Origin of the sequence: Sphingobium lactosutens, from assembly GCF_013393185.1 — a bacterium.
In the GTDB taxonomy this organism is placed as follows: Bacteria; Pseudomonadota; Alphaproteobacteria; order Sphingomonadales; family Sphingomonadaceae; genus Sphingobium; species Sphingobium lactosutens_A.
Genome location: NZ_QJQX01000054.1, coordinates 1 through 56661, shown reverse-complemented (window position 1 = coordinate 56661; position 56661 = coordinate 1). Strand labels below are relative to the sequence as shown.

Below are 56661 nucleotides of genomic sequence, written 5' to 3'. Positions count from 1 at the left end.
CGTTGGAAGCATTGGCCGCCGCCTGATCGTCCGCCTTCTCGTCGCCGGTGCAGGCGGCCAGCGCGAGCGGCGCGATCAGCATCGAAGTCAAAAGCAGCCGGCGGGCCATGCGCGATCCTTCATCGTTCAAGGGATGGATATGGTGCGGTTTTCGCACCTGCGAAGCAAGTGGGAGGATGGGGAGCGGCGGAAAAGCGCACGCGGATCGTCTGATCGAAGGACCGTTTCCTGCTCCGAAAGGCCCATCGCCGATGCGTTTCCCGATAGCTGCCGCCCTGCTCCTCTCGCTCCTTCCGCTGTCGCCCGCCATGGCGCAGGACAGCACCGCGGCGGACGGGCCGCTCAAGGTCGAGAATTATTATCGCGTCAAATGGGGCGGCATGGGCGAGTTTCTGCGCGTCTATCACAAGCAGCATGAGGCGCTGCTGCGCGAGATGATGCGGCAGGGCTATATCATGCAAGTGACGGTCGAAATGCCCTTCACCCATATGGGCGGCGGCACGCGCTGGGACGTGCGCACCACCATCGTCTACACGCATGGCGCGGACGGCGTGGGCGCGGGCGCGGCCTATAAGGCGGCGATGGCGGCGGCCAGGGCGCGCATGTTCCCCGACAAGGCGGCGTTCGACGCGGAGGAAGCCAGGCGCGGCGCCATGACCGAGGATCATTGGGACGTGGTGCTGGAACCCGCGCCCTGACGGGACGGTCTGACAAGCAAAATGCGCTGAAACGACGGGCCGTGTCGCTACCCCCTTTTCCTTTGCCGAATCGCGCGGCATGGTAGGGGAAAGGCGACGCAGCGCAGGAGGCAAGACGGGCGCATGTTCGGGACTTTGTGGAATCGGATTTTCGGAACCAGGGCCACCACCACAGAGCCGCAGAAAGACATACCCGCCTATGACCCGGTCGAGGCGTTGCGCGTCCAGGTGCGCCGCGACGTCGCCGGCGGCTTCTATGATGAGGACGCCATCCTGACCAACGCGCATGACGTGTTCGAGGAAGAATTGCCGATGCCGGTGCTGCGGCGCGAGGCGTCGGCCAGCCTGCGCGTCGCCATGGCCGAGCATCGCGCCGCCGAACAGGGCTGGACCCATGCCACCGATTGCGACCGGCTGGACGCCGCCTTCGCTGCGCTGGAAGGCGAAGGTGTGATCGCGCGGCAGAATTTCACCTGCTGCGGCACTTGCGGCGCGTCGGAGATCTGGGACGAGATCGAGGCGGCGCAAAAGGCGGGCGAACTGGCCGAGGGCTATGCCTTCTTCCACATGCAGGACACCGAGTCGGCGATCGAGGGCCATGGCCTTTATCTGAACTATGGCGCCTGCGAAGAGGGCGATGAAGCCGCCGTCGCGATCGGCCAGCGCATCGTTGAGCAGTTGGAAGCGCACGGGCTGGCCACCGACTGGGACGGCGACCTCAGCCAGCGGATCGGCGTGGCGCTGGAGTGGAAGAAGCGGCGCAGCGTGGTGGCGCTGGAGGGGTAGAGCGCGGCGTTGTTCGACGCGCTTCGGCGCACGGCTGAAGTTCACACTGTTCCGGGCGATTTCACCCCGGTTTTTGGTCATTTGCGCCATAAAGGCGACCAAAACGCGACACCCGCGCGACAGCGACGCGCCGTGGACGCGCCACCCGTGCATCAGCCGCGCCTCTGCGCCGCGACGCCCTGTTGGATTTCGAGCGCATAGGGATCGGTCAGGCGCTGGTTGTGCAGCGCCAGCGCCCGGTCCCATGTCCGGTCGAACGGCGTACCGGCCAGACGCCGACGCAGGCGATGCGCACTGGATCGCGACATCCCCGCCGCACGCGCAGCATGGGTGACGCTGCCCGTATCGAGCAGGGTGGCGAGGAAAAGGCGCTGCTTGGCCGGAGTCCAGTGCGCGCGATCGACGGGAGATGCGGGTTTCTGTTCCATCCGACAGGATAGATCAGACGAAATCCTACATTTAAAGAAGATTGTGTCGCGCGTTTCAGTCGGCGGCGAGATGCTGGCGGAACCAGTCGGCGAGGTCTTCTTCCGACAGCCTGCCGGCGGCCAGTTCCAGAAAGGCGACGACCAGTTCTGCATCGGTCGCCATCAGGCTATGGCCGTTGAGCATCAGAAAGGTTTCGCTGACGACCGCTGCAATCCGCTTGTTGCCGTCGACAAAGGGATGATTGCGCGCGAGGCCATAGGCATAGGCGGCGGCGAGCGTGGCGGCATCCGGATCGCCATAATGGGCGATCTGTTGCGGCCGGGCCATGGCGCTTTCGAACAGACCGCGATCGCGCAGCGCGTCGCCACCCCCGCCATGTTCGGCTATCTGTTCGGCATGGGCGGCCTCGGCCACGGCGAGCGTGACCCAGACCCAGCTTTCCCGCGCCATTATTTGGCGAGTTCGCGAAGCGCCCGCTTGCGCCGCGCCATCACCTCGCGCGCGGCGGCCATCTGGGCGTCGAAATCCGGCTCCGCAGCGGACAGTTCGATCCCGCGTGGCGTCAGAACCACCGAGAGACTGTCCCCGGCAGCCGCCTGAAGATGCGCCAGCAATTCCTTGGGCAGGATCACCCCGGCGCTGTTGCCTATCTTCGTGATTTTGAGGGGTGTGTTCATACGGAGGTTATAACATGGTTGATGCGAAGGACCAAATGCCTTGGTCAGTCGGAATCGATCTGATGCCCCAAGCCCGCTTCACGCAGCCGCTCCGCCCAATCGGACCGGCAATTGCGCGCACGGATGCAATCGACTTCACCGACATGCATCGCATCCATCATCCGCGCCAATTCCTCATCGGTTTCCGGCTGACGGGCGACATAGCAATGGGAATAGCTGCCGTCCGGCAGCCATGCCAGCAGATCGGGCGCCACATCCTCCCACACGCCGCAGGAAATGCAACACCCATCCTCGACATAGAAGGTGCCCGGCACATTGGCCGGGTGAGGTGGACGGGGCGTATAAGCCGGGATCGTAGTGGGCCGTGGGGCAAGCCACCGAAGCAGCTTGCCGAGCCAGGGATCAGCCATGGTTTATCATCAATCATGCTCCCTGTCGCCAGCGCCCATATACAGCTCGCGGCCGGTTTCATGATAGAGGGCGCTCATCTGCGCCATGCCCTTTTCCGCTTCCTCCTCGGTGGCGGCGGCGATGAAGGCGTCGGCGGGCTGATTCTGCTTCGCGGCGAAGTCTCTCACCTCCTGGGTGATCTTCATCGAACAGAATTTGGGACCGCACATGGAACAGAAATGCGCGCTCTTCGCGCCCTCGGCAGGCAAGGTCTGATCGTGATACTTCTCCGCCGTGTCGGGGTCGAGCGACAGGTTGAACTGGTCGCGCCAGCGAAATTCGAAGCGAGCGCGGCTGAGTGCATCGTCGCGGACCTTGGCGGCGGGATGCCCCTTCGCCAGGTCGGCGGCGTGGGCGGCGAGCTTGTAGGTGACGACGCCGACCTTCACATCGTCGCGGTCGGGCAGGCCCAGATGCTCCTTGGGCGTGACGTAGCAGAGCATCGCCGTGCCATACCAGCCGATCATCGCCGCGCCGATGCCGCTGGTGATATGGTCGTAACCGGGCGCGATGTCGGTGGTGAGCGGCCCAAGCGTGTAGAAGGGCGCTTCGCCGCACGCCTCCAGCTGCTTGTCCATATTCTGCTTGATCTTGTGCATGGGGACGTGGCCCGGCCCCTCGATCATCACCTGTACATCCTGTTCCCAGGCGCGCTTGGTGAGTTCGCCCAGCGTATAGAGTTCGGCGAACTGCGCTTCGTCATTGGCGTCGGCGATCGATCCGGGGCGCAGGCCATCGCCCAACGAATAGGCGATGTCATAGGCCTTCATGATCTCGGTGATCTCGTCGAAATGCTCGTAGAGGAAGCTTTCCCTGTGATGGGCGAGGCACCATTTCGCCATGATCGACCCGCCGCGCGAAACGATGCCGGTGACGCGCTTGGCGGTCATCGGGATATAGGGCAGGCGCACGCCCGCATGGATGGTGAAATAGTCGACGCCCTGTTCGGCCTGCTCGATCAGCGTGTCGCGGAAAATGTCCCAGTTGAGGTCTTCGGCGATGCCGCCGACCTTTTCCAGCGCCTGATAGATGGGCACGGTGCCGATCGGGACCGGCGAATTGCGCATGATCCATTCGCGGGTGTCGTGGATGTTGCGGCCGGTCGACAGGTCCATCACCGTGTCGGCGCCCCAGCGGATCGACCAGACCAGCTTGTCGACTTCGCTCGCCACGTCGGAGGCGACGGCGCTGTTGCCGATATTGGCGTTGATCTTCACCAGGAAATTGCGGCCGATCGCCATCGGCTCGCTTTCCGGGTGGTTGATGTTGTTGGGGATGATGGCGCGACCCCGAGCGATTTCGTCGCGCACGAATTCGGGCGTCACATAGTCGGGGATTTCCGCGCCCCAGTCATGGCCGTCGCGGATATATTCCTTGAGGCGGGCGCGGCCCAGATTCTCGCGCTCGGCGACATATTCCATTTCCGGCGTGATGATGCCGCGACGGGCATAGTGCATCTGGGACACGTTCATGCCGGGCTTGGCGCGGAGCGGGCGCTTCACGACATTGGGGAAGGGTTGAACCCCGCCCGACCGGTCCGGCCCCTTGAGGCCGTTATCCTCCGGCTGGATGGCGCGGGCGTCATATGCCTCGACATCGCCCCTGCCGATGATCCAGTCGCGGCGCAGTGCGGGCAGGCCCGCCATGATGTCGATCTGCGCCTTCGGATCGGTATAGGGGCCGGAGGTGTCGTAGACGCGGACGGGCGGTTCGCCACTGCCCGGTTCCAGGTCGATTTCGCGCATGGCGACCTTGAGCGGGCCGGCATGGATTTTGCGGCTGCCCCGGATGGGTCCGGTAGTGACGCGCATTTCGGTGCGGGCCCCAGGGCTTCCAGCGGAAGCCCGTTCAATCAAAGAATCGACATCTGCCATGAGGGTACCTTTCAGACGGAAATGGTGGCGCGACCGGTGAGGCCGGCGAGGAAAAGGAAAATACCGAGGATGAGGGCAATGATCGCCCAGGCGCGGATGAAGGTCGTCGACCAGTGGCCGATACGGATCAGCGGTCCCGGCACGGCGAGGAGGAGCGCCCCTTCGATCAGGGCGACATAGCCGATGATCGAGACGATGATCGCGAGCGGATCGGTCCAGATGCTGTGGATCATGACCAGGGTGACGCCGACGACGAAGACGGTGAAGCCCAGCGCCACGACCAGAGCGGGCGAGGCGTTGAGATCGTCCATCACCGCCCGCCAGCGCGGCGGGCTGGCGAGACCGCCGATGCCGATGAGGATCATGTAGAGGCCCATCGCCTCCGCAAGGCGCAGGGTCAGAATGGAAATCGTGTCCATGGCCGTCACTCTCCTCCTCTCGTCGGTGGAAAGCGGGCGCGGGCTGTGGTTCGGACAGGCGCTTCCCTCCCTCCGCCGGTGTCAACCGGATCAGGTTCAACGGGTCGCGGCCACAAAGCCACCTCTCAACCGTCTGCGGACGGTCCCCCGGGGTCAGGCGGGCATAGACGATGCAGAAGGAGAGTTAAAGCCCCTTGCGACCGAAGCTGCCGGGCGCGCGACGGCCAAAGCCGCTGGGCGTGGGCCGGGCGCGCGGCGGCGATGGCTGCTGTTGCGGCGACGGCGGCGTGACGTCCGGGCGGGGCAGATCGGCCTTCGGCCTTGCGACTTCGGGCGCGTCGAATTCCAGCAGCATGGCGGGCACGCTGCGATCGCCCCGGTCGGCGCGGCTGTCGCCCAGGAAGCAGCGGGTCGAACGGTCGCTGGCATGATCGCCGATCGTGTCGCCATGGGTGATGACCGGACCGTTGATCAGCAGATAGCGCAGCACGCCGTTCAGCCGCTCCGCCACCTGCTCCAGCGTGCCAGGCGCGTTCCACAACTCCACCTCGAAACCGGCGAATGGCAGCATACCGCCGGTCGAGATGGAAATGGCGTCCGGCTCGGTCGAATGGAAGGCAGCCCAGGTCCAGAGCGTGATCGGCACTTCGTCGCTGCCGAGGATGGCGATCTGCTGGTAGACGCGCTGGACCGGCATCACCGTGCCGACCCCGGCATTGAATAGGCCGACGCAGCCATGGCGTTTGGCGGCAAGACCGATGAGCAGGGTCGCGACCTTCGCCACCTGACGCACGGCGAGGAAGTCGGCGGCGCGGGTGTCGAGGTCGATGGTGATGCTGTGGTGCAGCCGATGGCTGGCGATCGCCCGTTTGTCCTCCTCTATCAGGCCGTGGCTGCGCGCCTGCGCCTGGGCGAGGAGATAGGCGGGAAGCGGCCCCTGCCCGGTGTCGAAACGGATGGTCGCGCCGCGCCCGTGCAGCGCGCCATGGCTGATCCCGGTCTGGCCGACCGTCCAGTCGCCCGCCGGGTCGATCGCGCGCAGCCCCTCGCCCACCTGCCCCCAGTCGAGGATCAAGGGCTCACGCGCCAGCAGCACCATGGTCGGCAAGCGATCGGGTTGCGGCAGTTCATGGGCGAAGGCGGGTGGCTTGGTGAGGCCCATGCCGTCGGCAATTTCCCCCATGCCCTTTTCGTGCAGGATGCGGGCCATGGTTTCGTCCATGTCGCCAAGCCGCAGCGCCTGTTCCTGACTGAGGTTGGCATAACGCCCCTCCCCGCGTGGCGCGGCGCTGGCGGGGACATTTGGGGAGGGGGCGGCGCGGCTACCCTCGAAGGTGCTGGCGGGGCGGCCGAAATGGGCGAGCTTATCTAGCGATTCGCCCGCCAGCAGCGCCTTGGCGGCGCGCAGCGTCTCATCGCGGGAAAGCCAGCCGCCGCCGGGCAGCAATTGGCAGAGCGCGGCGTCGTCCGGCATCATCACCACGGAGGCGATCAGCAGCAGGACGCGGTGGGCGATCGTATCATTGTCCGTGGTCGGACGGCGGATTTCCAGATGCCAGCTGTGGACAGGCGCGTCGCCGGCGAGCGGTTCCGGCCGCGCGAACAGCTCGCAAAAGAGGATGGTCGCGTCGGTACGGCCGGCGATCAGTTGATGATCGCTCCACTGCGCCATGGTCTTCGCCCCGCCATCGTCATCCTCCCCGATCTGCCATTTGTAGAGCGGCAGTTGCGCGCTCAGCACCTGCCGCAATGGCGCGATGGGGAAGGGAACGGGCTGGGTGAAGACGATGATGGCCACGGGACGCGCCTGCCTGGATAGCCGAGGAGGCGCATAGCGTAGCGGATGGAGTTTAAGATCGGGTTAGGAACGGCTTGGAGCGCTTGCGGGATGGCGGACCAGCCCCTAGCTTTCATCCATGACGATGCCGACCGCCCCCGTCGATCTTTCCACCAAGGCCGGGCGCAAGGCCTTTCGGCATGAGATGCGCATGGTCGCGGTGCGGCCGCGGCGCTGGGGATTATGGCTGCTGGCGATCGGCGCGCTGCTGTTGATCGCGCCGTCGGCGCTGGATATCCACAGCCTGCTGGGATGGTCGCCGGTCTGGTTGGGACTGGTCGCCTGCCTTGCCGCGCTGCCGTTGCTGATCGCGGGCGCGGTGTTGCGGCGGCGATACAGGCGGGGGCGCCTGACCATCGGGGGAGCGCACGAGACATGAAGAAAAGGATGATGAGCTTGGTTTCCGCTGCCCTTCTGACCGGCGCCGGTGCGCCGCCCTCCCCGCCCTCCGATGCCGCAGACGATCCGTTCGTGTGGCTGGAGGACTGGACCGGCCCGCGCGCGATGCAGTGGGTGGAGGCGGAGAACAAGGCGACGGTCGCCGCTTTCCAGAACGACCCGCGCTATGCGGGCTACTATAAGGATGCGCTGGCCATCGCATCGGCCAAGGACCGGATCGCCATGCCGATGCTGATCCATGGCCGCGTCTATAATTTCTGGCGCGATGCCGATCATCCGCAGGGCATCTGGCGCTATACGAGCGAAGCCGATTATGCGACCGACGCGCCGCACTGGACGACGGTGCTGGACCTGGATGCGCTGTCGAAGGCGGAAGGGCGCAAATGGGTGTGGAAGGGCGCGACCATCCTCGATCCCGAGGAGCGGCTGGCGCTGCTCAACCTGTCCGACGGCGGCGAGGATGCCGTCACGCTGCGCGAGTTCGATCTAGAGACGGGCCGGTTCGTGAAGGGCGGGTTCGATATTCCCACCTCCAAGCAGAATGTGGACTGGCTGGACAAGGACACGCTCCTGATCGCGCGCGACTGGGGCGAAGGCTCCATGACCAAGTCGGGCTATCCATTCGTCATGAAGACGCTGAAGCGCGGCGAGCCGCTGGAGGCGGCCAAGGAGGTCTATCGCGGCGAGGCCAGCGATCAGGTCGGCACCTATCCGATCATCCTGGCCGACGGATCGGGCAACCGCGCCGCCTTCCTCTATCGCGGCGTCACCTTCTTCGGGAACGAAACCTGGCTGGTGACGGATGGCGGGGTGAAGAAACTGCCGTTGCCGACCAGGAGTAATCTGCAGGGCATGGTCGAGGGGCAGGTGCTGATCCAGACCAGCGAGCTATGGGTCAGCGGCGGCGTGACCGTACCTGCGGGCGCTCTGGCCGCCGTGCCATTGAAGGCGCTGCGATCGGGCGAGGTGCTGAAGCCGCAGATATTGTTCGCCCCCACGGCCCGCCAGTCGATCGACGGCGTGGCGACGACCAAGGGCCATGTGATCCTGGCGATCAATGACAATGTGCGCGGGCGGGTGCAGGTTCTCACGCCCGGCACCACAGGGTGGACGAGCAGGCCGGTAGCGTTGCCCGACAATGCCACCATCTCCATCGCGACCGCGACCGACAAGAATGACAAGGCCTATCTGGCGGTGGCGGGCTTCCTGGCGCCGACGACGCTCTGGGCGATGGATGCGGCCGATCCCAAGCCGGTGCAGGTGAAGGCGATGCCCGCGCGCTTCGACGCGGGGGGCCTTGTGGTCGAGCAGTTCGAAGCGTCCTCCACCGACGGGACGAAGATTCCCTATTTCATCGTCCATCGGAAGGACATGAAGACGGACGGCAGCACGCCGACGATCATGACCGCCTATGGCGGTTTCGAGGTGCCGATGACGCCCAGCTATGCCGCGATCACCGGCAAGCTGTGGCTGGAGCGGGGCAACAGCTTCGTCCTCGCCAATATCCGCGGCGGCGGCGAGTTCGGCCCGGCCTGGCATGAGGCGGGGCTGAAGACGAAGCGGCAGATCATCTATGATGATTTCGCGGCGGTGGCGCAGGATATCTTCGCACGGAAACTGTCGTCGCCAGCGAAGTTCGGCATCTATGGCGGATCGAACGGCGGGCTGCTGATTGGGGTCGAGTTCAACCAGCATCCCGACCTGTGGAATGGCGTCGTCATTCAGGTACCGCTGCTCGACATGATCCGTTATGAGCAGATCGCGGCGGGCGCGTCCTGGGTCGACGAATATGGCAGCGTGTCGGTGCCGGAGGAGAAGGCGTTTCTGGAAAAGATTTCGCCCTATGCGAACATCCGCAAAGGGGTGGCCTATCCGACGCCCTATATCTGGACCACGACCAAGGATGATCGTGTCGGCCCGCAACATGCCCGCAAGTTCGCCGCGCGGCTGAAGGAGTTTGGCCTGCCCTATCATTTCTATGAGGACACGGCAGGCGGCCATTCGGGCGACGCGGATATCGAGCAGGGTGCGCGGTTGCAGGCGATGCAGATGGTGTATTTCTCGCAAAGGCTGGAGGGGGAATAGAGCATCTCTCCCCAACTCGTCATGCCAGCGCAAGCTGGCATCTCATTGCCTTGCCGATCGCTCTTGGAGAAAGTGAGATCCCAGCGTTCGCTGGGATGACGGAAGGAAATGAGAGGAATCTTTGCCGTCGCAACGATTCCGCATTGCATTGCAGCAAAGCGTGGCGTCTGATCGGCTTATGCTCAAGGCCGCGCTGCACCACCTCACCGCCTACCGCTACAGCCGGCCGATCCGGCTCGGCCCGCAGGTCATCCGCCTTCGTCCCGCGCCGCATAGCCGCACCAAAGTGCCTAACTATGCGCTGAAGATCGAGCCGTCGGGGCATTTCCTCAACTGGCAGCAGGATCCGCACGGCAACTGGCTGGCGCGGATCGTCTTTCCAGATCCGGTCGATCATTTCTCGATCGAGGTCGACCTGCTCGCCGATCTCGACATCATCAATCCCTTCGACTTTTTCGTGGAGCCTTATGCGGAGGACTATCCCTTCGCCTATGACGAGCAGCTCAAGACCGACCTCGCCGCCTATTTCGACATCGAGGATCAGGGGCCGCTGTTCGATGCGCTGGTCGCCGAATATGACGGCCACCAGAGTCGCACGGTCGATTTTCTGGTCGAGGTGAACCGGCGGCTGCAACAGCGGGTCGGCTATGTCATCCGCATGGAAACGGGCGTGCAAAGCCCGGAGGAGACGCTGGATATCGGCACGGGGTCGTGCCGCGATTCGGCCTGGCTGCTGGTGCAGTTGCTGCGGCGGCTGGGCTTCGCCGCGCGGTTCGTGTCGGGCTATTCGATCCAGCTGGTCGCCGACGTCGAGCCGCTGGAAGGGCCGAAGGGCGTGACGCAGGACGTGGTCGACCTGCATGCCTGGGCGGAGGCCTATGTGCCGGGCGCGGGCTGGGTGGCGCTGGATGCGACCAGCGGCATGTTCGCGGGCGAAGGCCATATCCCGCTCTGCGCGACGCCCCATTATCGCTCCGCCGCGCCGATCAGCGGCATGGCCGAACCGGCCGAGGTAGATTTCCAATTCGCCATGGGCGTGTCGCGCATTGCCGAAGCCGTGCGGATCACAAAGCCCTTCACCGATGCGCGATGGGATGCGGTGATGGCGCTGGGGGCCAAGGTCGACGCCGACCTGCAAGCGCAGGACGTGCGCCTGACCACCGGTGGCGAACCGACCTTCGTCGCGCAGGATGGCGGCGATGCGGGCGAATGGAATGGCGACGCGGTGGGGCCGACCAAGGCAGGCTATGCCGACCGTCTGATCCGCAAGCTGCGCGCCGAATTCGCGCCCGGCGGCCTGCTGCATCATGGGCAGGGCAAATGGTATCCGGGCGAAAGCCTGCCGCGCTGGGCCTATGCCGTATACTGGCGCAAGGACGGCGTGCCGCTGTGGCGTGACGCGGACCTGATCGCAAACGATGAAGCGCCGGAAGGCGCGCGGGCGATGACGGCGGCGGACGCACAGGTCTTCATCGGCGCGATGGCGGGCAATATGGGCTTTTCCGCCGATTACACTCATGCCGTCTATGAAGACCCGGCAGTGTGGGCGGTCAAGGAAGCGGAACTGCCGGTCAACACGTCACCCGAAGCGCCCGAAATCAGCGATCCCGAAGCGCGGGCGCGGATGGTGAAGGCGTTCGAGCGTGGGCTGGACCAGCCGGTGGGCTATGTGCTGCCGGTGCAGCGCTGGCAGAGCGCCGTCGCCACGCCGCGCTGGCAGAGCGAGATCTGGCAGCTGCGCCGGGGCAAGTTGTTTGCGGTGCCGGGGGATTCGGCGCTGGGATACCGGCTGCCGCTGGGGTCGTTGCCCCATGTGCCGGAATCCGCCTATCCCTATATCCATCCGCGCGACACCAGCGAACCGCGCGGACCGCTGGGCGACTATCGCGCGCAGGTGAGCGAGGCCGCCACCCGCGAGGAGGTGCAGGCCCAGCCGGTGCAGCGCGTCGGCGAGGTCGAGGGCGGCGCGGCGCCGCAGGAGCGGGTGGAGCAGGTGCTGATCGAGGGTGCGGTGCGCACCGCGATCACGGTCGAGCCGCATGGCCATTATCTGTCGATCTTCCTGCCGCCGGTGCAGACGCTGGAAGATTATCTGGAACTGATCGCGCAGGTCGAGGCCGTGGCGGAGGCGACCCGCATTCCGGTGCGGATCGAGGGCTATGCCCCGCCGACCGACTCGCGCCTCAACGTGCTGAAGGTGACGCCCGACCCCGGCGTGATCGAGGTCAATGTCCAGCCCGCCGCCAGTTGGGACGAGACGGTGCGGATCACCGAGCGTCTCTATGCGCTGGCGCGCGAAGGCGATCTGACCGCCGACAAGTTCATGGTCGACGGACGATCGGTCGGCACCGGCGGCGGCAATCATATCGTGCTGGGCGGGCCGAGCCTGGAGGATTCGCCCTTCATCCGGCGGCCCGATCTGTTGAAAAGCTTCATCCTCTACTGGCAGCGGCACCCTTCCCTCTCCTATCTCTTCTCCGGCCTCGTCATCGGGCCGACGAGTCAGGCGCCGCGCATCGACGAGGCGCGGCATGACGGCCTCTACGAACTGGAGATCGCGCTGGCGCAAGTGCCCGATCCCACGGCCGAGGATGTGAACAGGTTGCCGCCGCCCTGGCTGGTGGACCGGCTGTTCCGCAACCTGCTGGTCGACGTGACGGGCAATACCCATCGCACTGAAATCTGCATCGACAAGATGTTCTCGCCAGATGGCCCGACCGGACGGCTGGGCCTGCTGGAGTTTCGTGGGTTCGAAATGCCGCCCGAGGCGCGCATGAGCCTGGCGCAGCAATTGCTGATCCGCGCGCTGACGGCGTGGTTCTGGCGCCAGCCGCAGCAGGGCGGGCTGGTGCGCTGGGGCACGGCGCTGCACGACCGCTTCATGCTGCCGCACTTCGTCTGGGCCGATTTTCTGGAGGTGCTGGGCGACCTCAAAGGCGCAGGCTATGACTTCGATCCCAACTGGTTCGAGGCGCAGCGGCAGTTCCGCTTCCCCATCCATGGGCAGGTGGATGCGGGCGGCGTCGGGCTGGAAATCACCCATGCGCTGGAGCCGTGGAACGTGCTGGGCGAAACCGGCGCGATCGGCGGCACGGTGCGCTATGTCGACAGTTCGACCGAGCGCTTGCAACTGCGCGCGACGGGTCTGGTCGCAGGGCGGCACATCGTCGCCTGCAACGGGCGGCAGGTGCCGATGACGGCGACCGCCGTGCCGGGTGAGGGCGTGGGCGGTGTGCGGTACAAGGCGTGGGCGCCGGCCAATTGCCTGCACCCCAACCTGCCGGTCAATGCGCCGCTGACCTTCGACATATTGGACAGCTGGAGCGGGCGGTCGCTGGGCGGCTGCGTCTATCATGTCGCGCATCCGGGCGGGCGCAATTACGACACGCTGCCGATCAACGGATATGAAGCGGAGTCGCGGCGCAAGGCGCGCTTTCAGGATCATGGCCATACGCCGGGATCGGTCGACATGCCGCCCGCCGAAATGCCGGGCGAATTCCCGATGACGCTCGATTTGCGGTTCCGCCATACAGGGCTATGATGCCGACGATGTGCCGCCCTCACCCTTCCCACTCGGCTGCGCCGAGCGGGCCCCTTCCCTCTCCCGTTGGGAGAGGGAGATTTGGGGCGTGATCCAGTGGACTCCCAAACAAAACTAGACTGGGCGGACGCCTATCTGGCGGCCGCGCCCAAGGGCGACCTGTTCGCGGGCGCATCGCCCGAGATGGCGGCGCACTGGCGGGCGATGCTGGAGCGGTTGTCGGCGCAGGCGAAGGGCGATCCCGCGACGCTGGCCGACCATGTCGGGCGGCAGGCGGCGGACCTTGGCCTCGCCTTCCGCCTGACCGGCGACGAGCAGGAGCGCGCCTGGCCGCTCGGCCCGGTGCCGCTGCTGATCGATGCCAAGGAATGGAGCCATATCGAGGCGGGGCTGACCCAGCGCGCCCAATTGCTGGAGCGGGTGGTCGCCGACATCTATTCCACCCAGACGCTGGTGCGCGAGGGCAAGCTGCCCGCCAGCATCGTCACCGGCAGTCCCCATTATTGGCGGGTCATTACCGGCACGCAGCCGCCGCACGGCCATTTCCTGCATTTCTACGCCGCCGACATCGGGCGCGGTCCGGGGGGCGAATGGCGGGTGCTGGCGGATCGGGTGCGGACGCCCGTGGGCGTCGGCTATGCGCTGGAAAACCGGCTGGCATTGTCGCGCGCGACCGGCGACCTGCTGGGCGCGATGAACACGCGGCGGCTTGCCCCCTTCTTCGCCGACCTGCGCCGGGGGCTGGCGGCCGATTGCGCCCGGTCGGACCCGCGCATCGGGCTGTTGACGCCGGGCCGGTTCAACCAGAGCTATGCAGAACAGGCGCATCTGGCGCGCTATCTGGGCCTGATGCTGGTCGAGGGCGACGACCTGATCGTGTCGGACGGGCGGCTGTTCGTGCGGACGATCCAGGGGCTGAAGCGAGTCGACGGGCTGTGGCGCTGGATGGACAGCCGGTTCATCGATCCGCTGGCGTTCGACAGCAAGTCGCGCATCGGCGTACCCGACCTGTATGACGCCTGCGCGCGCGGCGGGGTGATGGTCAGCAACTGGCCGGGCGCGGGGGTGATCGAATCGCGCGCCTTCGCCGCCTTCCTGCCGCAACTGGCGCGGGCGGTGCTGGGGTCTGACCTGATCCTGCCCAATATCGCGACATGGTGGTGCGGCCAGCCGCGCGAGCGCGCACATGTCGAGGCGCAGATGGACAATCTGGTCGTCGGTTCCGCCTTCGATCAGGATGTGGCGGGCCTGTCGGACACGCATTTCACGCCGGGTGCGTCGCTCGATGCGGCGCAGCGCGCGGCGTTGAAGGACGCCATGGCGCGGCGGCCGATGGACTATGTCGGACAGGAACTGGTGAAACTGTCCACCACCCCTGCGGTGATCGACGGACGGATTGCCCCCCTGCCCTTCACCCTGCGCATCTTCGTCGCGCGCGACGGGGCGGGGCAATGGCGGGTGATGCCGGGCGCCTTTGCGCGGCTGGCGGGGCATGGCGATATTCGCGCGGCGCTGATGGGCCGGGGCGACATGTCGGCGGACATGTGCGTGATCGACAGCAAGCCGGTGCCGCCCGACAGTTTGCTGGGACGTGGCGCGCCTGCGATCCGGCGGATCGGCGGGATGCTGCCCGCCAAGGCGGCGGACAATCTCTTCTGGCTGGGCCGCTATATCGAGCGGGCGGAAATGACGCTGCGGCTGATCCGCGCCATCGCGGGCGGATCGATCGAGGCGGACCTTGGCCCCTCGCTCGCCAGCCCCACCATGGCGCGGCTGGTCGGGCAGCTTGCTGCGTGGGGCGCGGTGCCAAGCAGCGGGGCTGCCATCGGGCCGCTCTGCGCCACGGCGCTGGGCGATGCGCGGCAGAGCGGCAGCGTGCGCGCGCTGATGGGCGTAGTCGGTAATATCGGCGAAGGGCTGCGCGACCGGCTGGCGAGCGATTTCTGGCGATTGGTGCGCCTGCCCCTGCCGACCTTCGACGGGGCGGTGACGGAAACGCTGCTCGACGCCTCTTCTCGTATGATCGAGCGGATTTCGGCGCTGGCGGGGCTGGCGGCTGAGAATATGGGGCGTAGCGACGGCTGGCGCTTCCATGACATGGGGCGGCGGATGGAGCGGGCGGTGAATGGTTGTCGCCTGATCGCGCTGTTCGGCGGGGATGGGGCGTCGGACGACGACCTGACCGTGCTGCTCGACCTGATGGACAGCCAGATCAGCTATCGCACCCGTTATCTGACCGGGCCGGCGCTGGCCCCGGTGCGCGACCTGCTGGCGCTGGAGCCGATCAATCCGCGCGCCATCGTCTATCAGGCGATGCGCATGGCGGAGCATGTCGCGGCGCTGCCGACCCTGCGCGCCGACGGGATGCCGGAGGAGCCGCGACGGCTGGCCGATGCGCTGGTGGCGCGGCTGGCGCCGCTGTCGGGCAATATGCTGACCATGGCGGATATCGGCGACGCGGAAAGCCGGCTGTTCGCTCTGTCCGACGCGATCGGGCAGCGTTATTTCCTTCAGGTCCACAAGACGCAGGATGCGGATATCCTCGCATGATCTACCATGTCCGGCACCGCACCCTGATCCATTATGCCGCGCCGGTGCGGCTGGCGCGGTTCAACCTGCGGCTGAAACCCGCGCCATGGCCGGGGCAATGGACGTCCGATTATGCGCTGGAGGTGGAGCCGAAGCCGACCATCGTCGAATCACGCCCCGGCGGCTGGCCCGTCCATGTCGCGCGGCTGGTGATCGAAAGCCCGATCCGGCAGCTGACCGTCGAAACCCGTTTCCGCATGGGGGTGCAGGGCGGCGCGATCCTGCCGCAGGACGATGACCCCACGATCGGCGCGGTGGCGCAGGCGGCGCTGGTCGACCGGGAGATGGGACCGGCGGCGCCCGCCCATTATCTTTATGCCTCGGCAAGGACGCCGATGCTGGCGGCTATCGGCGACTGGGTGGGAGCGGCGCTGGCGCCCGACCGGCCGATTGTCGCCGCCGCGCTGGAACTGGCGCTGCGGATACAGGCGGAGTTCGACTATCAGCCGGGCGTCACCGATGCAGGGACGCCGGTGGCGGACGCCTTTGCCGCGCGGCATGGCGTGTGTCAGGATTTTGCGCATGTGATGGTGGTCGCGCTGCGGCTGGCGGGACTGCCCGCCGCCTATGTCAGCGGCTATCTGCGCACCCTGCCGCCGCCGGGGATGCCCCGGCTGGTGGGCGCGGACGCCATGCACGCCTGGGTGATGCTGTGGTGCGGGCCGACGCGGGGGTGGATCGGCTTCGATCCCACCAATGGCTGCATCACCGGCGACGGGCATCTGTTCGTCGCGATGGGCCGCGACTATGCCGACGTCGCGCCGATGGACGGGCTGTTCGTCGGCGGCGCGGGCCAGAGCCTGTCGGTGATGGTCGATGTCGCGCCGGAAGAAGAAAAGGAAGTCGCATGATCGCCGCCGTCATCCTGGTGCTGGCGGGCCTCTATTGCCTTGCACGCGGCGTCATGGATTTGCGGGCGAAGCGCTGGGTCTGGGGCGCGCTGGGCATCGCGGCGGGGATCGCGATCATGGCCGCGCCGATTCCGACGCAGGTGTCGGTGGAGGTGCCGACTGGGGCTGCGCGATAGGGCGGTTGATAGCGGACTTGGGTGGCTAGGCGACTATCTTGTTTCGGTCTTGAAATGCGAAAAGCCGACTGGCAGAAATCGCTTTCGTCTTCTATCGTTTAACGATGAAGCGAGGAAAGATCGCAGCAGCAGCTATCATTGGTGTCGCAGCACTATACGCAATCTACTCGGCTGGATATCAGCGAGGTCATACCTCCGCATTACTGCGTGAGCGACGGGTTGTCGATTTTCGTGGCTCGGCTGCTCAGATTGATGATGCCATTGCCCGATGGGGTGCCAAAAATCATCAATCACAAGCTGATGTTCTGAAAGCACATTATCCTAAGGTCACCTACTTCCCCGCCAAAAACTGTGTCGAACTGGAGCTTGAATGGGGCTGGGCGGGTGGAAGCCCCATTTACTGCTATAAACCCAATACAAGGCAGCTAATTGAGGAGTATAGCGACGTCGAATGATGTCGGTCGGCAAAGGTGCGTGATCGGCTGCTTTCGGTTCATGGCAGTAGCCAGCTAATAGTCTAGAGGTGGTTGCTCCCCCTCACCCCACCCGCTCGAACATCAACGGCATCCCCGTCCTCGGCCGGATCGTGAGGCGGCTGATCGGTTCGGGCTTGAACCCCACCGGCACCGTCAGGCGGTGGCGGCGGATAACCGAGGCGATGACGGTCATCACCTCCTGCTGGGCGAAGCCCGCGCCGACGCAGACGCGCGGACCGCGGCCGAAGGGGAACCAGGCCTGTTTCGCCATGTCGGCATTGGCCGGATCGTCAAACCGGTCGGGATCGAAGGCATGGGGGCAGGCCCAGTTGTCCTTGTTGCGCTGGGTCAGCCAGGGAGCGACGACCAGCATCGCACCGGCCTCCAACTGCTTGTCGCGCATCGGCATCGGGCAGGTTACTTCGCGCGGGAAGAAGGAGACGGGCGGATAGAGGCGCAGCGTTTCCTTGAAGATGTTGCGGACCTGGCCCATGTCCTTGAGCATCGCGCCGGTCAGCGGCGCCTCGCCCGCAACGTCCGATATTTCGGCGCGCACGCGGTTCTGGATATGGGCGCATTCGGCGAGCATGTAGAGCGCCCAGGTCATGGTGCTTGCGGACGTTTCATGCCCGGCGAGGAAGATCGTCGACACCTGCTCCATCACCTGTTCGCAGGTGAAATGGATGCCGGTTTCGGGATGCTTCACCTCGATCAGTGACTGGAGAATGTCGCGCTGCTGCGTCTCGCCGCGCGCGTGAAAGGCTTCGTAGCGGGCCTCGACGATCGGGCGGAAGACGTCGTGGATGGCGCGGGCGGGTGTCTTCGACCGTTTTTCGAACCAGCCTGCGGGCAGGCCGTAGAGGCGCAGCATCGACGCGCTGTGGGCGAGCCGCTGGAACCGGCCGAAAGCGGTGTGGATGATGTTGGAGCGTTCCTCGTCCAGCGTCTGGCTGAACAGGGTGCGGAAGATGATGTCGGCCGCGACATGGGTCATCATCGGGTCGATATCGACGGGCTTGCTGCGGTCGGCCGCGTCGAGCCGCGCGAGCAGGTCGTCGGCGGCCGCAACCATCAGCGGCATGGAGCGCCCGAGCGCGGTATGGGCGAAGGCCGGGTTCACCATCGCGCGCTGGCTTTCCCAATCCGCGCCATTGGCGGAGAAGACCGAATTGCCGATCAGCGGATCGAGGTTGCGGACCAGTTCGCTATGCTTGGGATAGGCGGTGCCGCCGCGCAATATCTGATCGACCAGCGAGAGTTCGTTGGCGATATACATGGTGCGGCTGGGCAGGCGGATCTCGCCCATCTTCATTGTGTAGCTCTTGTCGAAAAGCACATGGATCCAGCTGTGCCAGCCGCTGAGGAACCGCTTGAGCAGGCCGCGCTTCGTTCTGGGCGGCTGGGGATAGGGCGGGGTAAAGAGGTCGGTCACGGGATCGTCCTGAAGGCGGCGACGGCGTCGTCCACGGTGCGGCGGCCTGCGGTCAGGCTGATGAAGTCGAGCGGGGAGAGGCGATCGCCCACGCGCAGATAGTCGAAATGCGCCTCATATTTGTTGGACCAGCCACCATGATAATTTTCGGCCAAGTAGAAGAGGTGGAAGCGCGGCGATAGCATGTCGACGCGGGCGGCAAATTGATCCGCGACAAGCCGGAACGGATTGACGTTGTAATAGGCCGCGCCATCGGGCGGAGAACTGATGTCGACATAGCGGAAAACCTTGTCGGCGAGCGCGCGCAGATCGTCATGATACCAGGCGGCGTCGCGGCGCAGGCCGATGACCGGCACCACCTGTCCCAGGCCGACCATCACGAAATGGTCGGGCAGGCTCCCGCCGCGCAGGGCGATGAGGCGGCGCATCAGGCGCATGCCGAGGATCGTGCCGGCGCTGTGGGTGACGAGTTGCACCTCGTCCCAGTCGCCGTCCAGTTCCTGCGCGATGCGGGCGGCGAACTGGTCGAGCCGCTCGTCCAGCGCCTCGCCCGGCCCCTCCGCCGCGAGCGCCCCATGATAGGTCATGAAGCGCAGCAGCCAGGGGACCACCAGCTTGGCGAGGATACGGCCCGACAGCAGCGCGCTGATCGCGATGCCGATGATCGCCCCGGCCCAGAAGGGCAGCAGCAGCGAGAGGAGCAGCGCGGGCACCAGCGCGAGGAACAGCGGGATCAGCATCGCGAGCAGCGGCGGATAGAGGATGGTGATGACCGGCCCCTTGCGCAGGCGGCGCATGCGCAGGAAATCCATCTGGCGGGCATGCCCCGCATAGGCGCGGGCCGCGCGCAGGGCGAGGCTGAACGGATTGCGGATCCACACCTTGCCGACCAGATCCTCCCAGCGGAGATATTCATAGTCGGTTTCGACCCCGGCCGCGGAGTTATCCACAGCCCAGACCGCCGACACCGTCGAACCGGCCACGCCCGCCTGCCGCCCGCCCACGGTCAGGGGCTGCCCGGTCAGCGCGGCGTGGCGCGCCGCCTGCTCGCGATAGAGCTGGTGGTAGAAACGCACGCCACGTGGGTCGAAGCCGCCGAGATAGAATGTTTTACGCTTGAACTTTTTCAACAGCATCGCCCTAATCGCGCGCATGACCACGCCCGAACGCGATTACTGCTATTTCATCGACCACCGCAAATACAACCGCAATGTCGGCTGCCGTAAACATGACAATATGTACGGCATCAACGGCGGCGGCAGCGAGCGCGACCGCTGGCGCGCGGACATGATCTTCTACCGCCACATGAAGGCCAATGGCGATCCGATGGCGCTGCCGTCGCTGCTCGCCTGCCTGGCGTTCGGCTGGTTCTGCTGGAATTATCACCCCGGCAAGGGATTGTGGCGCGGACAATTGTTGCGCCGCTTCGCCAAAGCGCCCAAGTGAGCGGCATGAGCGATCCCAAGCATGTTGAGGTCGGCCCGGTCACGATCGGGAACGACCTGCCCTTCGTCCTGATTTCCGGTCCCTGCCAGATCGAGAGCCGCGACCATGCGCTGTTCATGGCCGACGCGCTGGCGAAGGCGGCTTCGAGCGCGGGCGTGCCCTTCATCTTCAAGAGCAGCTTTGACAAGGCGAACCGCACGTCGGTGTCGGGCAGGCGTGGCGTGGGCATTGATGCCGGCCTCGCGATCCTGGCCGAGGTGAAGGCGACGCTGGGTTGCCCGGTGCTGACCGACATTCACGGGCCGGAGCAGGTGGAGGCGGCGGCGCAGGCTGTGGATATCCTCCAGATTCCCGCCTTTCTCTGCCGCCAGACCGATTTGCTTATCGCGGCAGGCAAGACCGGCGCGGTCATCAACGTCAAGAAAGGCCAGTTCCTCGCCCCCTGGGACATGGCGGCGGTGGCGCAGAAAGTCGCTTCGACCGGGAACGAGCGCATATTGCTGACCGAGCGCGGGGCGAGCTTCGGTTACAACACGCTAGTCAGCGACATGCGCGCGCTGCCGACGATGGCACAGACCGGCTATCCGGTGGTGTTCGACGCCACCCATTCGGTGCAGCAGCCCGGTGGGCTTGGCTCCGCTTCGGGCGGGCAGCGCGAGTTCGCGCCGCTGCTGGCGCGCAGCGCGGTGGCGGCGGGTGTCGCGGCGATCTTTGCCGAGGCGCATGACGATCCCGACACTGCGCCGTCCGACGGACCGGTGATGTTGCCGCTGGAGTGGGTCGCACCGATGCTGGAAAAGCTCAAGGCGATCGACGGGGTGGTGAAGGGGTAAACTCCCCCCTCCGTTCGTCCTGAGCTTGTCGAAGGACAAGGCTGAGCGGAATAAACAGTTTCTTACGGCCGTGTCTGCCCGGTCCCGCGCACGATCCACTTGTAGGTGGTCAGCCCTTCCAGCGCGACCGGGCCGCGGGCGTGGAGGCGGCCGGTGGAAATGCCAATTTCCGCGCCCAGCCCGAATTCGCCGCCGTCGGCGAATTGGGTGGAGGCGTTCCACATCACGATCGCGCTGTCGACCGCATTGAGGAAATGCTCGGCCTTGGTCGCGTCCTCGGTAATGATCGCGTCGGTATGATGGCTGGCATGGGCGGCGATATGGGCGATGGCTTCGTCCACACCGTCGACCAGACGGATCGAGACGATGGCGTCGAGATATTCGGTATCCCAATCCTCGTCAGCGGCCGCGACAACACGGTTGTCCATCGCCTGCACCGCCTCGTCGCCGCGCACTTCGCATTTGGCGTCGAGCAGCGCCTGCACCAGCGCGGGCGCGGCACCATAGGCGCGGTCGATCAGCACCGTCTCGGTCGATCCGCAAATGCCGGTGCGACGCATCTTGGCATTGACCACCAGGCTTTGCGCCATGGCGGGATCGGCCGCGCCGTCGACATAGCTGTGGTTGATGCCGTCGAGATGGGCGAGCACGGGAACGCGCGCCTCTTCCTGCACACGCGCGACCAGGCTCTTGCCGCCGCGCGGGACGATCAGGTCGACGAACTCGGACGCCTTGAGCAGCGCGCCGACCGCCGCGCGATCGGTAGTGGGGACGAGCTGCACCACATCGGCGGGCAGGCCGGCGGCGACGATCCCTTCCACCATGGCGGCGTGGATGGCGCGGTTGCTTTCCTTCGCCTCGCTGCCGCCGCGCAGGATCACGGCATTGCCGGCGCGCAGGCAGAGGGCTGCCGCGTCGGCGGTCACATTGGGGCGGCTTTCGTAGATGATGCCGATGACGCCCAGCGGCACGCGTATGCGCGACAGTTCCAGCCCATTGGGGCGAACCACCGTGTCGATGACGCTGCCCAGCGGGTTGGCGAGGCTGGCCACCTGCTCCACCCCGGCGGCCGCGCCGGCGATCCGCTCCTCATCCAGCTTCAGCCGGTCGAGCATGGCGGGCGACAGGCCGTTGGCGGCGGCATTTTCCATGTCGCGGGCATTGGCGGCGATAATCGCCGGCGCCTGATCCCGGAGCGCCTGGGCCGCACGGCGCAGGGCGTCGGCCTTCTGCGCGTCGCTGGCCTGCGCGATCACGGCCGAAGCGTTCCGCGCACGCGCGCCGAGCATCGCGATCAGCATTTCGGGGGTCTGGGTCAGGTCGTTCATCAGGGGTCTCGCCATCCAATCGGGCGGCGGCTTAGCATGAAAGCGGGGGAAGCCAAAGGGCGCAGGCGAAAGCCCCTTTGTGCCAGCGGCCGAACCATGGGTCGCATATGATCCGGCCGCCAGCTGGCAGACGATGCTGCCATATCCATGGTTAGACGAAAGCGGCGCGGCGCACATACCCCGGTAGGGGTAGGCTGAAAAAATTCTGACCGAATATCCTTGATTTGAGTTAGCTCGGCCCTGTCCCTAAGGCCATGGTCAGTGGCTGAGCAGGCCGACCAGCCGGACAAGCTGCGACTCCCGGTTGCAGCCGGTCTTTTCATAGACGCTGCGCAACTGGACCTTGAGCGTTTCGACGGAGACGCCTCGTGCCACCGCGATTTCGGCCCTTGCCTGGCCGGACGCCAGCCGGATGGCGATATCCGCCTCCGCCGGCGTCAGGCGGAAGCTGCGCATCAGCAGTTGCACATGCCGGTCGGTGGGCGCGCCGACCCGCGCGATCGCGATCGCGCGCGGAGCAAAGGGCAACGACCAGGGGCGCGCTGGCAGGGGGTGAAATTCCATCATGATGGCAACCCCGCCGCCTTCGTCCGCCAGCGGAACCGGATCGGCGGGCTGGTCGGGCCGTTCGATCACATTGCGCACCGATCGCAGGATGGCGCGGCTTTCCGCCATGCGGTCGCTGGCTAGCCAGCCATCGATGATGCGGATACGGCTGGAGGACAGCAGCGCCTCGGCGCGCGGGGTCATGCCGCCGATCCGGCCGGTGCCGTCAAGCAGCCAGCAGGCGCGGTCCATTGATTCGAATGTGCCGGAGAGCAGGGCGAATCCCTGTTCCTCGATCGCCTTTTGCAGGCGCACCGCCATGCGGGCTTGGCCGGCGATGGCGGCGAAGAGGTCGCGCTCTTCCTCATCGGTGCGGCCATCCTTGCTATTGCGCAACAGGGCAAGGCCGATCATCGACATCCTGTCGCAGGCCAGCCAGCTATGACAGCCGTCGAAAATGTCGAGGTCGGAGCAGAGGTCCAGATAGTCGTCGGCGCGCAGATTCTGACGGGCGATGTCATAATGGGCTTCATGCACGATATCGGGCCGTCCGGGCAGCATATCGGCAGCGATCCGAAAATTGAGGTCTGGCGCGCCCTGATCGATGCAAGCCGTCCGTTTGACGACGAGGCTCTCTTCAATGTCGCTGATCCAATTGAACGAGACAGCGCGCGGCCCAAAGCCGATCATCTGTCCATGGCGAGAGCCGGTGGCGCGCGCCATCGCCTGGATCGCATCGCCCCAGAGATGCGGCTCCAGCGCCGCGGACAAGAACATATCCGCCCACGCATCCGTCTTCATGACCGATGATGCCATCACCGATTCCCCCCTGCCCCGCACCATCGCTCGCGCACCCGCAAGGCGGAGTCAATCGATGAGCGGGATCAAGGGGTTGAAAAGACCCAAATTCTGATCTGGATCAATAAATCAGGCCGCCTGGGCGAGAATATCCTCCTTCACCGCGCGCACCATGCGACAGGGCGGGATGTTGCGCCATTCGAGTCGGTCGCTGACATCGCCGAAGACGGGATCGAGCAGGCGGCGGACATAGCGCGAATATTGGTAGATCAGGAATTCGCCGCCCGGCCGCAACGCCGCGCGGGTTTCGGCACAGATCGCTGCCCCCACGCCGTCGGGCAAGGTCGAGAAGGGAATGCCGGACAGGACATAGTCGGCCTGGCGATGGCCCGCCTCCCGCACGAAGCGGCGCACGTCGGCGGCCGAGCCATGGACGATGCGCAGCCGCGGATCGTCGATCTGCGCTTCGAGCCAGGCGACGAAATCGAGATTGAGGTCGATTGCGAGCAGGGTCGCATCGGGATGCAGCCGTTCGAGGATCGGGCGCGTGAAGGTGCCGACCCCTGGCCCATATTCGACGAACAGACGCGTGCGGTGCCAGTCGACCTGATCCAGCATCGCATCCACCAATGTCTGCGACGAGGGAATGATCGAGCCGATCATGCCCGGATGCTTCACGAACTGGCGGAAAAACATGCCCCACTGGCTGAGGAAGGAAGCGCCCGTGGCGCGCGTCGAAAGTGTTTTTGTCTTATCTTTGAAGGGAGTGGAGGCCATCAATTTCCGCCTGTGTGACTGTCCGATTCGGCGTCGCAAAATTGATGCCCGCTGGCAAGCGGCTTTGCGCGCCATGAGTCGGGAACGCGCGGGCGGCGGATGGGTTCATTCCGCCGCCCGGCCGAGGCCTAACGCTCGCGCGAGCGCAACATCCCCGGCGTCACGAAGCCGATCGGATCGACCTGCATCGCGCTCTGTTTCAGCGTCGCCTGGATCTGCTCATATTCGCGCTCCATCTCGGGGGTGACGGACGCGCGGGTTTCCTCCAGCGCCGCCTCGAAATGGGCCATGGTGACGGCCTCGACGCGGAGCGACTGGCGCAACGCGATCAGGCCGGCACGACGCGACAGATCTTCGAGGTCCGCGCCGGTGAAGCGCTCGGTCCGCTCCGCCAGCACGTCCAGATCGACATCGTCGGCCAGCGGCATCTTCTTCGTATGGATCGTCAGGATGCGCCTGCGCCCGGCCTGGTCGGGGACGGGCACATAGATCAGCTCATCGAAGCGTCCGGGGCGGAGCAGCGCCGGATCGACCAGCGTCGGCCGGTTGGTCGCGCCGATCACCACCACCGATTGCAGTTCTTCCAGCCCGTCCATCTCGGCGAGGATGGTGTTGACCACCCGCTCCGTCACCGCCGGTTCGCCCAGGCCGCCGCCACGCGCGGGGACGAGGCTGTCCAGTTCGTCGATGAAGATGACCGTCGGCGCCACCTGCCGCGCGCGGGCGAAGAGACGGGCGATCTGCTGCTCGCTCTCGCCATACCATTTGGACAGGAGGTCGCTCGACTTGGTGGCGATGAAGTTGGCCTGCGCCTCCCGCGCGACCGCCTTCGCCAACAGGGTCTTGCCGGTGCCGGGCGGGCCGTAGAGCAGGAAGCCCTTGGCCGGGCGGATGCCGATACGACGGAACGCCTCGGGATCCTTGAGCGGCAGCTCCACCCCTTCCTTGAGGCGCATCTGCGCATCGTCGAGACCACCGATATCGGACCAGCCGATATTGGGCGCCTGCACCATCACCTCGCGCATGGCGGACGGCTGGACACGCTTTATCGCGGCCATGAAGTCCTCCCGCGTGACGGAGAGTTCCTCCAGCACGTCGGGCGGAATCGTCCCTTCCTCCAGGTTGAGGCGCGGCATGAAGCGGCGCACCGCCTCGATCGCCGCCTCGCGCGTGAGGGCGGCGAGGTCGGCGCCGACGAAGCCATAGGTCATCCGCGACAATTCGCTGAGGTCGACCCGGTCGCCGAGCGGCATGCCGCGCGTGTGGATGCCGAGAATCTCGCGCCGACCGCGATCGTCGGGCACGCCGACGACGATTTCGCGGTCGAAGCGGCCGGGACGGCGCAGCGCCTCGTCGATCGCCTCTGGCCGGTTGGTCGCGGCGATGACGACGAGGTTGGTGCGCGGCTCCAGCCCGTCCATCAGCGTCAGCAACTGGGCGACGAGACGCTTCTCCGTCTCCCCAGTCACCTGGCCGCGCTTGGGCGCGATAGAATCGATCTCGTCGATGAACAGGATCGAGGGCGCGGCCTTGGCGGCTTCCTCGAAAATCTCGCGCAGCTTCTTTTCCGACTCGCCATAGGCCGATCCCATGATTTCCGGGCCGTTGATCAGGAAGAATTCGGCTTCCGATTCATTGGCGACGGCGCGGGCGAGCCGGGTCTTGCCGGTGCCCGGCGGGCCATGGAGCAGCACGCCCTTGGGCGGATCGACGCCCAGCCGCTCGAACAGTTCGGGATAGCGCAGCGGCAGTTCGACCATCTCGCGCAGCTGGTCGATCGTATCGGCCATGCCGCCGACATCGTCATAGGTTACGTCGGCACGGCGCGCCTCGCGCGGTTCCTCATATTCGGCGCGCAGCTCCACTTCCGTCTCGGCATCGATGTGGACGATGCCCTTGGGCACGGTCGACACGACGATCAGGCGGATTTCCTGGAGCGCATAGGCGGGCGCGGCGAGCATCTGGCGCAGCTGCGGCGGCATGTCGCCGGGGGGTACCTGTTGTTGCCCGGCCGTTGCCACAACGTCGCCCGATGTAAGCGGGCGTTGAAAGAAAACACGCTTCAAGGCGTCGGGATTGCCCTGCAACCGCAGATTATTTTGTGCAGGTGCGAACACGACGCGCTGGGCCGCCCGCGTTTCCACCTTAGCGATCTGGACGAAGTCGCCCGACCCCACACCGGCATTGGCGCGCTGCAGACCGTCGAGGCGGAGAACGTCCAGACCCTCATCTTCCTTGTAGGGCCGCACCACGCGCGCGGGCGTCGGCCGCTTGCCCATGATTTCGATGACATCGCCTTCGCTGAGCTGCAGTTCCGCCATCACGGCCAGCGGCAAGCGCGCCAGTCCGCGCCCTGCGTCCTCCGGCCGCGCATTGGCGACCTGAATCCTACGCCCTGTTTTTTCTTGATCGCCCACGAGCCATCCCCGTCCTTGTCGTTCGCGTAACGAGATAGGAAACGCGATCGCGTTCGGAAAGAGCCACCGTCACGATGAGGCGGGACAAAAAAAGGGCCAGCTCGTAAGCCAGCCCTGAAAGTTTTTAGGAGAGGATGCCTGAAAGGCCCCTTTTATGTGCGCTGCGGCGTGATTTTTTGCAAGTGCGAAATAATTCGACGAGTTGCAAAAAATGCATCTTGCCAATCCCGGCTTTTTCCTGCTCATTACGGATAGGATGCTTGGAACCGGAACGCGCGCCGTTCGATAAATAGAATTGACGCGGCGCAGCGGATCGGCTTCGGACTTAAAACATATTATGCGCAGATTGCCGCCCCTTACGGCCCTTGAGGCTTTTGTTCAGGTTGCCCGCCTTGGCTCGGTCAAGGCCGCCGCCGAAGAACTCGCCCTGTCGACGCCCGCGCTCAGCCGCCGCGTGCAGGCGCTGGAACGCTTCATCGGCCGGCCTCTGTTCGACCGCAAGCACCAGGCGCTGGAGATCAATGCCGACGGCCAGAGGCTGCTGGACGATATCGCCCCGGCGCTCGATTCGCTGAGCCAGGCGCTGGAAAATATCCAGAGCGGGGGCAACCAGCTGCGGCTGCGGCTGGCGGTGATGCCGCTGTTCGCGACCCAGCGCCTCTTCCCCCATCTGGGCCGGCTGCGGCAGCAGCATCCCCAGCTCCATATCGACATCGAAACCACGCCCCATGCCGTCGCGCGGCTGGGCGAAGGCCTGGACGCGGCGATCGTGCTGATGGCCAAGGATATCGATTCGGCGCTCTATGCGCATGAGCTGGATCATGAGGAAGTCTATCTGATCGGCCGACGCCAGTTGCTGGACGGACCGCATGCGCTCAATTCGCCTGAAGAACTGACGCAGCATACCATCCTGCTTCATCGCGACATGGCCCTGTCCTTCGAAACGTGGAAGGAGGCAGCAGGCCTGCCGGATCTCCAGCCGCTGGCGATCGACAATTATGATTCGGGCCAGCTGATGCTGGAGGCGGCGGCGCAGGGACTGGGCGTGGCGGTGATGCATGCCAGCCATTTCGAACAGGCCAACGACCCTCGGCTGGTGCGCCTCTTCCCGATCCATGTCGACAGCCCATACCGGTATTTCTTCGTGTGCCGGCCCCGCGCGCTCCAGACGCGTGCCGTGCGCATCTTCCGCGACTGGTTGGTGGCGGCCGACATATGATCGGCACGGCGCCCATAATTCTTCATGGGCGCAGCCTTAACCTTGTTTCGTTGCCGTCGTTATAGCGGACATGACCGGGGCAATCTCTTCATCCGCAAGTCCGCAGCATGGACTGACCGACCGCCTGGCGCGCTGGGCAAGGGGGCTTTCAGGCAAGGCCGAGACGGAGGAGGAGGAGCCCGAAACGGAGCAGCGCGTGCGCGCCGGTGGGGCCTCCAATCGGGAGATCAACCGACGGCGCCAGCTTTATGCCGATATCGGCGATTTCCTCTTTGCCCATGATCTGGACCTGACGCCGATCAATTTCAGCGTCGCGCTCGACTATCTGACCGGCGCCAATATCGGCGTGGAGAAGGCGATCCGCGCGGTGATGATGGAGCGCGGCACCATCACCAACGGCTGGATCGAATCGATCGCCGCCGAACAGCGCGCCGACGAGATCACGCCCGAATCGCTGTCCTCGATGCTCGACAAGGTCGAGGAGAATCTGGACCAGTTCACGGGCCTGATGCATGAATCGCGCAATTCGGCCAAGGATTATGGCGCCGCGCTTCAGGAGCAGGCCAAGGATCTGGCGGCCGGCGGCGACAGCGAGTCCATCCTGTCCCGCCTGGTCGGGCTGACCCGGTCGATGGTGGAAAAGACGCGACAGGTGGAGAGCCAGCTGCGCGACAATCAGAAACAGACCCAGGCGCTGAAATCGAGCCTGGAAAGTGCGCGCCGCGCGGCCGAGCATGACCATCTGACCGGCCTGCCCAACCGCCGCGCCTTCGAAGCCGTGCTGCGCGACGAACTGGCGCTGGCGCAGGAGCAGCAGGAGGCGCTTTCGGTCGCCTTCTGCGATATCGACCATTTCAAGATCATCAATGACACCCATGGCCATGACACCGGCGACCGGGTGCTGAAATTCGTCGCCGGGCTGCTGGCGAAGGCATCGGACGACCGCTGCCATGTCGCGCGCCATGGCGGCGAGGAGTTCGTGATGCTGTTCCGCGGCAAGACCGCGGCGGAAACCTGCGAGGCGGTGGACGGCGTGCGCGAGGATCTGGCCAACCGGACCCTCGTCAACCGCACCAATGGCGAGCGCATGGAGCGGGTGAGCTTTTCCGCCGGCGTCGCCAATGTCCTGGCCTATGAAGACCCGCGCGGGGCGCTCAAGGCCGCGGACCGGGCGCTCTATCTGGCCAAGGAGCATGGCCGCAACCGCGTCTATCTCGCGGCGGAGACGGATTGAGGGCTTTATTTGTTGTTCGGCTGCGCCGAACAGGGCCGGTACCGAGCCGAAAATGCTTTCAGGGCATTTTCAGGAAAAGTTTCTCAGAGCGCGCTACGTTAAATCTGACGCGGGTCGCGCGCTCCAAGTCTTTGTTGTCGCATCGTTTCAAGCGCAAAACCGGTGCCCACTTTTGCGCGCGATGCTCTTAAAAATCCGGCTTTTCATAATGGGGCGGAGGGGTGATGACCTCCATCCGTTCCGACAGCAGCGGCCGGAAGGACGGGCGCGACTTGAAGCCCGCATACCAGCGCCTGACCGGCTCATGCCCGGCCCAGTCGATACCGCCCAGATAGTCCGCCACCGACAGATGCGCCGCCGCGGCAATATCGGCCAGGCTGAGCGTGCCCCCCGCCATCCAGCTGCGATGGTCGAGCAGATAATCCATATAGTCCATATGGACGTTGGCGCGCTTCATCGCCTCGCGCAGGACGCGCGCGTCGGGTGATGTGCGCTCGACCAGCCGCTTCTTCATCCGCTCGTGCAGCAGGGGGCCGACCACATCGCCATAGAAATTCTGGTCGAAGAAGGCAGTCAGCCGCCGCACCTCCGCCCGGCCCGCCGCCGTGCCGGAGATGAGCGGGAACTTCTCCACGGTCTCCTCGAAATATTCGCACATCGCCTGGCTGTCGATCAGGGTGATGCCGCGTTCCTCGTCCACCATCACCGGCGTCGTGCCGGCCGGGTTCAGGTCGAGAAATTCGTCGCGCATCGCCCAGGGGGATTCGCGCACCAGATCATAGCCGATCCCCTTCTCGCCCAGCAGCAGCCGAACCTTGCGGGAAAAGGGACAAAGCGGGAATTGATAAAGGAGCCACATAGAGGATTCCTGTTAGGCGCGAGCACGCAAAGGGGAAAGCGGCAAATTGCGGAAATGAGACGCACGGGCTTCGGCGATATTCTCCAAAAGAACGACGTCAAACGGCATGGACCTCGCGCCCGATCGCGCTAAGTTGAGAATTGAAGAAGCTGCGAAAACAGTTTCGCTACGGAAAGGATGCCTGATGTCTGACGATTTCTTCCCGGTGCCGGACAGCTGGGCCACTGGCTCGCTGATGGACCGTGCCGCCCGGGAAGCCGACTATGCCCGCTCGATCGACGACGCCCATGGTTATTGGCTGGAGCGGGCGCAGCGTCTGGACTGGGTGACGCCGCCGACCCGCACCAATGAAAGCAGCTTCGCCGAGGCGGATTTCGGGGTGAAGTGGTTCAGCGACGGCGTGCTGAATGTCAGCGCCAACTGCATCGACCGCCATCTGGCTGAACGGGCCGATCAGACCGCGATCATCTGGGAACCCGATTCGCCGGACGCCGAGCCGCGCCGTTATACCTATGCCCAAGTCCATGCGGAGGTATGCCGCCTCGCCAATGTGCTGAAAGGCGTCGGCGCGAAGAAGGGCGACCGCATCACCATCTACCTGCCGATGATCCCCGAAGCGGCCTTCGCCCTGCTCGCCTGCGCGCGGATCGGCGCGGTGCACAGCGTCGTGTTCGGCGGCTTTTCCCCCGACGCGCTGGCGGGCCGCATCCAGGATTGCGATTCGAATATCGTCATCACCGCCGATGAAGGCCGGCGCGGCGGTAAGGCCGTGCCGCTCAAGGTCAATGTCGACGCCGCGCTCACCCATTGCACCAGCGTGAAGAAGGTCATCGTCGTCAAGGCGACCGGCGGCGCGGTGACGATGAAGGACGGCCGCGACCTGTGGCTGCATGAGGAAGCGGCGAAGGTCGATGCGGATTGCGCACCCGAGCCGATGAACGCGGAAGATCCGCTGTTCATCCTCTACACCTCCGGTTCCACCGGCAAGCCCAAGGGCGTGCTGCATACGACCGGCGGCTATCTGCTCTGGGCTGCCCTGACGCACGAACTCTGCTTCGACTATCGGCCCGGCGACATCTACTGGTGCGCGGCCGATATCGGCTGGGTCACGGGACACAGCTATATCGTCTATGGTCCGCTGGCGAACGGCGCGACGACGCTGATATATGAGGGCGTTCCCAACTATCCGACGCCCTCGCGCATCTGGGAAGTGGTCGACCGGCATCAGGTGCAGACCATCTTCACCGCCCCTACGGCGCTGCGCGCGCTGATGAAGGAGGGCGACGACTTCGTCACCCGCACCAGCCGCAAGTCGCTGCGCCTGCTGGGCACGGTGGGCGAGCCGATCAACCCCGAAGCCTGGCGCTGGTATCATCATGTCGTGGGCGAAGATCGCTGCCCGATCATCGACACCTGGTGGCAGACCGAGACGGGCGCGGCGATGATCGCGCCGACGCCGGGCGCCACCGACCTGAAGCCGGGCTCCGCCACCTTCCCCATGCCCGGCGTGGTGCCGCAGATCGTCGATGGCGAAGGTCATGTTCTGGAGGGCGCGACCGAGGGCAATCTGGTGATCGCGCAAAGCTGGCCGGGGCAGATGCGCACCGTCTGGGGCGATCATGAGCGCTTCTTCCAGACCTATTTCACCACCTTCCCCGGCAAATATACCACCGGCGACGGCGCACGGCGCGATGCGGACGGCTATTACTGGATCACCGGCCGTGTGGATGACGTCATCAACGTGTCGGGCCACCGCATGGGCACGGCCGAGGTCGAAAGCGCGCTGGTGCTGCATGAAAGCGTCGCCGAAGCGGCAGTGGTCGGCTTCCCTCATGATATCAAGGGACAGGGCATCTATGCCTATGTGACCCTGAACAGCGGCGAGGAAGCGAACGACGCGCTGCGCAAGACACTGGTGCAGTGGGTGCGAACCGAAATCGGCCCGATCGCCACGCCCGACGCCATCCAGTTCGCGCCGGGCCTGCCCAAGACCCGGTCGGGCAAGATCATGCGCCGCATCCTGCGCAAGATCGCCGAGGGCGAGGTGTCGGCGCAGGCGCTGGGCGACACCAGCACGCTGGCCGACCCGTCGGTGGTGGATAATCTGGTCGCCAATCGTCAGGGATAAGGGATCGCACGCGGCTGCGGTCCGTTGACACAGAAGCCATGGTCATCGGGTAGGATGGCCATGGCTTGTCGGGAAGCATCCGAACAGGAGAATCCATGGCCCGTTATACGTCCGTCGCCCGCGCCCTGCACTGGGCGATCGCCGTCCTGACCCTTGCGAACCTGTTCTTAGGCTTCGCCCATGACGCCCTGCCCAAGGACTGGGCGGTCATGCCGGTGCACAAGTCGATCGGCCTGACCGTGCTGGCGCTGACCCTGCTGCGGATCGTCTGGCGGCTGACCCATCGCGCCCCTGCCCTGCCCGCCACCATGCCGGGCTGGGAAAAGGGCGCGGCGCACCTCACCCATTTCGCCTTCTACGCGCTGATGCTGGTCCTGCCGCTGTCGGGATGGATCATGTCGTCGGCCGGGCCGCGGCCATTGAACTGGTTCTTCCTGTTCGACGTGCCCAAATTCGCCGTCACCAAGGGCGACGCGATCGTCGGCCTCTCGCGCGGGGCGCATGAATTGCTGCCCTGGCTGTGGGTGGCGCTGATCCTGCTGCATGTGGGCGCTGCGCTGCGCCATCATTTCATTCTGAAGGATGATATATTGCGGCGGATGATCGGGTAGCTTTGGGGTTCCCCGCCGCGCATATCCCCTTATATGGGCGGCATGACCGACATGCCGCCACTTGCAGACCTTCAGGAAGAATATGAGTTCCTCGACGCGGACGATCGCTATCGCCTGCTGATCGATCTGGGTCGCGGGCTGGAGTCGATGCCTGATGCCTTGAAGACCGATGCGACGTTGGTGCGCGGCTGTTCGGCGGCGGTGTGGGTCTATCCCACGGTACTGGAGGATGGACGGCTGCACTTTCTGGCTGACAGCAATGCCGCCATCACCAAGGGCATCATCGCGCTGGTGCTGCTGACGGTGCAGGACCGCGCCCCGGCCGAGATCGGCGCGACCGACATCGAAGGAGCGCTGGCGCCGTTCGACCTCAAGAACCAGCTCAGCTCCAACCGGACGCAGGGCATTCCCAACATGATCGCCCTGATCCGCGAGACCGCCGGCCGCTACGCCGGCTGAGGCTGCAACCTGGATCAAGGCAAATGCGTTGTCTCCCTTCGACAAGGAGACATTCTATGCGCCACATCATCACCCTTGCTGCGATCGGCCTGCTCGCCGCCTGTTCGTCCGGCGAGAAGGACAAGGGGCCGACCCAGCGCGAGCAGATCGGCCAGGTCTGGAAATATGAGGGCGGCGAAGGCGCGAAGGCGAAGCTGGCCTATATCGGCAGCGCCAATGCGGTACAGACCATGACCGCGCCCGACACCTTTTCCGTCCTGCTGATCCAGCCGATGGACAATGGCGAGAAGATCGTGCGGGTGAAGCTGGTCGGTGCGCCCTTCCGCTGCGACCTGTCCGACTGTTCGGTGAGTGCGACCGGCGATGGCGGCAAGACGGAGCTTTGGAAGGGCCGGATAACGACGACCGACGACGGGATCGAGATTCCGCCATCGCAAAAGGCCTATGAGGTAATCGCGAAATCCAAGACGGTGAAGGTCGACCTGATCACCGGGACGAAGGACGAAAAGACTGCCTTCCAGTTCAATGTCGCGGGGCTGGATCTGCCAAAGTGAGAGTGTTTCGAACTTTGCTGGAACAGCTGACGATGCACGAAACGCGGAAAGTCAAAGGCCCTTGGAGCAGCGATTGATCAGCGGGAATCACTTGCTGTTCCAGCGGGTGCGCGGACACCCGCCCGGTTGCGGCGGGCAAGGTCGCGCTTGAGCGCTGTCGGATGCGGCGCGACCAGAAAACCGAAACTGACCGTGCCCTCCTTCGTCTCCACCGCATGATGCAGGCGATGGGCCTGAACGATGCGCTTCATGTAGCGCGAGCGGGCGACATAACGGTGCCTGACCCGCTGGTGCACGATGATGTCGTGAAAGCCGAGATAGATGGCGCCATAGGCCGCAATGCCCGCACCCATCGCCGTTGCCCAGTTGCCCCAGCCCCATTGCACACCGCCCAGCAGCAGCAGGATGGAGGGCATGGCGAAGATCACGAAATAAAGATCATTCGCCTCGAACCAGCCGGTCCTCGGCCGGTGGTGGCTGGCATGGAGGAACCAGCCGGGGCCGTGCATCACCCAGCGGTGCATGACATAGGCAAAGCCCTCCATCGCGGCGACGGTGACGACGAAGACCAGCAGAAGGGCAATGGGCGACATGTCGCCTTTATAGGGACGCTCGCGCGCGGGTGCGACCCGTAATAGCCACTAGTGGTCCGATTCTGACATTCGATACCGCTTGAGGCTCTGTCGCGCACGAATGTCAGAATCTGTTCGGACCACTAGAAATATTTGATTTTAGTGGATTTTACGATTTTGACATTCGCAGACCCATCCCAACCGCCGGGGATGCAAATGTCAAAATCAATCCACTAGATACGAAAAGGCCGCGATCTCCTTCCGAAGATCGCGGCCCTGCCTGCCTTCCGAAATGCGAAGGGATCAGAAGGAGGCGGTGATCGAGCCTACGACGCCGGCCTTGCTGATATTGTGGCCTGCCGGCGAGAAGAGCGACTTATCGGTGTCCACATAGGAAACGCCGAAGGTCAGGTGGTTCCAGGTATAGGTCGCACCGATATTCCAGTCGGTATATTCGTCGCCGATCGTCAGATAGCTGGGACCGAAGCTGTGGCCGAGATGCGCCGACACGCCGAGCGGGGTGTTGGGGATCGAGGCCGACAGGTCGCCCGCGACGTAGAGATTATCTTCCTTGCCGTTGCCGACGGTCAGCGCCTTCGCCTTGGGCGCATAGTTGACGGTCAGCTTGGCGGTGGCGGGGCCGAACGTGCCCTTTACCGAGGCATAGGGTTCGACGAAGTCGGTGTTCGCGCCCGCATTGCCCGGATAGTAATAATAGAGGACGCCGACGTCGATCGTGGCTGCGCCGATCGTGGTCGAATAGCCGCCGATCAGATCCAGTTCCTGGTCGCTGCCAGCCGCGACATAATCGTCGATCGAGCTGCCCCAGACCGATGCGTAGAAGCCCGACGCATGGGAGACGGTGAGGCCGCCCTGGAGCGCGAATTTCTTGTTCGTCTGCGAGATGCCGCGGAAGCGATAGTCGCTGACGACAGCCGCATTGCCGGTGACGGTGACTTCGGGGGTCGGCTCGTCCTGCGCCATGGCAGGCGCTGACAGCCCCATCAAAGCGCCAAGGACAATGGGAGCAGCCGAGAGGCCGATGATGGACTTACGCATGGGATTCCCCTTGATGGTGGTTCTGCGATCGTCCCGCCTGCGTCCAGACGCCTGCCTCTGTGCTTCCCGGTCGGGACGGGCGGGCTGCCTCAACGAGAATGGAAATGCCCGTCCGCGCTGCGGCGCACAAGAATTTATTGCTGGATGGTATTTTTTGCTGCCTTAATGTTGCTGGCCTGCAACAAAATCGGACAGGAATGATCGGCCGCTCTTTATGACAAGGCGAATAATTGGCCGATTTCGGTGGGAAATATGATTATTGCCGGTCTGTGTCCGGGACGCGATGGATGACGCGCTGCGGGTAGGGAATGGCGATGCCATTGTCGCGGAAAAGCTGCCAGACACGGAACAGCACGTCCGACTTCACATTGCCCACGCCCCCTTCCGGGTCGCTGATCCACACGAGAATATCATGTTCGACGCGGCTTTCGCCAAAGCCGGTCAGCCAGACATTGGGCTTGGGATTGCGCAGCACGCGCGGGCTTTCTTGCGCGGCCTGAAGCATGAGTTGCTGGGCGAGCCTGAGATCGGAATCGAAGGCGATGCCGATGGGAATGCGGACGCGGACGTTGCGGTCGGAATAGGACCAGTTCTCCACTTCCTGCGTCATCAGATTCTCGTTCGGAATCAGATGTTCCTTGCCGTCGCGGGTGATGACGCTGACGGCGCGCACGCCGATCTTATTCACCCAGCCGAAGCTGTCGCCCACGACGATCACGTCGCCCGGCTTGATCGAGCGGTCCATCAGCAGGATGATGCCGGCGATCAGGTTGCCGAAGGTCTTTTGCAGACCAAAGCCGATGGCAAGGCCGAGCGCACCGGAGAAGACGGCGAAGGCGGTGAGGTCGATCGAGAGCAGGTCGACGCCGATGAAGAAGGCGGCGACCACCACGGCGATGGCGGCGAGTTTCTGCGCGAGCAGTTTCTGCGTCGGGTCGAAGCCGGCGGCTTTCTGAATCCAGCGGCTGATAACGCGGTTGGCGAGGCGAACCGCGGCGAAGAGGGCGACGCAGGTGGCTGCGATCGACAGCAGGCCGAGCAGGGTGATGCGCCGCTTGCCGAGATTGACCCCGACCCGGTCGAGCATCTCGCCCACCGGCGCAATGCCGCCGCCGCTGCCCGAGACGATCAGGATGAAGAGAATGAGCGCGAGCGGCACCACCGCCCAGCGCGGAATGGCGAGGCCGCGCAATATATGAGTGGCGAGCAGCGCCACCGCCCCGCCCAGCACGATGCCCATGGCGAGATGGCCGAGCGATCCGGTGGGAAAGAAAGCGAGGCCCAGCGCCAGCAGCATCCCGGCGATGCCGTGGCGGGTGATGGCGCGGACATGGCCCGCCAGCGCATCGCCCAGCGGCGGCAGGCTGCGCCGGATGCGCGGCGCGAGCAATTGAGCGATGCCCCATGCGGCGGAATAGAAGAGGATCGCCAGCGCCAGCGCGACGGCCGGCTCGACCAGATCCGGGTCGCCGGGCAGGCGGCCGATAAGGTCGGTAAGGCCCGGCGTCATATCCTCAGGCCCCGTCGCAGATAGTATCGCGAAGGACGCGGAAACGGGCGAGACCGGCGTCGAGATCGGCGATCAGGTCGGCCGGGTCTTCAAGGCCGATATGCAGGCGGATCGCCGGGCCTTCGGCTTGCCACCGGGTGGCGCTGCGATAGCGGGCCGGGTCGACCGGCAAAGCGAGGCTTTCGAAGCCGCCCCAGCTATAGCCTATGCCGAAATGGGCGAGGCCGTCGATCAGCGCGGCCCGCGCCTGTTCATCGCCCCCCTTCAGGATGAAGCTGAACAGGCCGGTGGAGCCGCTGAAATCGCGCCGCCATTGATCGTGGCCGGGGCAGTCGGGCAGCGCCGGGTGGAGGACGCGGGCGACATCGGGCTGGTCCTTCAGCCAATGGGCGATGGCGAGCGCGCTGTCCTGATGCTGTTTCAGGCGGACACCCAGCGTGCGCAGCCCGCGCGAGGCGAGCCAGGCATCGTCGGGGCTGGTCATCTGGCCGAACAGATAGGCGGTCTGGCGAATCTTCGCGAACCAGTCGGCGGTCGCAGTGACGCTGCCCATCATCACGTCGCTGTGGCCGACGATATATTTGGTGCAGGCGAGGATGGAGATGTCGATGCCATGGGACAGGGCCGGGAAATAGAGCGGCGTCGCCCAGGTATTGTCGAGCAGGGTGACGACCCCGTTCGCCTTCGCCCAGGCGGTGATGGCGGGGATATCCTGCACCTCGAAGGTCAGGCTGCCGGGGCTTTCGAGGAAGATGGCGCGGATCGGGCCATCTTCGAGATAGACAGCGAAGTCGACAATCAACGGATCATAATAGATCGTTTCGATACCGTAATTATTGAGCATCTGCTCACAGAAATTGCGGGTCGGGTCATAGGCGCTGTCGACCATCAGCAGCCGGTCGCCGGGCTTCAGCACCGCCATCAGCGTGCAGGCGATCGCGGCGACGCCCGACGGGAAGAGCATCGTCCCCTCCGCCCCCGGCTCCATTTCGGTGAGCGCATCGGCGAGGCTCCAGGCGGTCGGCGTGCCCTTTCGCCCGTAGAAGAGGCGTTCATGGGTGCTGCGCCCCGCCGCCTGCCGCAGATGGGCGACATCGTCATAGAGAATGGTCGAGGCGCGCCACACCGGCGGGCTGACGATGCCGCCGGGTTGACCGGGCATGCCGGTCCATTCCGGCTTGCGGCCGGCCTGGGCCAGCTTCGTCAGGGGCTTGCGCCCATCCTTGTCAAAAGCGTCGTCGGTCATGCGGCGGGGCCGGTCGCCTTGGGCGTAGCGGGGTCGAAGCCCCATTCGGACCAGCTGCCATCATAAAGGCTGACGTCGGTCTTGCCGAGCGATTCGAGCGCCGCGAGGATGATCGCCGCGGTCACGCCGCTGCCGCAGGTGGTGATGACGGGATTGTCCAGATCGGTGTCGGCTTCGGCGAACAGGCGGCGCAGTTCATCGCCCTGTTTCATGCCGTTGTCCGCGGCAAAGAAGGCCGACGAGGGGATGTTGCGGCTGCCCGGAATATGGCCCGACGCCATGCCGGGTCGCGGTTCGGCTTCGGCTCCGGTGAAGCGGCCCGCGCCGCGCGCATCGAGCAGTTGCGCCGCGCCGCTGTCGAGATTGGCGAGAATATCCGCCTTGGTGCGGACCTGCGTCCGGTCGAGCCGGGCGACGGCGTCGCCGGGTGCGATGGCGGGCAGGCCGCTTTCGACCGGACGCCCTTCGGCGACCCATTTGGGCAGGCCGCCGTCGAGGATCGCGGCAGATGCGCCCAGGCCGTAGACGCGCATCATGAACCAGCCGCGCGCGGCGCTGTGGGTGGGGCTGTTGTCATAGACGATGATGCGGCTGTCGGCATTGACGCCCAGCGCCTGCATGCGCTGCGTCATCATCGCGTCGGGCGGCAACTGGCCCGGCGTCGGATCGTCGGGATCGGCGAGGGTGGGCAGGTCCATATAGGCGGCGCCTGGGATATGGCCCGCCTCATATTCGGCGCGCGGGTCGCGCGGGGTGCCGGGCAGGAACAGGCTGGCGTCGAGGATGACGAGGTCGGACTTGCCCAGTTCGGCAGCGAGCCAATCGGTGGAAACGAATATGGTCATGCGGCGTCCTAGCGTCCTTTGCCTTAACCTATTGGCTTTCTTCTAGGCGCGGCTTTCGGAGCTGGGAAGAGGCGTCAGACCGGCGCCAGTTCGGCGGCGGCGCGTGCGGCGGGACGGCGATATTGGCGCGGCCCCTGATCGAGGCGCAGCGGCGCGAGCCGATCGGCGGGCGGCTCCTGCTCCTGCCCGACGATGAAGGCACGGGCAGTGCGGCCATGGCCGGTCGGCTCGCCCTCCCCCGATTCCCAGCGATAGCCCATGTCGAAGGCGGCGAGCGGGATGAGCAGGCTGCGCTGGCCCATTTCGACCGGGACGATCTGGTCGGGTGCAAGGCGCAGTTCGCCGCCGAGCTGGATCGTCTCGCCGGGCGCGATCGTCACCGCGCTGTGGAGCGGCATCCCGTCCTGGCCGGCGAAGAAGCCCTGGAGCAGCGCCTGCTGCTGCGCACCCGCATTGCCGACGATGCCGCGGACCAATATGTCCTGCGCCGGCCGGTCGCCGCGATTGTGGAGGATAAGGCTATAGGCGATGGTCATGCCCATCAGCGAATAGCGCGCCTGGCTGACCGCCATGTCCATGTCGAGCCAGGGGCGTTCGGTGGCCGGTTCGGCGGCGACTGGTTCGGGCGTGGGGACAGGTTCGGGGGCGGGCGGCGGAGCGGCCTCGACCGGCGCGGGGGTGGGAGTCGGTTCCGGAACGGGTGCAGGCGGCGGAACCGCTGCGGGCGGCGTCGCCGGTTCGACGAACAGTTCTTCCTCTTCAACCGGACGACGGCGACGAAGCAGCAGGAACGCCGCCAGCGCGACAAGCGCGAGCGTGCCGCCGATGATCCAGGGCAGGTTGCTGCCTTCTTCAGTCGCGACCGGTGCGGCGGCGGCTGGTTCGGGCGTTTCCACGGCATTGGTTGCGGGCGCAGGAAGCGGCGGCGCGGCGACAGGCGCCGTCTCGTTCGCGGGTTCTGCGCTTTGGGTCGGTTCGGCCGGAGCCGGCTCGGCCGGTGCGGGCGTCGGGCGCTCGGTCGGCTGGGCCGCGCGCGGTTGATCGGGTACGGGCCGCGCCGGCGCGGGACGAGCGGGCGTCGGACGCGCCGGGGTCGGCTGCACCGTCGGGGCCGACTGCACGGGGACGGGAGGCGGCACGACCGTTGGCGCCACCACCGGCGGTTGGGTACGCGGCTGATCGCGATAGACGTTCAGTTCCGGTCCCTGCCGGTTGGGATCGGGCGCGGGCGTGTTCGTGGTCGGCGGCAGCTGGAAGCTAGGCGCGGGCTGCTCCGTCTGCTGGGCGTGGACGGGCAATGCCAGCAACAGCGGCGCGGCGAAGAGCAACGGACGAATGACGGACCCCATGGCCCTGCCAAGGCACAAGAATGGCTGAACCGCAAGTGAACAATGCGGGCCGATGACATCAGGCGTGCGATCGCGTAGACGGCACGGCATGACTGACCTACCTTCGACTCCGCTACATCTGGGCCAGACCAGTGCGCTCCCCGCCCGGCCGGAAGAGGCCGTGCTGGATTATGTCCCCAATCCGCGTCCCGGCAAGCCCTATCTGGTGCGCTTCACCGCGCCGGAATTCACTTCGCTCTGCCCGGTGACGGGGCAGCCCGACTTCGCCCATCTGGTGATCGACTATGCGCCCGCGGAGACGATCGTCGAATCCAAGTCGCTCAAGCTGTTCCTCGGCTCCTTCCGCAATCACGCCGCCTTTCATGAGGATTGCACCGTGGGCATCGGCCAGCGGCTGTTCGACGAAATGAAGCCGGTCTGGCTGCGCATCGGCGGCTACTGGTATCCGCGCGGCGGCATCCCGATCGACGTCTTCTGGCAATCCGACGAACCGCCGGTGGGACTGTGGTTGCCGGCGCAGGACGTGCCGGGCTATCGCGGGCGGGGCTGATCGGGCTAACCAAAAGAAACTTCATCATGCCGGGCCTGACCCGGCATCCCGCTATTCTTCGAATTTGCCACGGAATGAAGCGGAACCCCGGCTCAGGGCCGGGGTGACAATGAGGTGCACGGCTCCGATATTCGCGCTCCTGTTTGACGAACGCACAACAGGGTTCGACCAACGACATTCTCTTGCGGAGAGTTCACTTGACCCCCGCAACGAAAGGACCGATCCCGCGTTGCATGACGGCGCGTGATAGTGTCACATCGCGCGCTTCGAGACGTGTCGGAGTCTGAAATCCTATGTCCTTCAAGAAAATCCTGCCGCTGCTGATCGCGGCCGCGCCAGTCGCGTTGGCGACGCCCGTACTGGCCCAGCCGGCCCCGCCTGCCGGTCCCGCCGCCGGGATAACGACCCAGCTGCCGCGCGGCGCTGCCCCCAGCCATTATGCGATCGAGGTGACGCCCGACGCGGCGAACCTGAAATTCACGGGTAAGGTATCGATCGACGTCGCCGTCGCGACCGCCATGCCGACGCTGGTGCTGAATGCGGCGGACCTGACCGTTTCGACCGTCACGCTGACGCCCGCGAAGGGCAAGGCGATCACCGGCACCGCCAAGATCGATGCCGATGCGCAGACAGTAACGTTCGATTTCGGCAAGCCGGTCCAGCCGGGAAGCTACACGCTCGCCATCACCTATGCCGGCGTCATCAATCAACAGGCAAACGGCCTGTTCGCGCTCGACTATACCGACAATGCGGGGGCCGCGAAGCGCGCGCTCTTCACCCAGTTCGAAGCGCCCGATGCTCGCCGCTTCGTGCCGAGCTTCGACGAGCCGAGCTACAAGGCGACCTTCGACCTCTCCGCCATCGTCCCGGCGGACCAGTTGGCGGTCGGCAACATGCCGGTCAAGGCGAGCAAGGATTTGGGCGGCGGCAAGAAGCTGGTGACGTTCGGCACCAGCCCCAAAATGTCGTCCTACCTGCTCTTCTTCGGCCTTGGCGAACTGGACCGCGCGACCAAGATGGCGGGCAATGTCGAAGTCGGCGTCATCACCGGCAAGGGCAATACCGGCAAGGCGCAGCTGGCGCTCGACGCATCGGCGGCGATCCTGCCCTATTATAATGAGTATTTCGGCGTCCCCTTCCCCCTGCCCAAGCTCGACAATATCGCCGGGCCGGGCCAGAGCCAGTTCTTCAGCGCGATGGAGAATTGGGGCGCGATCTTCACCTTCGAACGCACCCTGCTGGTCGATCCGCGGTTCACGTCGGAAGAAACCAAGCGCACCATCTACGAAGTCGCCGCGCATGAAATGGCGCACCAGTGGTTCGGCGACCTCGTCACCATGGCCTGGTGGGACGACCTCTGGCTGAACGAGGGTTTCGCCAGCTGGATGGCGACCAAGGTCACGGACAAGCTGAACCCGGAATGGGAGACGCTGTTGTCGCGGGTCGACGGTCGCGAGCGGGCGATGAGCCTCGATGCGCTCAAGACCACCCACCCGGTGGTGCAGAAAATCCATACGGTGGATGAGGTGAACCAGGCGTTCGACGCCATCACCTACCAGAAGGGCGAAGCCGTCATCACCATGCTGGAAGGCTATGCCGGCGAGGATGCGTGGAAAGCGGGCATCCAGTCCTATATGAAGGCCCACGCCTATGGGAACACCGTGACCGACGACCTGTGGAAGGCGGTCGAGGGCGCGGGCGCCAAGGGACTGGTCAGCATCGCGCATGACTTCACATCGTTGCCGGGCATCCCACTGGTCAAGGTGGAGCGCGCGCAATGCCAGGGCGGCAACACGCTGCTGACGCTGAGCCAAGGTGAATTCAGCCGCGATGCGAAGGACAAGACGCCGCAAAGCTGGAACGTGCCGGTAAAGGCGCAGACGCTGGGCGGGGAGGCGCAGCGCCTGATCCTGACCGGCGGCAAGGGGCAGGTCACGCTGCCGGGCTGCGGCGCCTATGTCGTCAACGCAGGGCAGACGGGCTATTATCGCTCGCTCTATCCGGCGGAGAATGTGAAGGCGCTGGCAAAGGGCTTCGGCCAGTTGGCGAGCATCGACCAGACCGGCCTGATGGCGGACAATTTCCAGCTGGCGCTGGGCGGATATCAGCCGATCGGGCTGGCGCTGGATCTGGTGGACGCGGCGCCCGCCAATGGCAGCCCCGCCGTGCTGGCCGAAGTGCCGGGCTACCTCAAGAGCAGCTATGACATGCTGGAGGGCGACGCCGCCGCGCGCGCGAAGGTCGCGGCCTATGCCAGTAAGAAGCTGACCCCGGCGCTGGCAGCGATCGGCTATGACGCGAAGGCCGGTGAAGGGCCGCAGGTGCCGGTGCTGCGCACGAGCCTGGTCGCGACGCTGGGCGGCATGGGCGACAAGGCGGTGGTGGCCGAAGCCAACCGGCGCTTTGCGGCGCTGGCGAGCAACCCCGCCGCGCTCGACGGGCCGCTGCGCAATGTGTGGCTGGGCATCATCGCGGAAAATGCCGATCAGGCGACCTGGGACAAGCTCCGCGCGATGGCCAAGGGCGCGAAGAGCGACCTGGAGAAGAGCACCGTCTATGCGCTGCTCGGCAAGGCCAAGGACGAGAAGCTGAGCGCGCAGGCGCTCGACCTCGCATTGACCGACGAACCGGGCAAGACCACCAGCGCGGCGATCATCGGACAGGTGGGCGCGGCCCATCCGATGCAGGCCGTGGACTATGTGCTGGCGCACAAGGCGCAATATGAGGCGCTGATCGACGTGTCGGCGCGCAGCCAGGCCTTGGCGCGGCTGGGCGGCGGATCGGCCGACCCGGCGATGGTCACGAAGCTGGACGCCTATGCGACCCAATATCTGACGCCGGAATCGCGCAAGGTGGTGGATCGCTCGATCGCCGCGATCAAGACGCGGATCGAGACGCGCGGCCGGTTGAAGGCGCCGACCGCGGCGTGGTTTGCGGGCAAGAAGTAAGCGCAAACGGAAAGGGCGGCTCGAAAGGCCGCCCTTTTTTGTGGGTTGGATTTGAGGAGCGGTCGCTCCCAACCTTCGTCACCCCGGCCTTGAGCCGGGGTCCCGCTGCCTGTTTAAGTGCTGGGCCTGGAAGAAGAAGCGGGATGCCGGGTCAAGCCCGGGATGACGTGGAATAAATGTCGGACGTCCGGCCACTATCGACCTCTCCGAGCGACCTGCCCTCACCTCATTCCTGCAACGACACGCCGGGGCTGCGCGGGTCGGCGGCGCCGACCCAGCGGCCGTCGGGCATCCGCTCCGCCGCATTGGCCTTAAGGCCGAGGCGGTTGACGGTCACGCGGTGGCCCAGCTTCTCCAGCGGCGCCTTCATCGCTTCCAGCGAGGTGCCCTGTTCCAGCACCAGCCCGTCGCCGTTGAAGAAGATCAACCCGTGCGCGATCGAGTCCTGCGCCGACAGGCCCCAGTCGAAATGGGCGATCAGCGCCTTGGCCACCTGCATGATGATGGTCTTGCCGCCCGCCGCGCCGACGGTGAAGATGGGCGTGCCCGCCTCATCATAGACGATGGTCGGCGACATGGAGGAGAGCGGCCGTTTGCCCGCCTCCACCCGGTTGGCGACGGGCTTGCCGTCCTTTTCCGGGGTCAGGCTGAAATCGGTCAGTTCATTGTTGAGGATGACGCCGTTCGCCACCAGCTGGCTGCCGAAGAAGCTTTCGATGGTGGAGGTCCAGGCGGCGATGTCGCCATCATGGTCGACCGCGACGAAGTGGCTGGTGCCGCTTTCGGCTTGGGGCAAGGCGGTCGTGCGCGGCTGCGCGCCGGGCGGCGTGCCGGGTTTGTAGGTGGTGAGCGCCTTGTTGAGGCGGATCAGCGAAGAACGCTGTTTGAGATAGGCGGGGTCGATCATGCCGCCGATCGGCACCGAGACGAAATCGGGATCGCCGAGCCAGGTGTCGCGGTCGGCATAGGCCAGTTGCATCGCTTCACCGATGACATGCCAGGAGCGCGGATCATCCTTGCCCCACTGCGCGAGCGGGAAGCGTTCCACCATGCCAAGAATTTCGAGCACGGTGATGCCACCCGACGACACCGGCCCCATGCCGCACACGGTATAGACCCGATATTTGCCGCAAACCGGCTTGCGCGGCTTGGCCTGATAGGCGGCGATGTCGGCCTCGGTCATCGGCACCGGATTTTTCGGCGCATTGGTGACGGCGGCGGCGAGCAGCTTCGCATTCTCGCCGGTGTAGAAGGCGTCCGGCCCTTCCGCCGCGACGCGCTTGAACAGAGCAGCGAGTGGCGGGTTTTTGAGGATCGTGCCCTTGGGCGCGGGCTTGCCGTCGATCCAGAAATATTTCTGGATCTCGGGGAAGTCGGCCCAGATCGGCGCGACCGCGCGCATGGCGGTGTCAAGCCGCTCGCGCACCTCGAACCCGTCCTGCGCATAGCGGATGGCAGGCTGGAACAGGTCGGCCCAAGGGAGCTTGCCCCATTTTTTGTGCGCATCCCAGGCAAGGCGGAGATTGCCCGGCACGCCCACGGAGTAGCCGCCGGGCCAAGCCTGGCGAAAGGGCATCACCTTGCCATCGGGACCGATGAAGCGGTCGGGACGCGCGGCGGCAGGGGCGGTTTCGCGCCCGTCGATCGATTCCAGCAGGCCGGTGCGGCCGTCATGGTGCATCAGAAAGCCGCCGCCGCCGATGCCGCTATTGTGCGGCTCCACGACGTTGAGGGCGAGCATCATCGCGATCGCCGCGTCGGTGGCGCTGCCGCCCTGGCGCAGGATGTCCTGCCCCGCCTGCGCGGCGCGCGGGTCGGCGGCGGACACTGTGGCGTTGGTCGATACCGGCTCACGGGCGAAAGCGGTGGCCGGGATCAGGGAGATGAGGGCGAAGGGGGCCAGCAGGCCGGTCAGGCGGGACGTCATGCCCGGCACCCTATCGCCGCGACAGCGCTTCGCAACCCCGTGATAGACCGGGGTTATGGATCAAATGTCCACGCCGACCAGATCGGCGATGTTGCGCACCCCGTCGCGGATCATCAGCATCTTCAACTCGGCATTGATGCGCTTCGCCAGATACGGCCCTTCATAGACCAGCGCGCTGTAGAGCTGCACCAGCGAGGCGCCGGCGCGGATGCGGGCATAGGCCTGCGCACCATTTGCTATGCCGCCGACCCCGATCAGCGGCAGCTTCGTGCCCAGCAGGCGGCGGAAATCCTTGAGCCGCGCCTGCGACAGGTCGGTGAGCGGCGCACCGGACAGGCCGCCCGTCTCCCCGGCATGGGCCGATTGCAGCGCGGGGCGGGTGATGGTGGTGTTGGACACGATCAGCGCGTCGATGCGATGGTCGATGCAGGCGGCGGCGATATCCTCGACATCGGCGGGTTCGAGATCGGGCGCGACTTTCAGGAAAATGGGAGGCACGCGCCCCCCATTTTGTGTCGTGTCGCTGCCCCGTGCGGCCATGACCGCGCCGAGCAGATCGTCGAGCGCCGCCCGCCCCTGAAGCGCGCGCAGGCCCGGCGTGTTGGGCGAGGAGATGTTGACCGTCAGATAGTCGGCCAGCGGCGCCATGCAGGTGACGCCGGTCACATAATCGGCAATACCGCGCCCGGCGGCGGTCGCGTCCTTGTTCGCGCCGATATTGATGCCGATCACCGGCCCTTCGCCCCGTGGGCGACGATAGCGGGCGATGCGGTCGGCCGCGGCGCCCTGTCCGCCATTGTTGAAACCGAAACGGTTGATGACGGCGCGATCCTCCACCAAGCGGAACAGGCGCGGCTGGGGATTGCCCGGCTGGGCGAGCGGGGTCAGCGTGCCCAGCTCGGCAAAGCCGAAGCCCAGGCCATGCATCTTGTGCGCGACCCGGCCATCCTTGTCATAGCCTGCCGCAAGCCCGACCGGGTTGGGGAAGCGGATGCCCGCGACCGTCGTTTCCAGCATCGGATCGGTCGGCAGCGGTCGCGGCGTCGGCATCATCCGCAGCGCAGCGATCGACAGATTATGGGCGCGCTCGGCATCGAGCGTGAAAAGCAATGGGCGGATGAGGCGGTAGGGAGTCGAAAAAGATAACATAGGCGCGCGCTATGCCAGCGCCGCACGCAGCCGTCGAGTCACTGTGGCTGATCGGTCACATGCGCCCGACAATGACATTTCATGACAGGAAACGTCATGAATGAGACCGTTTCGGACGGGAAAATGTCCGATCCATCCAATAAAATTTCACTGATTCGGGCGTAAAGCCGTCTTGCGACCCGAAGGCTCTTAGGCCAATGGCCGAATGAGACCTTTTCCTGACCCGGCGGTGATGAACCGCCGGGTCATTTTTTTCCTGCGCATTTTCATCGCCGAAAAGAGGCATGAAAAATGCGCTTTTCCCGCCCGGTCCCTTGCACCCGGACGGGATTGGCGCATAGTTGTCGCCTGGGGTGTAAATATGGGGTTGCATCAGAAGAACGGGCGAGGCGGCAATGTCGCCTTGCCGGATCATGGGGGACCGCTTTCCTATGCCGTTGCCGCGGCGCAAGGCCCGGTCCGGTTGCGCTATTTCGCGCCGCCCGAACATCTGCGCGCCTATTTCGGATCGCTCTATCTCTTCAGCGTATCGGCCGACAATTATGCCGATGCGACCCGTGCCGACGTGCCGCAATTGCGCTTCATGCTGACGGGCAGCGGGGATTATCATTTTCAGGACGGGGCGGTCATGGCGACGCCGCCGGTGTGCCTGCTGGGGCCGACCATGGGGGCAACCCGCTTCGCGCTGGAAGGACAGGCATGCGTTCTGGGCGTGTCGCTGCTGCCGGCCGGCTGGATGTCGCTCCATGGGGGGGATGCGAGCGGACTGGCCGATCGGCTGTGCGACCTGGTGGCAGAACGCGGACCGGCCTATGGCGCGCTGCTGGACCGCTTGCGCGAAATGGAAGACGGGCAGGCCGAAGACATGGCCGCCTTATGCTGGAAGGAATTGGGACGCCTGGTCAAACCGGTGCGCCAGGCGATCTGGGAATTGCTGGCAGCGGTCGATGCCTGGCTGATCGGCGAAGGGTCGCCGCGGATCGAGGCGCTGGTGGAGACCACCTCCTTGTCGCCGCGCCAACTGGCACGACTCACCAACAAATATTATGGCGCGCCGCCCAAGCTGCTCGCCCGTAAATATCGCGCGCTGCGCTGCTCGGCCCGGATCGCGCTCGACGGCGATAGCTGGCAGCAATTGTGCGAGGAGGCAGGCTTTTACGATCAGTCGCACTTCATTCGGGAGATCAAGCATTTCATCGGCCTGACCCCGCACCAGTTGCAGACCGAGCCGACCGCCGTGGCGCAGCTGACCCTGCTGCGCCGTTCGCTGGGCAGCGACGTGGCGGTGCTCAATCGGTTGAGTTAGCGCGCCCCAAGCAAAAATTCCTTGATTCAGGACCCGCTTGCGACCACATGCCCCCAATCGGATGGAATCAGTCCGATTTGAGAATGGTTCGCAACTTGGGACGTGCCGGAAGCTATGAAACTGTCGAGCTTCGCCGATTATGCGGTCGTGCTGATGTCCGCCGCCGCGCGCCATTGCGGCCACGCTGCGCTTGACGCGGCGGGTAATCAAAGATTCACGCGGATGAACGCGACGACGCTGAGCGCGGAAACCGGCATCCCGCTGCCCACGGCGCAGAAGCTGGTGAGCCGCCTGTCGGCCGCCGGTCTGCTCGAATCGAGCCGCGGCACCGGCGGCGGCGTGCGACTGTCGCGCCCGCCCGCCGCCATCACCCTGGCGGACGTGGTCGAGGCGGTCGAAGGGCCGATCGCCATGACCGCCTGTAGCGAACAGGGTGCGCATGACTGCAATCTGGAAAGCGATTGCCGCATTCGCCCGCACATGAATGTCGCGAACAATGCGATCCGCGAGGCGCTCGCGGGCGTCACCATCGCCAGCCTGACACGAGAAATGGCATGACCGAAGAAACGACCACGATTCGCAACCTCGAAGCGCATGAGGCCGCCGAGCGCGCCTCCACCTACGAGCATGGCTGGTCGTCGGCCATCGAGCAGGATTTCGCGCCCAAGGGCCTCAACGAGGATACGGTCCGCTTCATTTCGGCCAAGAAGAATGAGCCGGAATGGCTGCTGGAATGGCGGCTGAAGGCCTTCGCCATGTGGCAGAAGATGGAATCGCCGGACTGGGCCAAGCTCAACATTCCGCCGATCGACTATCAGGACGCCTATTATTATGCCGAGCCGAAGAAGAAGGCGGAGCTGAACTCGCTGGATGAGGTCGACCCGGAAATTCTGGCGACTTATCAGAAGCTGGGCATTCCCATCGCCGAGCAGGAGATGCTGGCGGGCGTGAAGAGCAGCCGCAAGGTCGCGGTCGACGCCGTGTTCGACAGCGTCTCGGTCGCCACCACCTTCCGCAAGGAGCTGGAGGAAGCGGGCGTCATCTTCCGCTCGATCAGCGAGGCGGTGCGCGAATTTCCCGATCTGGTGAAGAAGTGGCTGGGCAAGGTCGTGCCGATGCACGACAATTATTTCGCCACCTTGAACTGCGCGGTCTTTTCCGACGGCACCTTCGTCTACATCCCCAAGGGCGTGCGCTGTCCGATGGAACTCAGCACCTATTTCCGTATCAATGCGGAGAATACGGGGCAGTTCGAGCGGACTTTGATCGTCGCAGACGAGGGCAGCTATGTCTCCTATCTCGAAGGCTGCACCGCACCGATGCGCGACGAGAATCAGCTCCACGCCGCGGTCGTGGAACTGGTCGCCCTGGATGATGCCGAGATCAAATATTCCACCGTCCAGAACTGGTATCCGGGCGACGAGAATGGCAAGGGCGGCATCTATAATTTCGTGACCAAGCGGGCGCTGTGCCAGGGCCGCAACAGCAAGGTGTCTTGGACGCAGGTGGAAACCGGGTCGGCGATTACGTGGAAATATCCGTCCTGCGTGCTGAACGGCGAAAATAGCGTGGGCGAGTTCTACTCCGTCGCGCTGACCAATAATCTGCAACAGGCCGATACCGGCACCAAGATGATCCACAATGGCAAGGGGTCGCGTTCGACCATCGTGTCCAAGGGCATCAGCGCGGGTCGCTCGAACAATACCTATCGCGGGCTGGTGCGCGTGGCGCCGGGCGCGGAGGGCGTGCGCAACTTCACCCAGTGCGACAGCCTGCTGCTGGGCGACCAGTGCGGCGCACATACCGTGCCCTATATCGAGGTGCGCAATCCGAGCGCGCAGATCGAGCATGAGGCGACGACGAGCAAGATCAGCGACGACCAGCTATTCTACGCGATGCAGCGCGGGCTGGATCAGGAAAGCGCGGTGAGTCTGATCGTCAACGGGTTTGCGAAGGAAGTGCTGCAACAGCTGCCGATGGAGTTCGCCGTCGAGGCCCAGAAGCTGCTGGGCATCAGCCTAGAAGGCAGCGTGGGCTAAATTTGTCCTGCGCCTTCCCATCATGCCGGACTTGATCCGGCACCCCGCTTTTCATGGGTGGGGCGTGAAGGCAGTGGGACCCCGGATCAAGTCCGGGGTGACGTGGATTTGAGAGCTTGAAGGACGAGTAAGTTGAGCGACGAAGACGATATCCAGGATGCCCTCGCCGATTTCGCGGAGGATGTCGGCAATGGCCAAGCGTGGACCGCCGCGATCCGTATCCTGACCGAGGATTATGAGCTGGAGGAAGGCGAGCTTCAGGCCCGTGCCGCCAAGGATTTCGGCGATCTCGATGCGTTTGAGGCGGAGAGTCGCGCCGCGCTGGAGAAGGGCGACGTCGCCTTCACCGAGAAGCTGCGCACCGACAAGGCGTTCCACAAGGCGAAGGCGCCCAACCTCGCCCGCATGGGTCCGGTCAGCGAATTCGTCGTCGCGCTGCTGGAAAAGGGCGCGCCGGAGCCGGGCGCCGACTGGTGGCCCTATATGCCGATCAAGCGCCATATCGACACGCTGTTTCCCGCGCCGGGCGACGTGCGCGACATGGCTTTCTGGACCGCGCGAACGCTCCAGCGCGCGCAGGGCAAGTGATTTTCGGGGATAAGTGATGCTGACGATCGAAAACCTCACCAACGAAATCGACGGCAAGGCGATCCTCAAGGGTCTGTCGCTGTCCATCAACGCGGGCGAAATCCACGCGATCATGGGGCCGAACGGCGCGGGCAAGTCGACGCTGGCCTATACGCTCGGCGGCCGTCCGAACTATGAAGTGACCGGCGGCACTGCAACCTTCGAAGGTATGGACCTGTTCGAGATGGAGCCGCATGAACGCGCCGCGGCCGGCCTGTTCCTGGGCTTCCAGTATCCGGTCGAGATTCCGGGCGTCTCCAACCTGCAATTCCTGCGCGAGAGCCTCAATTCGCAGCGCCGCGCGCGCGGAGAGAAGGAACTGAACGGCGGCGAGTTCATCAAGCTGGCCAAGGAAAAGGCCGGTCTGCTGGGCCTCGACATGGAGATGCTGAAGCGTCCGGTGAATGTCGGCTTTTCCGGCGGCGAGAAGAAGCGCGCCGAAATGGTGCAGATGGGCATCCTCGACCCCAAGCTGGCGATCCTGGACGAAACGGACTCGGGCCTCGACATCGATGCGCTCAAGACCGTGGGCGCGGGCATTAACGCCATCATGCGCAAGCCCGACAAGGCCGTGCTGCTCATCACCCATTATCAGCGGTTGCTCGACTATGTGAAGCCGGACTTCGTCCATGTGCTGGCGGCGGGCCGGATCGTGAAGTCGGGCGGTCCCGAGCTGGCGCTGGAACTGGAACGCGAAGGCTATGCTGATGTGGTGGCCGCGTGAACGCCCTGACGCTGCCCACCCGCAAGGCCGAAGAATGGCGCTATAGCGACCTGGACGCGCTGGCAACCGTGTGGCCGACGCCCGCGCCGACCCGCATCGACGTGGCTGCGGGCGAAACGGCGCGCCACCATCTGTTGCAGGATGCGGTCGATGGTGCGGCGGCGGTGCATGACTATGTCATCACCATCGCGGACGGGGCGCGGTGCGATTTCCATGTGCTCAACATCGGCGGCAGACTGGGGCGTGTGACCTTCACCGTGACGCTCGGCAGCAACGCGCATTTCGAACTGAACGGCGCGATCATCGGCGGCGGCGATCAGACGCTGGAAATCATCACCAGCGTCACCCATGCGAAGCCGGATTCGACCAGCGGCCAGACCATAAGGTCGATCCTGGGGCAGCGCGCGACGGGCAGCTATCTCGGCAGCATCAATGTCGCGCGCGATGCGCAGCGCACCGATGCCTTCCAGTCGATCAAGGCGATGCTGCTGGACCGCACCGCCACGGCGAACGCCAAGCCGGAGCTGGAAATCTACGCCGACGACGTGAAATGCGCCCATGGCGCGACGGTGGGCGAACTGGACAGGCAGGCCCTGTTCTACATGGCGTCGCGCGGCATGGACCCGGCGACCGCCAAGACGCTGCTGCTGCGCTCCTTCGTTGCCGGCGTGTTCGACGATGTCGCGGACGAGGCGGTCAAGGACAGCCTTGAAGCGGCCGCGCTTGCCAAGCTGGGGGCGCTGGTATGACCGATCTCGCCCAGGGGTTGCGATTGCGGGACGACTTCCCCGGAGTCGGCGACTGGCATTATCTGGACAGCGCCGCCACCGCGCAGAAGCCCAATGCCGTGATCGACGCCATCGCCCGCGCCTATGGCCCGGACTATGCGACGGTCCATCGCGGCGTCTATGAGCGGTCGGCCAATATGACGCTGGCCTATGAAGCGGCGCGGCGAAAGGTCGCGGGCTTCATAGGCGCGGCTTCGGACAGCGAGATCGTCTATGTCCGTGGCGCGACCGAGGGCATCAACCTCGTCGCGCAATGCTGGGCGGGGAAGCAACTCAAGGCAGGCGACCGCATCCTGCTCTCTTGCCTAGAGCATCACAGCAATATCGTGCCGTGGCAGATCGTGGCGGAGAAGGTCGGCGCGGCGATCGACGTGGTGCCGCTGATGGAAGATGGCCGGATCGACCTGGACGCCATGCGCGCCATGATCACGCCGCAGCATCGCATGGTCGCGCTGGCCCATGTGTCGAACGTACTGGGCAGCGTCCTCGATTGCCGCCGCGCCGCCGACATCGCCCATATGGTCGGCGCGAAGATTTTGATCGACGGCTGTCAGGCGGTGCCGCGGCTGGCTGTCGATGTGCAGGCGCTCGATTGCGACTTCTACGTCTTTTCTGCGCACAAGCTTTATGGCCCGACCGGCATCGGCGTGCTGTGGGGCCGCAAGGAACTGCTCGACGCCATGCCGCCCTATCAGGGCGGCGGATCGATGATCGACAAGGTGACGTTCGAAAAGACGACCTATGCTCCCGCGCCGACGCGGTTCGAGGCAGGGACGCCGCATATCACCGGCGTCGTCGGCCTCTCTGCCGCGATCGACTATGTGCAGGGCATCGGGCTGGACGCGATTCACGCCCATGAATGCGCGCTGGTGGCCAAGGCGCGGACCGCTCTGGAGCAGATCAACAGCGTGCGCGTCTTCGGGCCCGACGATTCGGCCGGCATCCTTTCTTTCGAGGTCGAGGGGGTGCATCCACACGATGTCGGCACCATATTGGACGAAACGGGCGTCGCGATCCGGGCCGGCCATCATTGCGCACAGCCGCTGATGCGCCATCTGGGCGTCGAGGCGACCGCGCGGGCCAGCTTCGGCATCTACAGCGACGACAGCGACGTGGATGCGCTGGTGCAAGGACTTGAACGAGTGAGGAAAATCTTCGCCAATGACTGAATCTCATTCCGAGGAACGCAAGATTCTGGTGGAAGAAGTGGACGCGGTGGAAACCCCGCCCAAGGCGCGGGTCGAAGAGTCGTTCGATTCTGGCCAGCGCCAGCGCGACTATCTGGACGGGTTTCTGGCGCAGAAGCCTGCGGAACTGCCCGCTGGTGAGCCGGGAGGCGATCTCTATGATGCGATCATCGACGCGCTCAAGGAAATCTTCGACCCCGAAATTCCGGTCAACATCTATGATCTGGGCCTGATCTACGGCGTGGACATCACAGATGGCGGCCATGCGGTCGTCACCATGACGCTGACCACGCCGCATTGCCCGGTAGCCGAATCTATGCCCGGCGAGGTCGAACTGCGCGTCGGCGCGGTGCCCGGCGTCGGCGATGTCGAGGTCAACCTCGTCTGGGATCCGCCATGGGATCCGGGCAAGATGTCGGATGAGGCCAAACTCGAACTGGGAATGCTCTGATGACTGTCGAGACCAAGACCCGCGCCCGCCCCGCCGCCGTCGTCCTGACGCCGAGCGCGGAAGCCCGCATCGCCGACCTGATGCGCCAAGCGCCCGAAGGCACGATCGGTGTCAAGCTCTCCACCCCCAAGCGCGGCTGCTCGGGGCTGGCCTATTCGGTCGACTATGTCTCCGAGGAAGTCCGGTTCGACGAGAAGATCGAGACGCCCGGCGGCATCTTCTACATCGACGGTGCGTCGGTGCTCTATCTGGTGGGATCGACGATGGACTGGGTGGAGGATGACTTCACCGCCGGCTTCGTGTTCAACAATCCCAATGCCAAGGGCAGCTGCGGCTGCGGCGAGAGCTTCACGGTCTGAGCATCTGCCGAACGGAGATGGTGTGATGCCGCACATGCTCATCCTCGGCATGGGCTATACCGCCTCACGCCTTGCCAGCCGACTACGCGCCGAGGGCTGGCGGATCAGCGGCGTCCGTCGCGCGGCCGATGCCGAGGCGCTCGCCTTCGATGACGTGAGCGCCGTGCGCGCCACGATCGCGCAGGCCACGCACATCCTATCCTCCGTCCCGCCCGAAGGCGATGCCGATCCCGTCCTGACCCGTTACGGCGCGGACATGGCCGCAGCACCGGCGATCTGGACCGGCTATCTGTCTTCCACCGGCGTCTATGGCGATGCGGCGGGGGCATGGGTCGATGAAAGCAGCGCCATAGGCTTTGGCCGCCGCGCCGCTCGCACGCAGGCCGATACGGATTGGGGCGCGCTTCGCCCTGACATGCGCCGTTTTCGCCTACCGGGCATCTATGGTCCCGGCCGATCGGCGCTCGATCGGGTGCAGGAAGGACGGGCGCATCGCATCGACCTGCCCGACCAGATATTCAGCCGCGCCCATGTGGACGATATCGTCGCGGGTATTGCCGCCTCGCTCCATCGGGGGCCGCCGGGCATCTATAATCTGTCGGACGACCTGCCCTGCGCGCAGAACCGACTGATCGAGGAAGCCTGCGCGATACTGCGCCAGCCCGTGCCGCCGCTGCTGACGCTGGAGGAGGCGCAACTGTCGCCGATGGCGCGGTCCTTCTACGCCGAAAATCGCCGGGTCGCCAATGGCAGGGCCAAGCGGTTGCTGGGCTGGGCGCCACGCTATCCGACCTATCGCGAGGGGCTGCGCGCCTGCCTATGGAGCGCGCTGCATTGAATTCGATGCTGGGCGCGCGCTCCAGTTTGCGTGGTCGCATCGTTGAAGCGGAGCCGAAGGCCAGCGTAGCTAAAACCGGTTCTCACTTTTCCGCACGATGCTCTGATTCGGTTCGCCGCATGGTTTACGCCTTGTTAACCGAGGCCGTCGACAAGCGGGATATCGCTTCATAAGGGATGTCCCATGACCCGTATCGACAGCCAAATTGACAGGGCCTTTTCCGCGCTCAGCCACCGGATGAACGATGTCGCCATGCCCGGCCGCGCGACCGCCTCGCCGGAATCGATCGCCAGCCTGCTCGACAAGGTCAATGCCGCCAAACTGCGCTACCAGCCGGGCGCGATGCGGTAATTGGTTGACCGCGATTTCCGAGCCGGCGGGCGATACCGCCCGCCTCGAAATCGCTCTAGGCTGAGGTGACGATTTAATCATTTGAGCCAGAGCATGATGCTGGCGAGTTTGACAAATCCGAGGAAGTTGGGGGCGAGCTTGTCGTAGCGTGTTGCGATGCGCCGCCATTGTTTGAGTTTGGCGAAGAATCCTTCGATGCCCCAACGCTGTTTGTAGGCGATGCGGTCGTAGCCGTGTTGGTACTTGCGGTGGCGGCGTGGTGGGATGACCGGCTCGCCGCCTTGCTCGTAGATGAGGTCATGCAGGCGGTCGGCATCGTAGGCGCGATCCGCCAGCACCTTGCCTGCCGGGATGCCCCGGATCAGGTCGCAGGCTGGAGCCATGTCGTTTTGCTGTCCGGGGCCAAGAATGAAGCGGATCGGCAGACCGAGGGCATCGACTACGGCGTGGATTTTGGTGCCGAACCCACCTCTCGACCGCCCGAGAGCCTGGGCTTGAACGCCCCCCTTTTTATCCGAGCCCCTGCCGCTTGAGCCTGAGCGCGGATGACAGTGGCATCGATCGCCAGCCATTCGATGTCGGGATCATCGGACACCGCCGCGAATATCCGGTCGATCACACCCTGCTCGATCCAGCGATAATAGCGCCGCTTGGCTGTCTGATAGGGACCAAAGCGTTCGGGAAGATCGCGCCAACGACCGCCTGAGCGCGCCAGCCACAGCAAGGCATCGAGAAAACGCCTGCCGTCGCTACGCGGACCACGCTTACCCTTGCGCCCGCCCGGAACGAACTCCCGCAATCGCTCCCATTGATCGTCCCGAAGTACCTCGCCTTCCACACCAGCCTCCAAAAGCCACTGTTGAATCACAAAGACCCGGCGCCGTGAATCCCTAAAATGTCACTACAGC

Annotated in this window: 53 protein-coding genes, 1 pseudogene and 1 riboswitch (1 of these 55 only partly in view); of the genes and pseudogenes, 30 read left to right on the top strand and 24 right to left on the bottom strand. The window is 65.1% G+C overall.

Annotated features, from left to right (window positions below; all coding sequences use genetic code 11):
- Positions 1-109, bottom strand: partial view of a hypothetical protein gene (locus DM806_RS14135; protein ID WP_179043840.1) — the beginning only. The gene continues 425 nt to the left of window position 1, outside the view; only the first 109 of its 534 coding nucleotides appear in the window; the start codon lies at positions 107-109; its stop codon lies off the left edge, out of view.
- Positions 110-251: 142 nt separating this feature from the next.
- Between DM806_RS14135 and DM806_RS14130 the strand changes: the two genes are divergently transcribed.
- Both DM806_RS14130 and DM806_RS14125 read left to right on the top strand, forming a co-directional pair.
- Positions 252-698 (top strand): hypothetical protein, encoded by a 447-nt coding sequence (locus DM806_RS14130; RefSeq protein ID WP_179043839.1) that lies wholly within the window; start codon positions 252-254, stop codon positions 696-698.
- A gap of 123 nt (positions 699-821) precedes the next feature.
- Entirely contained in the window at positions 822-1484 is a 663-nt protein-coding gene (locus tag DM806_RS14125; RefSeq protein ID WP_179043838.1) for a DUF6891 domain-containing protein, read from the top strand.
- Between the two features lie 152 nt (positions 1485-1636).
- Here DM806_RS14125 and DM806_RS14120 read toward each other — a convergent pair whose 3' ends face one another.
- The 7 genes from DM806_RS14120 to DM806_RS27825 form a co-directional block, all read right to left on the bottom strand.
- The gene (locus DM806_RS14120) at positions 1637-1912 is read right to left on the bottom strand and encodes a LysR family transcriptional regulator (protein ID WP_179043837.1); all 276 of its coding nucleotides are present in this window, start codon (positions 1910-1912) and stop codon (positions 1637-1639) included.
- A 55-nt stretch (positions 1913-1967) separates the two neighbouring features.
- Positions 1968-2363: a type II toxin-antitoxin system death-on-curing family toxin gene (locus DM806_RS14115; RefSeq protein WP_179043836.1), complete on the bottom strand. Its 396-nt coding sequence runs from the start codon at positions 2361-2363 to the stop codon at positions 1968-1970.
- Positions 2363-2590, bottom strand: coding sequence for an AbrB/MazE/SpoVT family DNA-binding domain-containing protein (locus DM806_RS14110; RefSeq protein WP_179043835.1), 228 nt, complete (start codon positions 2588-2590; stop codon positions 2363-2365). The genes DM806_RS14115 and DM806_RS14110 overlap by 1 nt, the downstream gene beginning before the upstream one ends.
- Positions 2591-2634: 44 nt before the next feature.
- Positions 2635-3000 carry a ferredoxin gene (locus DM806_RS14105; protein ID WP_179043834.1) on the bottom strand — a complete coding sequence of 122 codons (366 nt, stop codon included), beginning with the start codon at positions 2998-3000 and terminating at the stop codon, positions 2635-2637.
- A gap of 9 nt (positions 3001-3009) precedes the next feature.
- Positions 3010-4851, bottom strand: a complete 1842-nt coding sequence (gene thiC / locus DM806_RS14100) for a phosphomethylpyrimidine synthase ThiC (protein WP_179043833.1) — start codon at positions 4849-4851, stop codon at positions 3010-3012.
- Positions 4852-4925: 74 nt separating this feature from the next.
- Positions 4926-5333 (bottom strand): DUF2065 family protein, encoded by a 408-nt coding sequence (locus DM806_RS14095; RefSeq protein WP_179043832.1) that lies wholly within the window; start codon positions 5331-5333, stop codon positions 4926-4928.
- Positions 5334-5383: 50 nt separating this feature from the next.
- A riboswitch (TPP riboswitch) is annotated at positions 5384-5493 on the bottom strand.
- Between the two features lie 24 nt (positions 5494-5517).
- Positions 5518-7131: a DUF4261 domain-containing protein gene (locus DM806_RS27825; protein WP_179043831.1), complete on the bottom strand. Its 1614-nt coding sequence runs from the start codon at positions 7129-7131 to the stop codon at positions 5518-5520.
- Between the two features lie 118 nt (positions 7132-7249).
- Between DM806_RS27825 and DM806_RS14085 the strand changes: the two genes are divergently transcribed.
- The 7 genes from DM806_RS14085 to DM806_RS14055 all read left to right on the top strand — a co-directional run bounded on the left by DM806_RS14085 (position 7250) and on the right by DM806_RS14055 (position 17266).
- Positions 7250-7549, top strand: a complete 300-nt coding sequence (locus DM806_RS14085) for a hypothetical protein (RefSeq protein ID WP_256869320.1) — start codon at positions 7250-7252, stop codon at positions 7547-7549.
- A gap of 8 nt (positions 7550-7557) precedes the next feature.
- Positions 7558-9654, top strand: a complete 2097-nt coding sequence (locus tag DM806_RS14080; RefSeq protein ID WP_179043830.1) for a prolyl oligopeptidase family serine peptidase — start codon at positions 7558-7560, stop codon at positions 9652-9654.
- A 178-nt stretch (positions 9655-9832) separates the two neighbouring features.
- The gene (locus DM806_RS14075; protein ID WP_179044182.1) at positions 9833-13195 is read left to right on the top strand and encodes a transglutaminase family protein; all 3363 of its coding nucleotides are present in this window, start codon (positions 9833-9835) and stop codon (positions 13193-13195) included.
- Positions 13196-13378: 183 nt separating this feature from the next.
- The gene (locus DM806_RS14070; protein ID WP_372859572.1) at positions 13379-15745 is read left to right on the top strand and encodes a circularly permuted type 2 ATP-grasp protein; all 2367 of its coding nucleotides are present in this window, start codon (positions 13379-13381) and stop codon (positions 15743-15745) included.
- Complete coding sequence (locus DM806_RS14065) at positions 15742-16635, top strand: transglutaminase family protein (RefSeq protein WP_179043828.1); 894 nt, start codon at positions 15742-15744, stop codon at positions 16633-16635. The genes DM806_RS14070 and DM806_RS14065 overlap by 4 nt, the downstream gene beginning before the upstream one ends.
- Positions 16632-16811, top strand: coding sequence for a hypothetical protein (locus DM806_RS14060; protein WP_179043827.1), 180 nt, complete (start codon positions 16632-16634; stop codon positions 16809-16811). The genes DM806_RS14065 and DM806_RS14060 overlap by 4 nt, the downstream gene beginning before the upstream one ends.
- A gap of 104 nt (positions 16812-16915) precedes the next feature.
- On the top strand, positions 16916-17266 hold the full coding sequence (locus DM806_RS14055) for a hypothetical protein (protein WP_179043826.1): 351 nt from the start codon (positions 16916-16918) through the stop codon (positions 17264-17266).
- A gap of 82 nt (positions 17267-17348) precedes the next feature.
- Here the strand turns inward: DM806_RS14055 and DM806_RS14050 are convergent, their stop codons facing one another.
- Together DM806_RS14050 and DM806_RS14045 are read right to left on the bottom strand one after the other, a co-directional pair.
- Complete coding sequence (locus DM806_RS14050; RefSeq protein WP_179043825.1) at positions 17349-18719, bottom strand: cytochrome P450; 1371 nt, start codon at positions 18717-18719, stop codon at positions 17349-17351.
- Positions 18716-19849 (bottom strand): hypothetical protein, encoded by a 1134-nt coding sequence (locus tag DM806_RS14045; protein WP_179043824.1) that lies wholly within the window; start codon positions 19847-19849, stop codon positions 18716-18718. Before DM806_RS14045 ends, DM806_RS14050 begins: the two co-directional genes overlap by 4 nt.
- Before the next feature lie 22 nt (positions 19850-19871).
- Between DM806_RS14045 and DM806_RS14040 the strand changes: the two genes are divergently transcribed.
- Together DM806_RS14040 and kdsA are read left to right on the top strand one after the other, a co-directional pair.
- Positions 19872-20165, top strand: a complete 294-nt coding sequence (locus DM806_RS14040; protein ID WP_179044181.1) for a hypothetical protein — start codon at positions 19872-19874, stop codon at positions 20163-20165.
- A gap of 5 nt (positions 20166-20170) precedes the next feature.
- Complete coding sequence (gene kdsA / locus DM806_RS14035) at positions 20171-20998, top strand: 3-deoxy-8-phosphooctulonate synthase (protein ID WP_179043823.1); 828 nt, start codon at positions 20171-20173, stop codon at positions 20996-20998.
- A gap of 62 nt (positions 20999-21060) precedes the next feature.
- On the opposite strand, the gene DM806_RS14030 is transcribed toward kdsA, so the two are convergent.
- The 4 genes from DM806_RS14030 to DM806_RS14015 form a co-directional block, all read right to left on the bottom strand.
- Positions 21061-22326, bottom strand: coding sequence for a glutamate-5-semialdehyde dehydrogenase (locus tag DM806_RS14030; protein WP_179043822.1), 1266 nt, complete (start codon positions 22324-22326; stop codon positions 21061-21063).
- Between the two features lie 258 nt (positions 22327-22584).
- The gene (locus tag DM806_RS14025; RefSeq protein ID WP_179043821.1) at positions 22585-23688 is read right to left on the bottom strand and encodes a helix-turn-helix transcriptional regulator; all 1104 of its coding nucleotides are present in this window, start codon (positions 23686-23688) and stop codon (positions 22585-22587) included.
- Positions 23689-23799: 111 nt separating this feature from the next.
- Positions 23800-24447 carry a class I SAM-dependent methyltransferase gene (locus tag DM806_RS14020; RefSeq protein ID WP_179043820.1) on the bottom strand — a complete coding sequence of 216 codons (648 nt, stop codon included), beginning with the start codon at positions 24445-24447 and terminating at the stop codon, positions 23800-23802.
- A 128-nt stretch (positions 24448-24575) separates the two neighbouring features.
- The gene (locus DM806_RS14015) at positions 24576-26864 is read right to left on the bottom strand and encodes a CDC48 family AAA ATPase (RefSeq protein WP_179043819.1); all 2289 of its coding nucleotides are present in this window, start codon (positions 26862-26864) and stop codon (positions 24576-24578) included.
- 337 nt (positions 26865-27201) lie between these two features.
- Here DM806_RS14015 and DM806_RS14010 point away from each other — a divergent pair, with 337 nt between their 5' ends.
- Together DM806_RS14010 and DM806_RS14005 are read left to right on the top strand one after the other, a co-directional pair.
- Complete coding sequence (locus DM806_RS14010; RefSeq protein WP_179043818.1) at positions 27202-28083, top strand: LysR substrate-binding domain-containing protein; 882 nt, start codon at positions 27202-27204, stop codon at positions 28081-28083.
- A gap of 70 nt (positions 28084-28153) precedes the next feature.
- The gene (locus DM806_RS14005; protein WP_179043817.1) at positions 28154-29317 is read left to right on the top strand and encodes a GGDEF domain-containing protein; all 1164 of its coding nucleotides are present in this window, start codon (positions 28154-28156) and stop codon (positions 29315-29317) included.
- A 187-nt stretch (positions 29318-29504) separates the two neighbouring features.
- Here DM806_RS14005 and DM806_RS14000 read toward each other — a convergent pair whose 3' ends face one another.
- The gene (locus tag DM806_RS14000) at positions 29505-30176 is read right to left on the bottom strand and encodes a glutathione S-transferase family protein (protein ID WP_179043816.1); all 672 of its coding nucleotides are present in this window, start codon (positions 30174-30176) and stop codon (positions 29505-29507) included.
- Between the two features lie 184 nt (positions 30177-30360).
- On the opposite strand from DM806_RS14000, the gene acs reads away from it, so the two are divergent.
- The 4 genes from acs to DM806_RS13980 all read left to right on the top strand — a co-directional run bounded on the left by acs (position 30361) and on the right by DM806_RS13980 (position 33928).
- Positions 30361-32304, top strand: coding sequence for an acetate--CoA ligase (acs, locus tag DM806_RS13995; protein ID WP_179043815.1), 1944 nt, complete (start codon positions 30361-30363; stop codon positions 32302-32304).
- 95 nt (positions 32305-32399) lie between these two features.
- Complete coding sequence (locus tag DM806_RS13990; protein ID WP_179043814.1) at positions 32400-32915, top strand: cytochrome b; 516 nt, start codon at positions 32400-32402, stop codon at positions 32913-32915.
- A gap of 42 nt (positions 32916-32957) precedes the next feature.
- Positions 32958-33374 (top strand): SufE family protein, encoded by a 417-nt coding sequence (locus DM806_RS13985; RefSeq protein ID WP_256869316.1) that lies wholly within the window; start codon positions 32958-32960, stop codon positions 33372-33374.
- A 56-nt stretch (positions 33375-33430) separates the two neighbouring features.
- Positions 33431-33928 (top strand): hypothetical protein, encoded by a 498-nt coding sequence (locus tag DM806_RS13980; protein ID WP_179043812.1) that lies wholly within the window; start codon positions 33431-33433, stop codon positions 33926-33928.
- A gap of 77 nt (positions 33929-34005) precedes the next feature.
- On the opposite strand, the gene DM806_RS13975 is transcribed toward DM806_RS13980, so the two are convergent.
- The 6 genes from DM806_RS13975 to DM806_RS13950 all read right to left on the bottom strand — a co-directional run bounded on the left by DM806_RS13975 (position 34006) and on the right by DM806_RS13950 (position 40509).
- The gene (locus DM806_RS13975) at positions 34006-34521 is read right to left on the bottom strand and encodes a sterol desaturase family protein (RefSeq protein WP_179043811.1); all 516 of its coding nucleotides are present in this window, start codon (positions 34519-34521) and stop codon (positions 34006-34008) included.
- Positions 34522-34803: 282 nt separating this feature from the next.
- On the bottom strand, positions 34804-35559 hold the full coding sequence (locus DM806_RS13970) for a TorF family putative porin (protein WP_179043810.1): 756 nt from the start codon (positions 35557-35559) through the stop codon (positions 34804-34806).
- A 256-nt stretch (positions 35560-35815) separates the two neighbouring features.
- The gene (locus DM806_RS13965) at positions 35816-37069 is read right to left on the bottom strand and encodes a mechanosensitive ion channel family protein (RefSeq protein ID WP_179043809.1); all 1254 of its coding nucleotides are present in this window, start codon (positions 37067-37069) and stop codon (positions 35816-35818) included.
- Between the two features lie 4 nt (positions 37070-37073).
- Positions 37074-38315, bottom strand: coding sequence for a cystathionine beta-lyase (gene metC / locus DM806_RS13960; protein ID WP_256869315.1), 1242 nt, complete (start codon positions 38313-38315; stop codon positions 37074-37076).
- Entirely contained in the window at positions 38312-39160 is an 849-nt protein-coding gene (locus DM806_RS13955; protein WP_179043807.1) for a sulfurtransferase, read from the bottom strand. The genes metC and DM806_RS13955 overlap by 4 nt, the downstream gene beginning before the upstream one ends.
- A 74-nt stretch (positions 39161-39234) precedes the next feature.
- Positions 39235-40509, bottom strand: a complete 1275-nt coding sequence (locus DM806_RS13950; RefSeq protein ID WP_179043806.1) for a hypothetical protein — start codon at positions 40507-40509, stop codon at positions 39235-39237.
- Between the two features lie 88 nt (positions 40510-40597).
- Here DM806_RS13950 and queF point away from each other — a divergent pair, with 88 nt between their 5' ends.
- Positions 40598-41059, top strand: coding sequence for a preQ(1) synthase (gene queF / locus DM806_RS13945; protein ID WP_179043805.1), 462 nt, complete (start codon positions 40598-40600; stop codon positions 41057-41059).
- A gap of 293 nt (positions 41060-41352) precedes the next feature.
- On the top strand, positions 41353-44007 hold the full coding sequence (locus DM806_RS13940; RefSeq protein ID WP_179043804.1) for a M1 family metallopeptidase: 2655 nt from the start codon (positions 41353-41355) through the stop codon (positions 44005-44007).
- Positions 44008-44233: 226 nt separating this feature from the next.
- Here the strand turns inward: DM806_RS13940 and ggt are convergent, their stop codons facing one another.
- Positions 44234-45934: a gamma-glutamyltransferase gene (gene ggt, locus DM806_RS13935; RefSeq protein WP_179043803.1), complete on the bottom strand. Its 1701-nt coding sequence runs from the start codon at positions 45932-45934 to the stop codon at positions 44234-44236.
- Positions 45935-45994: 60 nt separating this feature from the next.
- Positions 45995-47083, bottom strand: coding sequence for a quinone-dependent dihydroorotate dehydrogenase (locus DM806_RS13930; RefSeq protein WP_179043802.1), 1089 nt, complete (start codon positions 47081-47083; stop codon positions 45995-45997).
- A 361-nt stretch (positions 47084-47444) separates the two neighbouring features.
- Between DM806_RS13930 and DM806_RS13925 the strand changes: the two genes are divergently transcribed.
- From DM806_RS13925 to DM806_RS13875, 11 genes are all read left to right on the top strand, one after another.
- Positions 47445-48389 (top strand): helix-turn-helix transcriptional regulator, encoded by a 945-nt coding sequence (locus DM806_RS13925; RefSeq protein WP_179043801.1) that lies wholly within the window; start codon positions 47445-47447, stop codon positions 48387-48389.
- A gap of 114 nt (positions 48390-48503) precedes the next feature.
- Positions 48504-48947, top strand: a complete 444-nt coding sequence (locus DM806_RS13920) for an RrF2 family transcriptional regulator (protein WP_179043800.1) — start codon at positions 48504-48506, stop codon at positions 48945-48947.
- Positions 48944-50428 carry a Fe-S cluster assembly protein SufB gene (sufB, locus tag DM806_RS13915; RefSeq protein ID WP_179043799.1) on the top strand — a complete coding sequence of 495 codons (1485 nt, stop codon included), beginning with the start codon at positions 48944-48946 and terminating at the stop codon, positions 50426-50428. The genes DM806_RS13920 and sufB overlap by 4 nt, the downstream gene beginning before the upstream one ends.
- Positions 50429-50560: 132 nt before the next feature.
- Complete coding sequence (locus tag DM806_RS13910) at positions 50561-51016, top strand: hypothetical protein (RefSeq protein ID WP_179043798.1); 456 nt, start codon at positions 50561-50563, stop codon at positions 51014-51016.
- 16 nt (positions 51017-51032) lie between these two features.
- On the top strand, positions 51033-51779 hold the full coding sequence (sufC, locus tag DM806_RS13905; RefSeq protein ID WP_179043797.1) for a Fe-S cluster assembly ATPase SufC: 747 nt from the start codon (positions 51033-51035) through the stop codon (positions 51777-51779).
- Positions 51776-52528: a SufD family Fe-S cluster assembly protein gene (locus tag DM806_RS13900; protein ID WP_179043796.1), complete on the top strand. Its 753-nt coding sequence runs from the start codon at positions 51776-51778 to the stop codon at positions 52526-52528. The genes sufC and DM806_RS13900 overlap by 4 nt, the downstream gene beginning before the upstream one ends.
- Positions 52525-53736 carry a cysteine desulfurase gene (locus tag DM806_RS13895; protein WP_179043795.1) on the top strand — a complete coding sequence of 404 codons (1212 nt, stop codon included), beginning with the start codon at positions 52525-52527 and terminating at the stop codon, positions 53734-53736. Before DM806_RS13900 ends, DM806_RS13895 begins: the two co-directional genes overlap by 4 nt.
- On the top strand, positions 53729-54205 hold the full coding sequence (locus tag DM806_RS13890) for an SUF system Fe-S cluster assembly protein (protein WP_179043794.1): 477 nt from the start codon (positions 53729-53731) through the stop codon (positions 54203-54205). Before DM806_RS13895 ends, DM806_RS13890 begins: the two co-directional genes overlap by 8 nt.
- Positions 54205-54564, top strand: a complete 360-nt coding sequence (locus DM806_RS13885) for a HesB/IscA family protein (protein WP_179043793.1) — start codon at positions 54205-54207, stop codon at positions 54562-54564. The genes DM806_RS13890 and DM806_RS13885 overlap by 1 nt, the downstream gene beginning before the upstream one ends.
- A gap of 25 nt (positions 54565-54589) precedes the next feature.
- Positions 54590-55402 (top strand): SDR family NAD(P)-dependent oxidoreductase, encoded by an 813-nt coding sequence (locus tag DM806_RS13880; RefSeq protein ID WP_179043792.1) that lies wholly within the window; start codon positions 54590-54592, stop codon positions 55400-55402.
- Positions 55403-55585: 183 nt separating this feature from the next.
- A complete protein-coding gene (locus DM806_RS13875; protein WP_179043791.1) occupies positions 55586-55753 on the top strand; it encodes a hypothetical protein in 168 nt (55 codons plus the stop codon).
- 77 nt (positions 55754-55830) lie between these two features.
- Here DM806_RS13875 and DM806_RS13870 read toward each other — a convergent pair.
- Positions 55831-56591: pseudogene (locus DM806_RS13870) on the bottom strand (IS5 family transposase).
- Positions 56592-56661: the final 70 nt, after the last annotated feature.

What these genes read in the sequence shown, in the direction of transcription:
- DM806_RS14030 (WP_179043822.1), bottom strand. Translation starts at nt 22,326, where the DNA reads ATGAACGACCTGACCCAGACCCCCGAAATGCTGATCGCGATGCTCGGC.
- DM806_RS14040 (WP_179044181.1), top strand. Translation starts at nt 19,872, where the DNA reads ATGACCACGCCCGAACGCGATTACTGCTATTTCATCGACCACCGCAAA.
- DM806_RS14080 (WP_179043830.1), top strand. Translation starts at nt 7,558, where the DNA reads ATGATGAGCTTGGTTTCCGCTGCCCTTCTGACCGGCGCCGGTGCGCCG.
- metC (WP_256869315.1), bottom strand. Translation starts at nt 38,315, where the DNA reads ATGACCGACGACGCTTTTGACAAGGATGGGCGCAAGCCCCTGACGAAG.
- DM806_RS13920 (WP_179043800.1), top strand. Translation starts at nt 48,504, where the DNA reads ATGAAACTGTCGAGCTTCGCCGATTATGCGGTCGTGCTGATGTCCGCC.
- DM806_RS14060 (WP_179043827.1), top strand. Translation starts at nt 16,632, where the DNA reads ATGATCGCCGCCGTCATCCTGGTGCTGGCGGGCCTCTATTGCCTTGCA.
- DM806_RS14000 (WP_179043816.1), bottom strand. Translation starts at nt 30,176, where the DNA reads ATGTGGCTCCTTTATCAATTCCCGCTTTGTCCCTTTTCCCGCAAGGTT.
- DM806_RS13975 (WP_179043811.1), bottom strand. Translation starts at nt 34,521, where the DNA reads ATGTCGCCCATTGCCCTTCTGCTGGTCTTCGTCGTCACCGTCGCCGCG.
- DM806_RS14115 (WP_179043836.1), bottom strand. Translation starts at nt 2,363, where the DNA reads ATGGCGCGGGAAAGCTGGGTCTGGGTCACGCTCGCCGTGGCCGAGGCC.
- DM806_RS14010 (WP_179043818.1), top strand. Translation starts at nt 27,202, where the DNA reads ATGCGCAGATTGCCGCCCCTTACGGCCCTTGAGGCTTTTGTTCAGGTT.
- DM806_RS13885 (WP_179043793.1), top strand. Translation starts at nt 54,205, where the DNA reads ATGACTGTCGAGACCAAGACCCGCGCCCGCCCCGCCGCCGTCGTCCTG.
- DM806_RS13940 (WP_179043804.1), top strand. Translation starts at nt 41,353, where the DNA reads ATGTCCTTCAAGAAAATCCTGCCGCTGCTGATCGCGGCCGCGCCAGTC.
- DM806_RS13955 (WP_179043807.1), bottom strand. Translation starts at nt 39,160, where the DNA reads ATGACCATATTCGTTTCCACCGATTGGCTCGCTGCCGAACTGGGCAAG.
- sufB (WP_179043799.1), top strand. Translation starts at nt 48,944, where the DNA reads ATGACCGAAGAAACGACCACGATTCGCAACCTCGAAGCGCATGAGGCC.
- DM806_RS13980 (WP_179043812.1), top strand. Translation starts at nt 33,431, where the DNA reads ATGCGCCACATCATCACCCTTGCTGCGATCGGCCTGCTCGCCGCCTGT.
- DM806_RS14070 (WP_372859572.1), top strand. Translation starts at nt 13,379, where the DNA reads ATGGCGGCGCACTGGCGGGCGATGCTGGAGCGGTTGTCGGCGCAGGCG.
- DM806_RS13950 (WP_179043806.1), bottom strand. Translation starts at nt 40,509, where the DNA reads ATGGGGTCCGTCATTCGTCCGTTGCTCTTCGCCGCGCCGCTGTTGCTG.
- DM806_RS14055 (WP_179043826.1), top strand. Translation starts at nt 16,916, where the DNA reads ATGAAGCGAGGAAAGATCGCAGCAGCAGCTATCATTGGTGTCGCAGCA.
- DM806_RS14065 (WP_179043828.1), top strand. Translation starts at nt 15,742, where the DNA reads ATGATCTACCATGTCCGGCACCGCACCCTGATCCATTATGCCGCGCCG.
- DM806_RS13880 (WP_179043792.1), top strand. Translation starts at nt 54,590, where the DNA reads ATGCCGCACATGCTCATCCTCGGCATGGGCTATACCGCCTCACGCCTT.
- DM806_RS13990 (WP_179043814.1), top strand. Translation starts at nt 32,400, where the DNA reads ATGGCCCGTTATACGTCCGTCGCCCGCGCCCTGCACTGGGCGATCGCC.
- DM806_RS14130 (WP_179043839.1), top strand. Translation starts at nt 252, where the DNA reads ATGCGTTTCCCGATAGCTGCCGCCCTGCTCCTCTCGCTCCTTCCGCTG.
- DM806_RS14110 (WP_179043835.1), bottom strand. Translation starts at nt 2,590, where the DNA reads ATGAACACACCCCTCAAAATCACGAAGATAGGCAACAGCGCCGGGGTG.
- DM806_RS14020 (WP_179043820.1), bottom strand. Translation starts at nt 24,447, where the DNA reads ATGGCCTCCACTCCCTTCAAAGATAAGACAAAAACACTTTCGACGCGC.
- queF (WP_179043805.1), top strand. Translation starts at nt 40,598, where the DNA reads ATGACTGACCTACCTTCGACTCCGCTACATCTGGGCCAGACCAGTGCG.
- DM806_RS13890 (WP_179043794.1), top strand. Translation starts at nt 53,729, where the DNA reads ATGACTGAATCTCATTCCGAGGAACGCAAGATTCTGGTGGAAGAAGTG.
- DM806_RS14120 (WP_179043837.1), bottom strand. Translation starts at nt 1,912, where the DNA reads ATGGAACAGAAACCCGCATCTCCCGTCGATCGCGCGCACTGGACTCCG.
- DM806_RS14095 (WP_179043832.1), bottom strand. Translation starts at nt 5,333, where the DNA reads ATGGACACGATTTCCATTCTGACCCTGCGCCTTGCGGAGGCGATGGGC.
- DM806_RS13895 (WP_179043795.1), top strand. Translation starts at nt 52,525, where the DNA reads ATGACCGATCTCGCCCAGGGGTTGCGATTGCGGGACGACTTCCCCGGA.
- DM806_RS14005 (WP_179043817.1), top strand. Translation starts at nt 28,154, where the DNA reads ATGACCGGGGCAATCTCTTCATCCGCAAGTCCGCAGCATGGACTGACC.
- DM806_RS13970 (WP_179043810.1), bottom strand. Translation starts at nt 35,559, where the DNA reads ATGCGTAAGTCCATCATCGGCCTCTCGGCTGCTCCCATTGTCCTTGGC.
- DM806_RS14105 (WP_179043834.1), bottom strand. Translation starts at nt 3,000, where the DNA reads ATGGCTGATCCCTGGCTCGGCAAGCTGCTTCGGTGGCTTGCCCCACGG.
- DM806_RS13925 (WP_179043801.1), top strand. Translation starts at nt 47,445, where the DNA reads ATGGGGTTGCATCAGAAGAACGGGCGAGGCGGCAATGTCGCCTTGCCG.
- thiC (WP_179043833.1), bottom strand. Translation starts at nt 4,851, where the DNA reads ATGCGCGTCACTACCGGACCCATCCGGGGCAGCCGCAAAATCCATGCC.
- acs (WP_179043815.1), top strand. Translation starts at nt 30,361, where the DNA reads ATGTCTGACGATTTCTTCCCGGTGCCGGACAGCTGGGCCACTGGCTCG.
- DM806_RS13985 (WP_256869316.1), top strand. Translation starts at nt 32,958, where the DNA reads ATGACCGACATGCCGCCACTTGCAGACCTTCAGGAAGAATATGAGTTC.
- sufC (WP_179043797.1), top strand. Translation starts at nt 51,033, where the DNA reads ATGCTGACGATCGAAAACCTCACCAACGAAATCGACGGCAAGGCGATC.
- DM806_RS14075 (WP_179044182.1), top strand. Translation starts at nt 9,833, where the DNA reads ATGCTCAAGGCCGCGCTGCACCACCTCACCGCCTACCGCTACAGCCGG.
- ggt (WP_179043803.1), bottom strand. Translation starts at nt 45,934, where the DNA reads ATGACGTCCCGCCTGACCGGCCTGCTGGCCCCCTTCGCCCTCATCTCC.
- DM806_RS13875 (WP_179043791.1), top strand. Translation starts at nt 55,586, where the DNA reads ATGACCCGTATCGACAGCCAAATTGACAGGGCCTTTTCCGCGCTCAGC.
- DM806_RS13965 (WP_179043809.1), bottom strand. Translation starts at nt 37,069, where the DNA reads ATGACGCCGGGCCTTACCGACCTTATCGGCCGCCTGCCCGGCGACCCG.
- DM806_RS13930 (WP_179043802.1), bottom strand. Translation starts at nt 47,083, where the DNA reads ATGTTATCTTTTTCGACTCCCTACCGCCTCATCCGCCCATTGCTTTTC.
- DM806_RS14125 (WP_179043838.1), top strand. Translation starts at nt 822, where the DNA reads ATGTTCGGGACTTTGTGGAATCGGATTTTCGGAACCAGGGCCACCACC.
- DM806_RS14025 (WP_179043821.1), bottom strand. Translation starts at nt 23,688, where the DNA reads ATGGCATCATCGGTCATGAAGACGGATGCGTGGGCGGATATGTTCTTG.
- DM806_RS14085 (WP_256869320.1), top strand. Translation starts at nt 7,250, where the DNA reads ATGACGATGCCGACCGCCCCCGTCGATCTTTCCACCAAGGCCGGGCGC.
- kdsA (WP_179043823.1), top strand. Translation starts at nt 20,171, where the DNA reads ATGAGCGATCCCAAGCATGTTGAGGTCGGCCCGGTCACGATCGGGAAC.